The sequence below is a fragment of the Leptolyngbya cf. ectocarpi LEGE 11479 genome, from assembly GCF_015207065.1.
GTDB classification, from domain to species: Bacteria; Cyanobacteriota; Cyanobacteriia; order Phormidesmidales; family Phormidesmidaceae; genus Leptothoe; species Leptothoe ectocarpi.
The window spans coordinates 1-47748 of the sequence record NZ_JADEXP010000007.1; the positions used below are offsets into that span (position 1 = coordinate 1).

38 protein-coding genes and 2 pseudogenes are annotated in these 47748 nt (G+C 48.0%); 20 read left to right on the top strand and 20 right to left on the bottom strand.

Going from position 1 to position 47748, the window contains the following annotated elements:
- The 3 genes from IQ260_RS01835 to IQ260_RS01845 form a co-directional block, all read left to right on the top strand.
- Window positions 1-739 (top strand): hypothetical protein (locus IQ260_RS01835; protein ID WP_228015388.1); only part of this gene is annotated, 739 nt, incomplete at its 5' end.
- Window positions 740-808: 69 nt separating this feature from the next.
- Window positions 809-1750, top strand: a complete 942-nt coding sequence (locus IQ260_RS01840) for a glycosyltransferase family 2 protein (protein ID WP_193990312.1) — start codon at window positions 809-811, stop codon at window positions 1748-1750.
- A gap of 34 nt (window positions 1751-1784) precedes the next feature.
- On the top strand, window positions 1785-2954 hold the full coding sequence (locus IQ260_RS01845) for a glycosyltransferase (protein WP_193990314.1): 1170 nt from the start codon (window positions 1785-1787) through the stop codon (window positions 2952-2954).
- Window positions 2955-3159: 205 nt separating this feature from the next.
- On the opposite strand, the pseudogene IQ260_RS01850 reads toward IQ260_RS01845, so the two are convergent.
- A pseudogene (locus IQ260_RS01850) lies at window positions 3160-3351 on the bottom strand (transposase); the annotation flags it as partial.
- Here IQ260_RS01850 and IQ260_RS01855 point away from each other — a divergent pair.
- The 3 genes from IQ260_RS01855 (at window position 3350) to IQ260_RS01865 (ending at window position 5195) form a co-directional block, all read left to right on the top strand.
- Complete coding sequence (locus tag IQ260_RS01855) at window positions 3350-3739, top strand: hypothetical protein (protein WP_193990318.1); 390 nt, start codon at window positions 3350-3352, stop codon at window positions 3737-3739. The pseudogene IQ260_RS01850 and the gene IQ260_RS01855 sit on opposite strands and share 2 nt — an antisense overlap.
- 32 nt (window positions 3740-3771) lie before the next feature.
- The gene (locus tag IQ260_RS01860) at window positions 3772-4440 is read left to right on the top strand and encodes a class I SAM-dependent methyltransferase (protein WP_193990320.1); all 669 of its coding nucleotides are present in this window, start codon (window positions 3772-3774) and stop codon (window positions 4438-4440) included.
- Window positions 4441-4625: 185 nt separating this feature from the next.
- On the top strand, window positions 4626-5195 hold the full coding sequence (locus IQ260_RS01865) for an ISAs1 family transposase (protein WP_193990322.1): 570 nt from the start codon (window positions 4626-4628) through the stop codon (window positions 5193-5195).
- Window positions 5196-5266: 71 nt separating this feature from the next.
- On the opposite strand, the gene IQ260_RS01870 is transcribed toward IQ260_RS01865, so the two are convergent.
- Complete coding sequence (locus IQ260_RS01870; protein WP_193990324.1) at window positions 5267-6289, bottom strand: IS701 family transposase; 1023 nt, start codon at window positions 6287-6289, stop codon at window positions 5267-5269.
- A gap of 91 nt (window positions 6290-6380) precedes the next feature.
- Here IQ260_RS01870 and IQ260_RS01875 point away from each other — a divergent pair.
- The 4 genes and pseudogenes from IQ260_RS01875 to IQ260_RS01890 all read left to right on the top strand — a co-directional run.
- Window positions 6381-6869 (top strand): annotated as a pseudogene (locus IQ260_RS01875) (ISAs1 family transposase); the annotation flags it as partial.
- A gap of 13 nt (window positions 6870-6882) precedes the next feature.
- Entirely contained in the window at window positions 6883-7689 is an 807-nt protein-coding gene (locus IQ260_RS01880) for a WecB/TagA/CpsF family glycosyltransferase (protein WP_193990328.1), read from the top strand.
- 37 nt (window positions 7690-7726) lie between these two features.
- Window positions 7727-9193, top strand: coding sequence for a sugar transferase (locus IQ260_RS01885; RefSeq protein WP_193990330.1), 1467 nt, complete (start codon window positions 7727-7729; stop codon window positions 9191-9193).
- Window positions 9194-9398: 205 nt separating this feature from the next.
- The gene (locus IQ260_RS01890) at window positions 9399-11837 is read left to right on the top strand and encodes an O-antigen ligase family protein (protein WP_193990332.1); all 2439 of its coding nucleotides are present in this window, start codon (window positions 9399-9401) and stop codon (window positions 11835-11837) included.
- A gap of 6 nt (window positions 11838-11843) precedes the next feature.
- On the opposite strand, the gene IQ260_RS01895 is transcribed toward IQ260_RS01890, so the two are convergent.
- The 8 genes from IQ260_RS01895 to IQ260_RS01930 form a co-directional block, all read right to left on the bottom strand.
- Entirely contained in the window at window positions 11844-12611 is a 768-nt protein-coding gene (locus IQ260_RS01895; RefSeq protein ID WP_193990334.1) for a tetratricopeptide repeat protein, read from the bottom strand.
- 265 nt (window positions 12612-12876) lie between these two features.
- Window positions 12877-13491 carry a type IV pilin-like G/H family protein gene (locus tag IQ260_RS01900; protein ID WP_193990336.1) on the bottom strand — a complete coding sequence of 205 codons (615 nt, stop codon included), beginning with the start codon at window positions 13489-13491 and terminating at the stop codon, window positions 12877-12879.
- A 266-nt stretch (window positions 13492-13757) separates the two neighbouring features.
- Entirely contained in the window at window positions 13758-15239 is a 1482-nt protein-coding gene (gene glcD, locus IQ260_RS01905; RefSeq protein WP_193990338.1) for a glycolate oxidase subunit GlcD, read from the bottom strand.
- Between the two features lie 58 nt (window positions 15240-15297).
- The gene (locus tag IQ260_RS01910; protein WP_193990340.1) at window positions 15298-20709 is read right to left on the bottom strand and encodes a hybrid sensor histidine kinase/response regulator; all 5412 of its coding nucleotides are present in this window, start codon (window positions 20707-20709) and stop codon (window positions 15298-15300) included.
- A 64-nt stretch (window positions 20710-20773) separates the two neighbouring features.
- Window positions 20774-23680 (bottom strand): methyl-accepting chemotaxis protein, encoded by a 2907-nt coding sequence (locus IQ260_RS01915; RefSeq protein ID WP_193990341.1) that lies wholly within the window; start codon window positions 23678-23680, stop codon window positions 20774-20776.
- Between the two features lie 51 nt (window positions 23681-23731).
- Window positions 23732-24262, bottom strand: a complete 531-nt coding sequence (locus IQ260_RS01920; RefSeq protein ID WP_193990343.1) for a CheW domain-containing protein — start codon at window positions 24260-24262, stop codon at window positions 23732-23734.
- 31 nt (window positions 24263-24293) lie between these two features.
- On the bottom strand, window positions 24294-24659 hold the full coding sequence (locus IQ260_RS01925) for a response regulator transcription factor (RefSeq protein WP_023071014.1): 366 nt from the start codon (window positions 24657-24659) through the stop codon (window positions 24294-24296).
- A gap of 312 nt (window positions 24660-24971) precedes the next feature.
- Window positions 24972-26186 (bottom strand): response regulator, encoded by a 1215-nt coding sequence (locus IQ260_RS01930; RefSeq protein ID WP_193990345.1) that lies wholly within the window; start codon window positions 26184-26186, stop codon window positions 24972-24974.
- 535 nt (window positions 26187-26721) lie between these two features.
- On the opposite strand from IQ260_RS01930, the gene hmpF reads away from it, so the two are divergent.
- The 3 genes from hmpF to IQ260_RS01945 are packed head-to-tail and all read left to right on the top strand — an operon-like array spanning window position 26722 to window position 28955.
- Window positions 26722-28473, top strand: coding sequence for a pilus motility taxis protein HmpF (hmpF, locus tag IQ260_RS01935; RefSeq protein WP_193990347.1), 1752 nt, complete (start codon window positions 26722-26724; stop codon window positions 28471-28473).
- Window positions 28474-28490: 17 nt separating this feature from the next.
- Window positions 28491-28709, top strand: coding sequence for a glycogen debranching protein (locus IQ260_RS01940; protein WP_228015389.1), 219 nt, complete (start codon window positions 28491-28493; stop codon window positions 28707-28709).
- 36 nt (window positions 28710-28745) lie between these two features.
- Window positions 28746-28955 (top strand): RNA-binding S4 domain-containing protein, encoded by a 210-nt coding sequence (locus IQ260_RS01945; RefSeq protein ID WP_193990351.1) that lies wholly within the window; start codon window positions 28746-28748, stop codon window positions 28953-28955.
- 126 nt (window positions 28956-29081) lie between these two features.
- Here IQ260_RS01945 and hpf read toward each other — a convergent pair whose 3' ends face one another.
- Entirely contained in the window at window positions 29082-29777 is a 696-nt protein-coding gene (gene hpf / locus IQ260_RS01950) for a ribosome hibernation-promoting factor, HPF/YfiA family (protein ID WP_193990352.1), read from the bottom strand.
- A gap of 389 nt (window positions 29778-30166) precedes the next feature.
- Between hpf and lipB the strand changes: the two genes are divergently transcribed.
- Together lipB and IQ260_RS30805 are read left to right on the top strand one after the other, a co-directional pair.
- Window positions 30167-30856 (top strand): lipoyl(octanoyl) transferase LipB, encoded by a 690-nt coding sequence (lipB, locus tag IQ260_RS01955; RefSeq protein ID WP_193990354.1) that lies wholly within the window; start codon window positions 30167-30169, stop codon window positions 30854-30856.
- 50 nt (window positions 30857-30906) lie between these two features.
- Window positions 30907-31278, top strand: a complete 372-nt coding sequence (locus tag IQ260_RS30805; RefSeq protein WP_228015391.1) for a hypothetical protein — start codon at window positions 30907-30909, stop codon at window positions 31276-31278.
- A gap of 86 nt (window positions 31279-31364) precedes the next feature.
- On the opposite strand, the gene IQ260_RS01965 is transcribed toward IQ260_RS30805, so the two are convergent.
- Window positions 31365-31811, bottom strand: a complete 447-nt coding sequence (locus IQ260_RS01965; RefSeq protein WP_193990356.1) for a single-stranded DNA-binding protein — start codon at window positions 31809-31811, stop codon at window positions 31365-31367.
- Window positions 31808-34339 carry a mannose-1-phosphate guanyltransferase gene (locus tag IQ260_RS01970; RefSeq protein ID WP_193990357.1) on the bottom strand — a complete coding sequence of 844 codons (2532 nt, stop codon included), beginning with the start codon at window positions 34337-34339 and terminating at the stop codon, window positions 31808-31810. The genes IQ260_RS01965 and IQ260_RS01970 overlap by 4 nt, the downstream gene beginning before the upstream one ends.
- Before the next feature lie 366 nt (window positions 34340-34705).
- Between IQ260_RS01970 and IQ260_RS01975 the strand changes: the two genes are divergently transcribed.
- The 5 genes from IQ260_RS01975 to argH all read left to right on the top strand — a co-directional run bounded on the left by IQ260_RS01975 (window position 34706) and on the right by argH (window position 39166).
- Window positions 34706-34888 carry a hypothetical protein gene (locus tag IQ260_RS01975; RefSeq protein WP_193990358.1) on the top strand — a complete coding sequence of 61 codons (183 nt, stop codon included), beginning with the start codon at window positions 34706-34708 and terminating at the stop codon, window positions 34886-34888.
- A gap of 57 nt (window positions 34889-34945) precedes the next feature.
- On the top strand, window positions 34946-35614 hold the full coding sequence (locus IQ260_RS01980) for a class I SAM-dependent methyltransferase (RefSeq protein ID WP_193990359.1): 669 nt from the start codon (window positions 34946-34948) through the stop codon (window positions 35612-35614).
- A gap of 260 nt (window positions 35615-35874) precedes the next feature.
- On the top strand, window positions 35875-37353 hold the full coding sequence (locus tag IQ260_RS01985; RefSeq protein WP_193990360.1) for a PP2C family protein-serine/threonine phosphatase: 1479 nt from the start codon (window positions 35875-35877) through the stop codon (window positions 37351-37353).
- Window positions 37354-37466: 113 nt separating this feature from the next.
- Entirely contained in the window at window positions 37467-37700 is a 234-nt protein-coding gene (locus IQ260_RS01990) for a hypothetical protein (RefSeq protein ID WP_193990361.1), read from the top strand.
- Between the two features lie 74 nt (window positions 37701-37774).
- Complete coding sequence (gene argH, locus IQ260_RS01995) at window positions 37775-39166, top strand: argininosuccinate lyase (protein WP_193990362.1); 1392 nt, start codon at window positions 37775-37777, stop codon at window positions 39164-39166.
- Between the two features lie 13 nt (window positions 39167-39179).
- Here the strand turns inward: argH and IQ260_RS02000 are convergent, their stop codons facing one another.
- The 7 genes from IQ260_RS02000 to IQ260_RS02030 all read right to left on the bottom strand — a co-directional run bounded on the left by IQ260_RS02000 (window position 39180) and on the right by IQ260_RS02030 (window position 47745).
- Window positions 39180-39848 (bottom strand): late competence development ComFB family protein, encoded by a 669-nt coding sequence (locus IQ260_RS02000; protein WP_265579495.1) that lies wholly within the window; start codon window positions 39846-39848, stop codon window positions 39180-39182.
- A gap of 921 nt (window positions 39849-40769) precedes the next feature.
- Window positions 40770-41573 (bottom strand): SDR family NAD(P)-dependent oxidoreductase, encoded by an 804-nt coding sequence (locus IQ260_RS02005; RefSeq protein WP_193990364.1) that lies wholly within the window; start codon window positions 41571-41573, stop codon window positions 40770-40772.
- A gap of 849 nt (window positions 41574-42422) precedes the next feature.
- Entirely contained in the window at window positions 42423-42920 is a 498-nt protein-coding gene (locus IQ260_RS02010; RefSeq protein ID WP_193990366.1) for a hypothetical protein, read from the bottom strand.
- Window positions 42921-43138: 218 nt separating this feature from the next.
- Window positions 43139-43684, bottom strand: a complete 546-nt coding sequence (locus IQ260_RS02015) for a GrpB family protein (RefSeq protein WP_193990367.1) — start codon at window positions 43682-43684, stop codon at window positions 43139-43141.
- A 121-nt stretch (window positions 43685-43805) separates the two neighbouring features.
- A complete protein-coding gene (locus IQ260_RS02020) occupies window positions 43806-44279 on the bottom strand; it encodes an AAC(3)-I family aminoglycoside N-acetyltransferase (RefSeq protein WP_193990369.1) in 474 nt (157 codons plus the stop codon).
- A complete protein-coding gene (locus IQ260_RS02025; protein ID WP_193990371.1) occupies window positions 44273-45034 on the bottom strand; it encodes a hypothetical protein in 762 nt (253 codons plus the stop codon). Before IQ260_RS02025 ends, IQ260_RS02020 begins: the two co-directional genes overlap by 7 nt.
- The gene (locus IQ260_RS02030) at window positions 45031-47745 is read right to left on the bottom strand and encodes a cation-transporting P-type ATPase (RefSeq protein ID WP_228015399.1); all 2715 of its coding nucleotides are present in this window, start codon (window positions 47743-47745) and stop codon (window positions 45031-45033) included. Before IQ260_RS02030 ends, IQ260_RS02025 begins: the two co-directional genes overlap by 4 nt.
- Window positions 47746-47748: the final 3 nt, after the last annotated feature.

Below are 47748 nucleotides of genomic sequence, written 5' to 3' on the forward strand. Positions count from 1 at the left end.
ATGGAATGCGGTACCTACAAATGGCTATGAATTACTACCTTCTCATTTTTTATGCTGGAGTGATTTTGAAGTCAAGCTTATTAATAAATGGAGATATGGGAAAACTCAAAATCATCACCCCATTGCCATTGGCAATCTGACTCTAGAGATATGGAAAAACGAACATTCAAAAGTATTTAAAGACGTTAATAGTAAGATTTCAAGTTTATTTCAAGCAGATAAGAATCTAGTTGAACCAACTATCAACATTCTATTCACGCTACAACCAATAAATGACCCTTTACCAGTTTGGCTCATAGAATCAATTCAGGCATCACCTAAGCATTGGAAATGGTGGATGAGATTACATCCAGCGATGCTGTCACAGAGTGAATCTATAGATAAAATCTTACATCAAAATGCTATAGACGATGTAAATCTTCAGAGTGCAACGGAACTGCCTTTGCCAGCGCTATTGGCTCATATGGACGTACATGTTACCCAGCTTTCAAGCGTCGTTTTAGAAGCTGAATTTTTCAATGTGCCATCGGTCATAACTGATGACAGAGCTGTACAGCTATTTCCTAAGCAAATAGAGTCAAGTATGGCTCTTTTGGCCACTAATCCGAAAGAACTGATAGAGGCAATTTCACAACAGTCCTTAAAACGAAAAAAAAGTACAACATCGCTGTATAAAGGCAAAGAATCTTCGATAGAAAAAGCAAAAAGAATCTTAAGCGATATCAAGAAGGATTCATGACATATCCTATATATGTCAAAGATTTCTATGCAATATTACGATTCACTATCTGCTTAGGTTTTTAATGTAATGACATTACCAATAATAAGTGTTGTCATACCAACCTTTAGGCGTCCGCAGTTGCTACTGCGTGCGGCTAAGTCAGTACTAAATCAAACTTTTATTAACATAGAACTGATTATTGTTATTGATGGGCAGGATCCTATCACGAGCAGAACGGTTGCCACCCTTAGAGATCATCGGTTGCGTTGTGTGGAATTATCGAAGAATCAAGGAGCACCTGGTGCTCGTAATCGAGGTGTGATGGAGGCTCGTGGTCATTGGATTGCCTTTCTTGATGACGACGATGAATGGTACTCCACGAAGCTAGAAGCGCAGTTAGAGACTGCTAAACAGGTGGCTCAGGGGTATCCCATCATCGCTTGCCGATTAAAGGTCGAAACTCCAGGCGGCTCTTATATTTTGCCACGGCGCCTACCTCAAGACTCAGAACCGGTCGGAGATTACCTTTTTGTCCGCAGGAGTCTTTTTCGGGGAGAGGGAAGTATAGCTACCTCCATGCTTTTGACAACAAAGATACTATTGCTAAAATATCCTTTTCAAGCAGGCCTAAAGCGCCATCAAGAAGCTGACTGGTTACTTCGTGTCAGCAACTATGAACAGGTGAATCTTCAATTTGTTGATGCGCCACTGGGCATTTTACATATTGATGAGGGCAGGCCACGAGTGAGTGAAGCTGGGGGATGGAAATATTCTTTTGAGTGGGTACAAGCTTGTCAAAAACTGCTGACACCTAAGGCATACTCTGCCTTTTTACTAACAGCTGTGGGATCGTTTGCTGCGCAGGAAAATGACTGGTCAGCCTTCAGCTTAATTTTAAAGGAAGCAACTAAATCAGGACAACCTTTACCTATTCAATACGGGCTATTTTTAGGTATGTGGCTAATACCTAAACGTCTTCGACAGGCTCTTCGAGTAAAATGGTTAGGTCGCCGGAGATTAAAGCCTTAAAACCCTTATCACTTAGATAGCCATAATACCCTAAATGAAAATTTTAATGGCCCATAACCGATATCAAAATCGGGGAGGCGAAGATGAATCCTTTGATAGCGAAAGTAGTTTGTTGGAGCGTTATGGGCACAGGGTTATCCGCTATGTTAAACATAATGACAGTATTTCAGAAGATTTAATCTTTAACGTCTCTGTCAGGACTCTTTGGAGCGTTGAGGACTATAAAAGTATACGAGTTCTGATTCAACGCGAGAAACCTAATTTATTGCATGTTCAAAATCATTTTCCATTAATTTCTCCTGCAATCTATTACGCTGCAAGAACAGAAAAAATCCCAATTATTCAAACACTTCGAAATTATAGACTATTTTGCTTAAATGCCTATTTGTTTAGGCAAGGACAGGTTTGTGAAGATTGTCTAGGACAGGCAATTCCTTTGTCAGGAATACAACATAAATGTTATAGAGATAGTAGAGCAGGTTCAATCGTTGTTAGTAGTTCAATTGCTTTACACCGACTTCTTAAAACATATGTTAGAAAAGTTGATCTATTTATTGCCCTGACAGAGTTTGCTAAGCAAAAATATGCTGAGAATGGCATCCCAAAACATAAGATCGTATTAAAGTCTAATTTTGTTGATCCTGATCCAAAAATAGGACCAGGGAATGATAATTTTGTTCTTTTTGTTGGCCGACTCTCACCAGAGAAAGGAATATCTACTCTATTGAGGGCATGGAAACAGCTAGGAGAGCATATTCCTTTACGCATTATTGGCAGTGGACCTTTGGAACCTGAGGTTCGTAACGCCACTTCAACACACCTGGGCATAGAGTACCTGGGGCCTCGTCCTATTCAAGAGGTTCAAGAGATTATGGGGCAAGCCAAGGCATTGATCTTTCCATCTTTATGGTACGAAGGTATGCCACGAGTCATTATAGAAGCCTTTGCTAAAGGGACTCCAGTGATCAGCTCCGAGCTGGGTGCTATGACAACGATGGTGATGCATCAAAAAACAGGTTTACATTTCTGCGTAGGTAACGCAGAAGAGCTAGTTAAACAGACACGTTGGATGCTTGAGCACCCAAGCCAGTGGCAAGAAATGCGCTTACTTGCTCGCCAACAATTTGAAGTAAACTACAACGCAGAAAGTAGCTATCACAGATTAATTGAGATTTATAGTCAAGCAATTAGTGCTCCGCAATAGTTGATTTTTATGTTAATTGAGTTGAAGTAAACCTAGTTCCACCTCAGTTTGTTTGGCTAAAATGAGGGCATAGAGTTTGGAGGTCAAAGCAGATGACCAAACGCAAGCGACGAGGAATCGCCGGGGATAAAACGATCTGCCTACCGATAGCCGAGGGGATTGATTATGAGCAATTGGTCGAGGACCGAGACGTCTACCGTGAGTAAGTAGACCAGGGCAATAGATCACCGGGGATATCCCGCCACTTACAGCCTTGAACCACTACATACAAAATGGCATTCAAGACAATAAAGAGGTCGACGCTACGGGGCCGACCACCTGATTTGGCTTTGGGTAGCAAGGGTTCGATTAATTCAAATTGGGCACGACTGAGACTGCTAGTGTAGGCTTTAGGCATGGCTCACGCAGGGCTAGAGATTTATGTAAACTTCAGCCTACACTGTGTGAGCTTTTTTACCCCTTGGAACCCTTTTCATACATCCTCTGAGGCCTATCGCACCAGTAATCAAGTGGATCGTCCCATGAACTATCTCGACCGAGCACTCTATGCCATGCAAGATTTTCACGGCTCTTGGGAATCGGCTGAACGCTCTGTTCGCTCTATGGCCATGCTGTGGAACTTTCATCCCTTTTGCCGTAAAACTCAGCAGCAAAAGGGCGGCTGTTTATGTCCGTTCGAGCAACTCAATGGCTTCCGATATCATGACGATTGGATGCGTAACTTGTTAATTGCCTCGTCGCTCAATGGTAGGAGACCGTTACCTATATCTCCTCACACAAACTGAGGTGGAATCAGAAGTAAACCAAGGTAAAAATAGTGGGTATTGGTAAAAATATTGTTGGCAGTGGTTGTTTCTCACGAGATTCATTTATTTTAGAAAGATGTCAAAGCAAGAGAGTTTTACACGTAGGATGCACTGATTACCCATTTTTTGAAGATGCCTTAAGACATGGCTATTTGCTACATGATAAAGTAACCAAGGTAGCTCAGCATGTAGTTGGTATTGATATAGCTCAAAATGATATCGATGCGATGAAATCTCATGGTTATGATGTCAGATTGATTGATGCAGAGAACATGTTTGGCTATCTGGAGTTAGAGGAATTTGATGTAATATTGCTAGCTGACGTTATTGAGCATATTGCTAATCCTGGGAAAGTTATTCATGAGTCAATCAAAGCTTTAAATGGGAAAGGTTCAATTATTATTACAGTTCCTAATGCGTTAGGAATTATTCGATTTCTAAAATCATTTTTTAAGTATGAGCAAGTTCATCCTGACCATTTAGCCTATTACTCATCTGGTACCTTAGAGGCATTTGCTCTAAACTTCAAATTAAAGATTGAAGAGTTAGCTTGGTACCAGTTTGAAGTAAGAGATAAGCGACCTATTGTATATTTAAGTGCTGCTATTGAAAGAGTAATCACTACTTTTTTCCCGTGGCAGGCAGAAGGTTGTATCGCTGTTTTGAGTGCTGAGAAATAGAATTATTTTTTCTGACGAAAGAGCCAGGCTTTCATATTCAATAATAAATGTAGAGAAAGAAGATCCTAATGTGCAGAAAATCTGACAACGTCATCATGATGAAGATACATTGTTGGCTCCAGGGAAACAGGGCTATTTCATTCTAAAGGGAGCGATAATGGACTGGCCGTTATTGAAGAGTTGATATGGCTTCACTCGCCATCATGGATGCTTTCGCCGATCTACCAGATGCTCGACGCAGCCAAGGGACCCGACATCAGCACACCTTATGTTTAGCCTTGTTTACCCTGGCCATTGCGGCTGGCAATCAAGGGTTTCTTGCCATGGGTGATTGGCTCAAGTCGTATCGCACTCCGCTACTAGCGTTGTTTAAGCCGGATAAAAATCGCTTGCCGTCTTACAGTACGATTCGACGTGTGTTACTGAAGGTCGATGAAGAGGCCTATGCTCAATGCCTCAGCCTTTTTTTTGAGGTGGTTCCTCAGCCAGGCGAGACCGTTGCAACCGATGGCAAGGTTCTCAAACACTCGTTTATGACAGAAACGGACAATCCTCAGACACAAGCTCATCCCGCGATTATGATGGTCACGGCCTATGTGGTAGAGCGAGGCTTGATTTTACCCCCCTATGAAGTCGAGCGTAAGACCAATGAAATCAAGGCATTACCTGAGATGATTGAACGCTTGGCCCTCAAAGGAGTTGTCTTTGCATTTGACGCCATCAATACTCAAAAAAACGGTCCAGTTAATCGTTGACAGTGAGAATGACTATCTTGGGGCACTCAAAGGCATAGGAGTTACGCATTGACATAAATGTCGTCATGCTATCAGGCGAACATGGGGTCGTCCAGGTTTGCCAAAATGAACTGACGAATTACGGGCACGAATAACTGTCTCGATATCTCGTAGCAGTTGTTGAGCAATCCTCGAATGCACATCGTTTGCAGCTTGCAAAAAGCTCGTAAAGCACAAAAAACGTGATTGCGAATCGCCTGTTCCTCGCGCACATAAAATCGCTCAATATTGCAGACCTGCTTAATGATGCGGTGAAAGCACTCTATCTTCCAATGGTCATCATGGATGGCCTTGAAGTCAGCGTGAGTGAGTTGTTCAAGCGCTGCCAAATCTGGTTTGTAGAGAATGTAGTATCGCGGTTCGTTCTTGAACGGCTGACAGAACACGCTCACCCAACCAAATGCTTTCAGATATACCATTAGACCATCTTCAGGGATGTCTATATCCTTGACAGGTCGCGTCTTGCCGCGTTCTATTGAAACTTGACGATTGCTCGCCACACCAAATAGAAAACCCACTTTCTCGTTTCTGAGAAACTTCAGATTCTCCAGGCTGGCGTACCAACTATCGCCTGTCACCCAAGCTGGCTTGAGTCCCCACTCGATGACTTCGAGCACCATCTCGCGGAAATACTCGTTCTTAGTCTTACCCTCCTGTTTATCGTAAATTCTAAAGTTGACTGGATAGGAATTGCCCGCCGTATCGGTGTAGTAAAGCGTGATTAAGTTAATGCCTTTGACACTGCGCTTATGTTTACCTGACCAGAAGTAATCGACAAACGCACTTTTACTCGGGTCACGGTACGGTTTGTCTTCCACACTGTCGTCAACGCTCAACGTGCCTGCCGTCCAATCGAGGTTGCCCTTGACTTCATCAAACAGGTCACGGGGCGTGTAGCGTTCGCGCAGCAAAAACCGATTGACGCTGTCATGGCTCAGGGGCTCCAGAATTTCTGAGAGCCGCACGCAACTGACGTATTTCGGTTCAGAGAGCAGAAATAAAGTGTACAGGCTGCTAATACATTGGGCTGTAGACGGTTTGGATGGCTGACGCATGATAACGCCCTAGGGAACTCTACTTATCCTATGCTGCTTCGCCTACAACTTGGCTGTTCTGTCAATGCGTAAGTCCTAAGGCAATCAGCGAGGCTTGCTCGCGGATGTCAAAGCGAATTTTAAAGCTGAACAAACGGTAACGAATCTGGATAAAGGACACGGTCGCATTGAAAAACGCACCGTCAGTATCTGTCGAGACCTGAGTCATATTCGGGCGTGGCCAGGCTTGAAAACACTCATTCGGGTGGACTCAAAGCGTTCGATAATCTATGACGATATGATTGTTGATACGTACGAGACTCGCTATTACATCACGTCGTTGTTGGAGGATGCAACCTCTCTGGCTAAAAGGATTCGTGGGTATTGGGGTGTTGAAAACAAGGTCCACTATGTGCGGGATGTCACACAAGGAGAAGACGCATCGAGAATTCGCACGACTCCGCTCGTGGGACTCTTCGTCCAAGCACGCAATATGGCGCTTAACCTGTATCGCGAGTATGGTTGGACCAATATGGCTCAGGCAAAACGATGCTGTGAGCAATCGCTAGACATACTGATGGACGTTTTTAGAATGAAATAGCCCTGCCAGGGAAATGGGTACCTATACTATGGATGAATATCGGATTGCTATATTGGGTGTTTTTATTGACGCTACAAGCTATGGAGATGTGTGCGATCGCATCTCCCAATGGACTACAACCCAGCAATCCTGCTATATCGTCGCGGCCAATGTCCATGTCGTCATGACCGCCTACTGGAACCCAGACTATCGCCAGATTCTCAACCATGCAGCCCTGGTCACCCCTGATGGCATGCCTTTAGTCTGGGGCTTACGCCGATTAGGGGTGACCCATCAGCCCAGGGTGTATGGTCCTGACTTGATGCTGGCCTGGTGCGATCGCGCAACTCAAGAGCAACGGCCCATCTATCTCTACGGAGGCACTGACACCATGGTGCAGCGCCTCGCACAAAATTTACAGCAGCAGTTTCCAGGCCTAATTATTGCCGGTAGCCATGCGCCCCCCTTCAGAGCGCTGACGCCAGCCGAAGAAGCCGCTGACGTTGCGGCTATTCGCCAGTCCGGAGCCGCTGTCGTCTTTGTTGGGTTAGGCTGTCCCAAGCAAGAGGAATGGATGGCTCGCCAGCAGGGCAAACTCAACGCGGTCATGATTGGAGTGGGTGCTGCCTTTAGTTTCCACAGCGGCACCGTCTCCCAAGCGCCTCGGTGGATGATGGCTTGGGGGCTGGAATGGGCCTATCGGCTATGGCAAGAGCCCCGTCGATTGTGGCGACGCTACGTGCTGAACAATTCGGCCTTTCTCCTATTATTTGGACTGCAGTTAATCAATCAAGCAATGCGGTCTATCCTAAAGCCATACTCAGAGCATTCTTCCGGTTGACGTTTGCGCTTGGGGTGCTTGTTTTCCAAACCGTTTCATGAAAGAGCCGTCCTCCCTAAAATCAAACCGCAGGCCACATTTTCTATGGCCCATCGGTACCGATATTCGGGCAGCTCGTGGCGCCAGTTCCTGGAAACGCTGGGGCTGGCATAGCATTCGAGTATTGAGCTTATTGCTGAGTGATGCCCTGGCCCTAGGGGTAGCCTGGCAGTTAGCCCGGTTCTTAAATCAGTTTTATTCACCGATTCCGGCCCAGCTGGTGTGGTGGGTGTGGTTGGGGTTACCTAGCCTATTTTGGCTGTTTGCAGGGGCTACACTGCTCCTATTTACCCATTACGGTCTCTACGGTGCCACGGTGCGCGCCAGGGACTATTTGCGAGCAGCGCAGTTAGTCAGCTGGGTTTACTTTATATCGCTGGTTCTGGCTTATTTTTACGATCCCAAGCTAGATGCTCCCCGATCGCTTTTTTTTAGTGCCTGGGTGTCGAGTGTGGTGCTCGTATTGGCCACTCGGTTATTTACCAACGGATTTTTGAACTCTTTACGGGGCGCGCGCCCGTCATTGCGTGCATTTTTGATTACGAACCCAAATCGGATGCACAGGTTATCAAAAACCCTAGAGCGCCGGTCCCATTACCAGGTTGTAGGTGCGGCCATGGTGTCCACAGCCAATGCGGAGTCCACATTTCAGCAGATTTTGGCGGCCCACCCCGATGAAGTTCTCGCCGAAGACGTTCCTAATGTGGAGCTGGCCTCAGGACTGTACTGGCGATTACGCAGTGCCAACATTCCGCTGCGGCTGCTGCCGTCGAGCCGAGAAATGCTCTACCGGCGAGGCATGCCAGAAATCGTGGCCGGGTTACCCACGCTGATGATCGAAACCTCTATTTTTCAGAGTGTGGACTATCGGCTCAAGCGATGGCTGGACTATGGGTTAGCCATGCTGGCGGTATTGGGGTTGAGTCCGGTGTTTGTGGGGGTTGCGATCGCAATCCGACTCACCTCCCCTGGCCCCGTCTTTTTTCGCCAAGACCGTATAGGTCTTAAAGGCAGAGTTTTTAAGGTGTGGAAATTTCGCACCATGGCCGTCGACGCCCCTCAACGTCAGGCCAAGTTAGAACAACAAAACCAGAGCACAGATGGAATTATGTTCAAACTGCAGCATGATCCACGGGTGACCACCGTAGGCCAGTTTCTACGACGCAGCAGTCTAGATGAGCTGCCTCAGCTATTTAATGTGCTGTTAGGGCAAATGAGTTTGGTCGGCCCGCGTCCTTTACCCCTGAGGGATGTCGCTCAGTTTGAAACCTGGCATCATATTCGTCATCAGGTACTGCCTGGGATTACTGGTCTGTGGCAAGTATCAGGCCGGTCTACCATTGAAACCTTTGACGATGCCGCCCGGTTAGATCTGCACTATATCGACAACTGGTCCCTTAACCTAGATCTGGAAATCTTAGTCGCCACATTACGCATCGTGTTTAACGGGTTAGGAGCGTACTAATTTCTCTACAGCTCTTTACTCCAAACCATTATTTTTGGTTAAAACACCTCCCCTCCCGACCTATAATCCTATGCCGCCATCAGAGTTGTCACCAAAGCCCCTTAGTTATAGATCTCCATCTAAATCTTCATCCGATGGCACGCTTTTAGGGCTGCTCCTGCTGGGCTTATATAGCCTCTTTACGCTGCTCCCTGGTAGCCATTCCATGATGGTGTCCTGGCCTTGGGCATTTATTTGGCAGGTGACGCTAGTGCTGCCCATGCTCTGGCTGCTGTGGCAGCTATGGTTCAAACCTTGGCAGCAGTTTAGTTTAGGAATCGGATTCGATGTAGCCATAGCCTTATTGACCCTAGGCCTGCTCGTTTCCACACTGTTCGCAGAGTTTCCTAACCAGGCCCGCTGGTATGCTTGGGCCGCTCTTGGTGGGATATCAGCTATCTATGCCATCTCTGGGTGGCTAAACACACCAGAACGAGCCATTAAACTGCTTCGATATCAGGCTGTCCTAGGCTGCACCTTTATCGTAGCTAGTTTAGGACTGTGGTTGTTTCAAACCTATTTACCCGAACTCTCTCGTCTAGAACAGCTACAACAATTTGGCATTACCGAAACATTTAACTTCAATCGACTTAGCCTGCGCAACTGGCACCCGATTGGCCATCAAAACTATGTCGCTGGCTATCTGTTGTTGATCCTGCCCCTCCTGGGTGGGTTATCTCTGATTAGCTCAGGGCCTTGGCGCTGGCTATGGATAAGCGGCTGTCTGCTGGGCATCGTCGATCTATACACCACCAGCTCGCGGGGTGGGGTATTGGCCCTGTTACTCACAGCTGTTGTTGGGGGAGGCATCACCCTGTGGCGTAGCCAACTGTCAAAGCTCAAGATCGCCTTGATGAGTGGTGTTATCGCCATCATCCTGATCGGGGGAGTGTTCACCAACACCCGCACTCGTAATTCTCTCGCAGCGATCCTCCACGGCAATTTCGCTAGCGGAGAACTTGCCTATCGCTGGATTACGAATGTGACCGGTTGGCAGATTGGGGCAGACCACCCCTTAGTTGGGGCCGGGCCAGGGAGTGTCCCCTTGCTCTATCAGCGGTATCGCCCTTACTGGGCCGGTAGAGAAGCCGAGCTGCATTTTCAACTCCATAGTACCCCCGCCCAACTCTGGGCCGAGCTGGGGGGATGGGGCGTAGTGGCATGCCTCATTCTAATTGCTCTGATTATTAAGGCTACTTGGCAATGGGCCCAGTCCGCGCCCCTCTCACGCACACTTCCCAGCCCCCTTGTATGGAGCCTTTTAGCTGGTCTGGTCGCCTATGGCCTTATCAGTCTGACCGATTATCAGTTAGATAATCTATGTATTAGCGGTACGATTATTCTCTACTTGACCGTTCTCAGTAAAGCTTTTTCACCGTCAGGCTTGACTACAAAACAAGCCCCAACAACAAGCAACAAATCCTATCGCACCATCCCGATCGCTGGCCTTGGAGTCATACTGGCCGTTTGTTGGTGGCTGAGCCCAATCCATCGCGCCTGGGCCGCTTCCAGTCATGCATTTCAAGCCCTGCAAAAAGAGGACTTGACCACATTTACAACGCAGCTACAAAAGGCCCATACGCTGGCTCCTTGGGAAGCCTATTACCCCTACCAGCTAGGCTGGCACCTGGGGGATCTTAGTTTTCAAACTCCTGATGAGTTTCGCACACCAGCGATTGATTGGTTTACCCAGGGTAATCAGGCATCACCCTATCAAGAATTTGGTCAATCTAACCTGGGCTGGCTGTTAATGTCAGTCGATGCTGAAGCCGCCAAAAATGCGTTTGCCCAGTCTGTTCAACTGATCCCAGCTAAACCCGGTGTCTTTCTGGGCTTAGGCTATAGCCTGCTACGTTTAGGCCAACCTGAGCTAGCGAGTCAGGCTCTCACATTAGAAGTGTTGCGCCATCCTCTCATCATATCCAGCGGCATTTGGAAATTTCCACAGTTTTCTCCGCTCTATGAGTCTGTTTTACGGCAGTCTATAGAACAATGTTCTATGCTGTTAAACAACGCATCACCTCGGCTCGAAGCCTATGTCTATCGTCTGCGAGGCAGTCTGTACTGGTGGCAGGGTGATCTCACAGCCGCAGCAACAGATTGGGAAAAGGCTAATGTTGAGATTGCCCCCTCTCTGATTGCCATCTCCAGAGGAGAAACGCTATCAGACAGCTTTACTAAGCTTGCTACTACGCCCGCTAAGCTGAGTATGCAGGCATGGCAGCAGCCTCAGGAACGAGGAGTTTTGCTGACTCAGGCACTGATATCGGCAGCAACCGGCGGATCTCAAGTAGATGCAGAAATATCTGAAACACAGATTGAGCAGTTAGTTACCAGCATGAATGCCGCTGAAAGTTTTGATGACTGGCTCAAACAGACGGCTCCTATTGTGCAGCCTCGAAATGAACGTCTGGGATTTGGTGTGCTTAGCCGTCATGTGGATGGTATCAATCCTAAAGATTACCTACCTCTGCTCGACAACTTACCGGTGAAACGCTTTTTTGAGGGGCTATTTCCATCCTCGAGCTACTTTCCTGAGTTAGATGGAAAACTACAGCCAATGAGAGAGGATTTGCTAATATCTGCCCAGGAATTATCCGATTAAATCGCACTACTCATCGTATATGTTGAAATTCACCGAAACCTGGCCCCCTTCATTCACCACAACAGTACCACCTAGTGCTTCAATCTTTTCAGTGGCAATCTGTTCCGTTTCCTCGTCCCTGGCAGAGACCAAGACCTGAGCCCAGGCGCTGATCTGAGCCGAACGGCTAACAGGGTTTTCGGCTAAAAATTGGGCGGTTTGGCTAGAAATCTCAGCAATAAGAGGAGCCTCTTCATCGGAGGATTGTCTGGCCCACTCAGCTGCTTTTTCAAACGATTTTTTTGCTGCTTCTCCATCGCCCAAAAACAATAGCTCATCAATAGCTTTGAATCGCCAAATATAATATGCGCGGGGCGGTGTGGTCGGCGTGAGGGAAGCTAGCCCTTTTTCCATTAAGGCAATCGCTTGATCGGGTCGTCCTAAGCGTAAAGAGATTGTATTCGAAAGATATAGATAGGCTTCTATAAACCTTGGGTCACGATCAATTAAGCCTTCAAAATAGATGGGAGCCAGACCATATCCAAACTCTTGCCTTTGTTCGGAATCACCAAAGTATTGTAGAAAGCTTAGAAACACACCATCGGCTAATAGGTTCTCAAAACCCAGGGCCGGAGAGCGACTAATCGCTTTCACTCTCATTACTTCTACATCCTGACGTTCCTCTAACGGGAGCACATGACGACTTCCCTGTTTTATTTGAATCAGTCGAAAATACTGCAGACTGAGTGTAATGATTGACAACAATGCTGCCACAAAAATCTTTGAAAAAGACATGCTATATCAACTCATCTGATCTGCTATCAACAATAACCATTAGTTGTTGATATTCTCTAGAGGTTGCTATGGTGATAGCTCCTTGCCTTACCAATTCAATGTCATTCGGAATATTGAGCTCTTATTTTCGATAGCTTTACATTTTTGAAAAGTAACCCTAGCTAAAAGGGATAGCCATTAAAGCTATCCCTTTTAGCTAAATCAGGATGAGCGCATCACTAAAACTAAACTCACCCTTTAATTTTCACTGCAAAGCATCGTCTAATTATTCGATATCACAGTTTGTACCGGTTACTTCTGCAGTACTAGTACCAACATTAGAGCTGCCAAAAGAAATCGCCTGATCTAATAAACCAGTTGCAACAGACCGCTCTTCACAAAGAACTGCAGTTGCGGTGGCATCACCAGTAGTAGTTTCTGCAACAATGTAAGCAGCACCGCCGTAGTCTTTAAGGGCAGCTGGATCCTGAGAAACAGCAAAGTATTCAACACCTTCTGCTAGGCCAGCGCTACCAGTCAATCCAGATGTCTGACCTATGTTATCAGGTGAAGATCCAGCTCCACCGCCACCATTGGTATCACCATACTGATAGTTATTTGTCTCGGTTTTGATGCCAGCGCCTAGCTTAGCAAAGTCATCTGAGAACTGTCTGTTCTCTAGACGATAGGCCTGCTGGGTGCGGTTGGTGGTACCAATATAGGTCTCTGCTTCAGACTGCTTGGCGCGGTTGGCCTGGTTAAGGAATGAAGGTAGTGCGATCGCAGCCAGAATACCGATGATGATAATTACAACCAGCAGCTCAATGAGGGTAAAACCTGCGTTGGCTTTTTTCTTGCTTGCTAGGTGCTGCAATAACTTGGCACGTAGAGTTGTCTTCATTATGTATTGTGTCTCCTTGAGGTTTGGGATGTAGCGTCTAGCTCCTAGCTTTTAAGCTACCCAGGGGAATCAGATCTCTTATCACTCGGGTTGAAAACCTGAAAAGCCTTGGATTGGCTTGGTTAGCACTACGCTTCTAACCTACCCTCCCATACGGATAGACCTATCAGCCAATGTACAGATTTTGTCCAAATAGGGATAAATCATCTACGTAGAATCACTAGAACACCTAGGTCGCAGATGGTTTATTTTGTAACGGGCAATGGCTAGAATCGCTCTATCTCGTCAAACTTGGCAGACTGAGCCATGGCAGCTTCACCACAGGTTTTGGGCGTGGGAAATAGCTTGGTGGGATTGGCCAGCCCCTGGGTGTTAATGGCCTGACGGACCCACTGCATCGTTTCTAGGTCAGCTGGGGTAAACATCTGGGGCATATAGCAGCGTTTGTCGGCCCCAATACCGTGCTCACCGGAAATGCTGCCGCCAGCATCGACGCAGAGCTTGAGGATTTCACCCCCGAGGGTTTCCACGGTTTCGAGCTGGCCAGGAACGGCATTGTTGTACAAGATTAAGGGGTGGAGATTGCCGTCACCAGCGTGGAAGACATTGGCGACGTCGTAGCTATATTTTTTGCTTAGTGCCTCGATTTCGTTGAGCACGTGGGGGAGTTTAGCTCTGGGAATAACGCCGTCTTGGACATAGTAGTCAGGGCTCAGCTTGCCCATGGCGGCAAAGGCGGCTTTGCGGCCTTTCCAGAGACGGAGGCGCTCTTCGGGGGTGGTTGCGATCGCAACCTGCCGGGCTCCATTGGCCTTGACAATTTCGCTAACTTTTTGAGCACTGGCGGCAACATCTGCTGGGGAGCCATCTACCTCCACTAGCAAAATAGCGGTGGCATCGCGCGGGTAGCAGTCCAGGGCAACGACTTCTTCGACTGCATTGATGCTAAAGTTATCCATCATTTCCATCCCGGCTGGGATAATGCCCGCACTGATAATTTCAGAGACGCTTTTACCTGCAGCTTCAACGGTATTAAAGTCAGCTAGTAGCGTGTGGGCACTTTCCGGGGACTTGAGTATGCGCAGGGTAATCTCGGTGGCGATGCCCAGGGTGCCTTCAGATCCGACAAAAATGCCGGTAAGGTCATAACCGGGGGTTTCTGGCATATCGCCAACATCGACGATATCGCCATTGGGCAGCACCAGCTTCAGACCCAATACATGGTTGGTGGTGACGCCATATTTAAGACAGTGGACACCGCCTGAGTTTTCAGCAATGTTGCCACCGATGGAGCATACAGACTGGCTCGACGGATCGGGGGCATAGTAAAAACCAGCACCGCTGACAGCCTGGGTGACCCAGTTATTGATGACACCGGGCTGGACCACGACCCGCTGGTTATCGTAGTCGATGTCTAAAATTTGACGCATGCAGGCGGTGACGATCAGCACGCTATCTTCGATGGGCAAGGCTCCACCGGAAAGGCCCGTGCCAGCGCCACGGGTGACAAAGGGGATGTGGTTGCGATCGCAAACCTTAACCGCCGCCGCGACTTCTGCAGTGGTTCGTGGCAATACAACAATGGCAGGCCGCTGACGATAGCTGGTTAAACCATCACACTCATAAACCAGCAGCTCCTCTTTACGGCGTACCACCTGATCATCACTGAGCACATCCACAAAAGCTTGGACGATAGGTTGCCAGTCCCGCTGGCTTGATGCATCTGTTAAGGCCACGCTAGAACTCATCAGTCACCTATCTAGGGAAGTCTAAACGTCTACCCCTGATCCTAACGTAGTCAGCTCCTTAGACCAACTTATCTCCATGGAGCATCTTCTGAGCCGCATCCAGCAAAGCTTCTTCTAAATAGGGCTTGGTAAAGTAACCGCTGGCCCCAAGCTCAACCGCCATCTGCCGATGACGATCGGCACCACGGGACGTCAGCATCGCAATGGGGATCTGCTGCAATCCATCATCTTTCTGTAAACGCGACAGCAGCTCTAGGCCATCCATACGAGGCATTTCAATATCACAAAAAACCAGATCACACGGTAAGCCAGACCGCAGTTTTTCCCATGCCTCCTGGCCATCACGAGCCTGTTCTACTCGGTAGCCCACTTTGTTAAAGCTCATGGACAGCAGCTCACGCACCGTAATTGAATCATCCACAATCAAGACCGTCGGCTCAGACTTAACCTTACTAATTTCTTCTGGTGGTGCATCATCCGACTGCGTCCAAACTGCAGCATTCGGTTCACGTCGGACCCGGCCCATTGCCAAATCAATCAGTTCTAGAACATCGGCAATGGGCATCACTCGACCATCGCCAAGAACCGTAGCGCCAGCAATACCCGTAGGCTTGGGCACCGGACCTTCTAGCTGCTTGATCACAATTTCCTGCTCCCCCATCACCTGATCGACTTCTAAGGCGATAAAGCTATTGGTACTGCGCAGCACCACAATAGAGATCATATTCTCATCCTGATTGCCGCCATACACCCGACCACGACCGAGGGTCCGATTAAAAGACAACAGATCAGATAGATTTTGGAAAGGCAGTAACGTATCGCGCCACAAGATACAATCTTGCTCCTGATCATTTTGCTGGATACGCTCGCGCGATACATCAAACATATCTTCCACACCATCCATGGGAAAAGCAATCCGCGCTTGATTACTAATACAGCTGAGCGCCTTGGAAATACTCAAGGTGAGTGGCAAACGGATGGTAAAGTTGGTGCCGCGCCCCAGTTCAGAATCAATGGTGATATTACCGCGAATGTCCGCTAGAGAGGTACGCACCACATCCATACCAAACCCACGTCCGGCAAAGTCATCAGCCTGATCGCGGGTACTAAACCCAGGATGGAACAGCAGATCGTACACATCGAGTACCGTCATCGTCTGAACATCTGCCTGAGAAATCAGTCCTTTTTGTAAGGCCTTCTGCTTGACAACATCCGGGTTAATACCAGCACCATCATCCCCTACAGAAATCACAGTTTGATTACCTTGATAAAACGCTCGGATCGTAATCACCCCTTCTGGAGTTTTTCCAGCTTGGCGACGCTCTTCCGGGGTTTCCACACCATGGGTAATAGCATTATTGACCAAGTGAGTCATGGGGTCGTAGAGCTGCTCTAGAATCATCTTGTCAATCAAAATGTCGCGGCCTTCTACGACCAAGCGAGCCTCTTTCCCACACTTGAGAGAGATATCGCGTACGGCCCGGGGTAATCTTGCCGCTGTTTGGGCAAACTGCACCATGCGAGCCTTATTTAAGCCTTCCTGCAGCTGATTGGTAACCTGTCTAAACTGTCGAGTAACCTGGTCTGACGACTCAACTGTATAGGCAATGTCAGAGGCTGATTCTCGCACCCGCACGATCAGCTCAATCATTTCCTGAGACAGGGTATGGAAACCAGTAAACCGGTCCATTTCCAAAGCATCAAAAGACTCACCTGTGGCATGATCCCCAAGCTCGCTATTTGTTTCCGCTGGCACCCCGGCAGCTGTTACGTGATAAGACTGACGGCTAGAGATCAACGAGCTTTCTAACAGTGAGCGTTCATAGAGGTCACGCATACGCTGACCGACATCATTGAGCTGCTGCACCTGGAACAACAAATTGTCTAAAAACTGTCGCAGCCGTTCTTGGTCTTGTTCTAGGGTATTGCGGTTAACCACAAGCTCTCCAACCAAATTACTCAGGTTGTCCAAGTGATTGACCGATACGCGCATGGTTTGATCAGTGATCATGCGACGTCCCGATAACCGATTGGCAGGTGGACGATAAGATGTAGAACTGCTAGCAGATGTTGGGGCTAGGGTTTGATCCGCATCCTGTAACAATGCCTCAAGATCGCCAAATTCATCGTCTATATCCTGGGCTGGAGGGGTTGGCTGGGCTGGGCTGCTTACTTCTACCGGTGTTTCCAATAAAGCCTCAAGATCACCGAAATCATTACTGCTGTCAGCAGAGGCGATATCATCACCGATCTGAGCCTCGTCTAGGGGGGATGAAGCAATAGGCTCGGCTGCCTCGTCCATCTCCTCTATTAGATCAAGGTCACCACTGTCCCCGCCATTGCCGACATTATCATTCTCGGCGACGGCAGCCGCATGACCCCCCACAGGCTCAAGGTCATCTTCATCCATGACAAATCCCGTAACGATACCGCCGTCTTCTAAATCCAACAGGTCAAAGTCAATATCGTTAGCAGGGGGAGTGCTGAGAATAGCGTCGTCTAAACCGTCACTGTTCTCCTCAAGACTGTTTTCTCCAGGGAGAGTGTCTGATGTCAAATTCAGATCTGGTATATTCAGCCCTGATGCGTCTAAGGGACTGGCCTCGGGTTCATCCAAGGTTAGGTCACCCAAATCGCCGAGAGCAGCCACGTCTGATTCTGCACCGGGTTCAGCCGCCAGTTCAGCCGCATCAAACAGACTATCTAGACTGCTATCAGATTCAACAGTGTCACTAGACAGTTCGTCTAAATCTGCATCTAGAGACTCTGCACCTAGAGAACTCTGAGCCTCAGGCTGATGCCCTAAATCTATAGTCAAATCATCCAGTTCAGTAGCGTCATTGCCAAATACATCGGCCAACCCAGTAGTCTCTGGAGAGGCCATGTCAGAGAACATATCAGAAGCAACCGGATCGGTTTCAGCAACCAGGTTCTCTCCAGAGACATCTTCGACAGAGGCCCACATATCATCTAACTCTAGGTCCTCTGAGTCATCAGCCGTATTGTCATCTAAGGAGGCTGAAGGCTCTTCAGTAACCAGGTTCTCTCCAGAGACATCTTCGACAGAGGCCCACATATCATCTAACTCTAGGTCCTCTGAGTCATCAGCCGTACTGTCATCTAAGGAGGCTGATGCATCCTCTAGGGACTGCTCTAGGCCGGTCCCCAAATCAGATTCCTGAAGAGGGATGTCTGTTTCTAAAATCGTCCCAGCCGTATTGTTAGGATTGTCACCGCCCCAAATATCCTCTGATAGGTCATCATCTGGCAAGCCCTCTACAGTAGCTTCTGCAGGCGCACTAATGCTAGCAGGAGCACTACTGTCCGCTGTTTCTGCGGTTTCCCACAGGTCATTTTCTAAAGCATCTGATTCAGTCTCTTGAGCGACAGATGCTGATTCTCCGACTGTAAAGAAATCGTCAAATTCAGCTGGACCGGACTCTGTTTCAGAGTTATCTGATGGGCCAGGGATAGCAGTATCGATATCAAAGAAACCGTCTGAAACTGCATCTGTAGCCTGATCTACGCCAGTCTCCTCGGATGAGCCACCAAACAACGCGTCCATGCCGTGCTCGGCATCATCAACGGATAGGCCTAACTCTATATCCGAAAGCGCCTCCAAATCGTCAGCATTGGTACTGGCAGGACTATTATCTATTGGATCTTCTAGCCCCTGGAGTTCATCTAAGCTCTCAACAGCTCCTGCTAACAGGTCCTCATTTGACTCAGTCTCTTCTGAAAGTTCGTCTAAGTCGCCAAATAGCTCATCAACACTGGTGGAGGCATCCTCTCCTGGAAGAGAGTCATTAAATAAGTCATCAACACCTGACGCCGATTCTTCTGGAAGGGATGTGTTAAATAAATCATCAACACTGGAAGCAGCATCAGGGGCTGCATCCTCAAATAAGCCATCAATGGAGTCGAGGCTTTCAGGCAAGATGCTATCTTCTCTTGCTTCGGCGTTTTCGGCTGCGATCGCTGTGTTGTCTAGGTCTGCGATATCTACGTCTGCGATATCCAGGTCTGTGATATCCAGGTCTGTGATATCTAGGCCTGCGCTGTCTACCGGGTTGGTGAGGTCTCCTAGCCCGATATCGGAACTAGCTGAGCTATCAATACTTTCTGGAGTATCGCTTTCTGGAGTATCGCTTTCTGGAGTATCGCTATCGCCAAATAGATCAGCGAGTTCGTTACCCGATTCAAAGTCATTGGGGCTAGTCCCTAAGGCCGATGAGTCATCGCTAAGCAGATCTTCAAAATCAGGAGCAATGTCGATATCCAAGGATTCAACAGGGTTTGCCGCTTCAGTGATGGGAATATCTTCTTCATCCCAGTCACTGTCAAGAGCATCCCCTCCCGTTTCAAACAGGTCGGCTAAGCTAGTCAACTCAGCAGCACCGACCTCTGGACCTGAGGGGGAGTTGGCAGCATCATTGAGCAGGTCATCTAAGGCGATACCTTCCTCAGCAGCATCGGCAGCCGCTTCTATGCTGCTGTCAACAGTGCTGCTGTCAACGGTTAAGTCTGGCTCCTCTAATATGGGCAAATCATCAATATCAGCTGACAAAGCACTGTCGGCACTGTCCAACTCGTTGCTGGCAAATAATGCGTCTAGATCGTCGGTGGCATTGGCAGGATCTCCCTGAGCTGCCAGGGTGTGCAATGTTTCTGAAATAGTTATTTCAGGTTCACGACCAGCTAAGACAAGGTCCTGTGCTTTTTTGATTTCTTTGATTAAGACTGGGGCTAGCGTGCGGTAGTCATTATTGCGATCGCACACCGCCCACCGAGAATACTTGACCAAACTCATCCACGTGGGCAGGTTAAACTGCTCACCTAGCCGCTCCAATCGCTGGCAACAGTCCTCCAAAGCAGCTCGGCTTTCCTCCGTATCAGCCTGCTTAAAACGAGCTAGCATCTCCCTCAGCGCAGCGGAAACATCACTACTAAAGACAAGTTTTAACGCACTTTCCTCAATCGGCTGAGGCACCGGATTTGAGGCGGTAACCGGCACAGCCTTCTCCTCTAGAAAATCGTTGGTATCTGCCGTTGCTACGAGCTGGTCTAAATGGCCCTGCAATTGCTGAAACACTGGCTCAACACCAGCCATAATGCTGCGCTCTTTATCCTCTGTGAGACCAAAAGGCCCTTGAAGCTGCTCTAAGAGCTCCTGCAAAGCGTCAAACACCCGCAAAAACATAGACTCCAAAGACCGATCAATCTGAATTGGAGCCTCTTTGAGCAACTTAAAATAATCTTCCAGTCGGTGGGCGGTGCGCTGCATACTCTCAATACCCAGCATTGCCGCCCCTCCCTTAACAGAGTGAGCCGCTCGAAACACCTCATTGGCCATCTCTGGATTGCCGATGGTTGCCTGAAGATTCAGCAGACCCTGCTCAATCGTATTGAGATGATCCTTGGCTTCTTCAATGAAGTAGCCTAATATACGCTGTTGTTGTTCAGGCAGCATCACCCTCGTCTCCCTAGATGAAAATTGTCTTTAATACTCCGACAAGTAATCAGCCCTGAATAGACTACTTTTTTTCACTCTCCACCTTAAACCGCTCAACTGATGTCAGCAGATCGCGAGCCACACCCACCAGATTCTGCAAAGAGGCCGATACCCGCTGCGACTCTTGAGAAGTCTCTTGGGCTGTTAACTCAACCGATTGCATTACCTGAGCCACGGCTCGCGAGGTTTCCGTCTGTTCAACCGTATCAGCTGTAATGGAACGCACCAATACATCAATTCGATTCGATACCTGGATAATATCCTCCAGAGAACGTTTTGCCTGTTCTGCCAGCCGTGTTCCCTCAATCACCTGCTGGGTACCCTCTTCCATCGCTGTCATTACACCACTGGTCTCACCTTGAATTTGCAAAACAATTTGCTCAATCTCTTTCGACGCCTTGGCAGCGCGATCCGCCAGCTGACGCACCTCGTCAGCTACAATGGCAAAACCTCGCCCAGCCTCACCAGCACGGGCAGCCTCAATACTGGCATTGAGTGCTAACAAGTTAGTCCGAGATGCAATCTGCGAAATCAAGGCAACGATTTTAGAAATTTCTTGAGATGACTCCGCCAGACGCTTCACCTTGCGGGTCGTTTCAGCAACTGTCTCTCGAATCTCTAAAATACCGGCCACTGTTCGTTCTACCGCTTCTCCCCCTCGCAATGCCGTGGCTGATGCCGAGCGCGCCACCTCTTCCGCCTCTCGAGCACTATCGGCCACCCGCTGAATTGACTCAGTCATCACCTGCACAGAATTCAGGGTCACTGCCAATTCCTCAGCCTGACGCAGCGCGTCCGCCGACAAGCTACGGGCAAACATTTCATTATCAGACGAACTCTTGGTCACCTGTAGAGCCGCAGCGCTAACCTGCTGCACAATTTCCCGTAGATTCTGAATTGTCAAATTAAATGAGTCAGCAACCGCGCCCAAAACGTCAGCGGTCACTTCCGCCTGTACGGTTAAATCACCCCGAGCTGCACCTTCTACATCATCTAGCAACCGAATTACCTGGCGCTGTAGATCTTCTTTGGCCTGCTCTTGCTCTTGAGCTTTGCGCTGAGCTTCACTGGTGGTGGTCAAAATCACCCGAGCCATTTGGTTAAACCCTGTAGCCAGCTGACCCAGATCGTCGCTCGAGTAAGCGGTTGCTCGAGCATTGAGGTCACCTTGTGACACTAGATCAAACTGCTGTCGCAGGTTGTCAATCGAGCGCTTAGCCTCACGATCAATTAGAAAGCCTAAACCGAGCACCGTGCATACGCTAGCAATACCAGCCGCCCCCGCCATCGCAGCAGGATATACCCGAGCAATTAAATTTCGACTTTCTGACGATGTATCATCCGGCAATCGACCTAGGGTAGCCAAATTAACACCTGCGACCGCAATCATCGCCGCCAAGCCCGCTGCTCCCGCCATCAGCTTACGCTTAGTTCCCAAAGGAGCGTTTGTCAGCATGCTCAACGGGCTATCATCTTCCACCTCAGGAACCACCACAGGTGACTCCTCTCCTTGGGTAAATGAGGGCAGCTGATCAGCCGTTTCAATACTGAAGATGTCATCATCTCCGATCATTGCTTGATCGTCATCTTCAACCAAGCTAAACCCAGAACCGCCACGGCTCGCTGGGTCGTCAGAAAAGATTCCCTCTGACCCCACGGAGGGCTCTGTCAGTTCAGTAGACCCTTCAGACAGATCAAAATCTGGCAGACTACCTAAATCATCAAACTCATCGAATTCATCAAGAAAATCAATATCGCCTTGCTGACTTTCCAGCCCCTCCATGGTGTCAACACCTGGAAACGTCTGTCCCCCTGCAGGAAAGGTCTGCTCGCCGTTTTCATCATCCATTAAATCATCAGGAGCAGCCTCAATGCCTGAGAGCGTTGACGCTTCATCAAACTCTAAACCTTCTATAGGGCTATCAGCCTGAATACCCCCCTCAGGTTCCATCATAAAGAGGGTTTTGTCTTCAGGCTCCTCCTCCAACAGACCCGGCGCAATATCTGGATTATCAACCTCTAACGCACTGCCAGTTTCCAGAAAATCATCCACGGCAGGGAAATCAGCAAAGCCATCCTCAGTACCGCCCTCCGATGGAAATGCATCGTCAAAATCGTCTTGATCAAATTGCGATAGCTCTTGGACAACGGGCGAAGGTTCATCGCGGACAACACTATCGAGGGTAATCTCGTCTTCCTCAGAAGACTCGATCAAATCTTCCAAACTACTGTCAGCAAACGGATCCAATAATTCAGCATTGCCTAAATCGCCCCCTACTGACAAATCGCCAATGTCACCGATGGAAAATGGGTCGTCATCACCGGCTATGTCCACATCTTGCTCACCAGACGTGCTTTCATAATCAGCGGTAGCATTAAAGGGATCGGCCATTGCTGCAGTGGCTAGATCATAACCATCGTCACCAACTAAGACATCAGGCTCGTCAACACTCAAATCAGGCGGCGGTTCTGCCACCGCTGAGCTAGGTTGAATACTGGCACCGTCTGCCTCTTCAAAGGACAGGTCTAATCCAGCACTCAAATCATCAGCATCGTCCCCCATGTCCCCGTAGAGTTCTATGGAGTCGAATAGGCCATCTGCAGTAATCTCGTCCATACCGCCGCCATTACCATCAACCTGGATCTGCCCCACATCCATCTGCTCGGCATAGGTCAGACCATTGTTGGCATAGTTTACGAACTCAGGATCAGAGGTTAAATTCAGGACAGATTTGTACTGAGTACGGGCCACATCGTATGCACTAAGACCGTAGCAATAGATATGCCCCTTGAGCAGGAGCACATTCGGATCGCTCGGGTAGTTTTCCGCTAGTTGCTCAATGAGGTCAGCAGCTTGCTCATAACTGCCCTGCATGTATGCGCGCTCTGCCGCTTGATATGTCTGAGCGTAATCTATACCCGATGCCATCTGTAATCTCCTGCCAGTCTAAACATCTCCATCTTGTCAAACCCGTTTAAGCTAAGCTGCCCAGCGCGCTGAACGCAAAATGGCAACGTGGTCTAATAAGCGTAATGAGCGGTCCGCATTGGCGCCTAACACCCATTCCCCCCGCAGGAAAGGTGCCATTGTATCGGAATAGTCACGAGACATTTTCATTTGCTCTGCGTCTAGCCAATCTGTGCCAACTATCTGATTAACGGCTAAGCCTAACATAGTCCCCTGATGTTCAACAGCAATCACTGGAATTTCTGCCCTGTCAGTATTCATCGGCTGGGGATAACCCAGAAACTGACCCAGATCAGCGACCCAAATAACTCGTCCCTGTTCGTTTAAGGTACCAAGTAAAAGCGGTGAAACATTGGGGACGGGGGTAATCCGATCGGGAGGATTTTCAATAATCCGACGAATACCAATAGCAGGTAAGGCAAACTCATCGTTGGAACCCACATAAAATCGCAGATGAAGTTCACCATCGGGCGTTTCAATTTTTTGTAGCTCAGGATCTTGATCCTGCCCTGTTCCGGTTTGAAAGTCTGGATTACCTACCATCGGCCCCTATTCCCTCATGAATCATTGGCATCTAATCACGTAGCAGCTGCTTGACTGTACCCACTAGTTCAGTTGGCTGAAATGGTTTGGCGATGTAAGCATCGGCCCCTTGCTTCATACCCCAATAGCGGTCAAACTCCTCTCCTTTAGAAGAACACAGTACAACTGGCAAATTCTGAGTTGCAGGGTCAGACTTGATGCGCCTGCAGACTTCGTAGCCATTCATGCGAGGCATAACGATATCTAAAACGACTAAATCAGGCAAATCACCCTGGATATGAGCCAACGCTTCAACGCCATCACTAGCAACGGTAACTTTAAGACCATTACCCTTCAATAGGTCAATAATCATTTCTCGTTGGGCAACACTGTCTTCCACTACTAAAACCGTACTCATAACCTGAATTTCGCCGTTTTAGACCGGTTCATATTTCGATTCAACCCATTATGCCCTTCTAGGGGGAAATAGCTAGTTGAGTAGTATGCCCAGTTGATTATGACCATTTAGGCAATCAAATTAGTCAATCAGCGATTGGTTAGCTAAGCCATGAGACCAGTAATGCACACCCTACCGCTTGTGCCTAATAAAATACCCGTCCATATCTAATTTATTAAACTTTCATCAAAATTCTTTTGTTTATGTGATGTTCGACACGTAACCGGGGCAGTAATTCAGCCAGTAAACAGCGTTGATCACTGAACGGGTTGATTAAGGACTACTCCAGCTTTCAGGATTTAATGTGGCCGATATTTCTTGCTCCAGCAAGGTTTCAGGGTGAAGACGCTTGGGATTGCCGCAGCCGACATATTTTTCTACTAACGCTAAGAGTTCAGGCTCATTAAAGGGTTTGGTTAAGTAGTCTGTGGCTCCGACCATATTGGCCTTAACGCGATCCACAAAGCTGTCCTTACCGGTCAGCATAATAATGGGTACTGCTTGAAAGCAGGGAGCCTGTCGAAGCATGGCGCACAGCTGATGTCCTTCTAGGTCAGGCATCGCCACATCACAGAGGATGAGATCTGGTTTCAGACTAAAGAGTAAACTCAACGCTTTGACTGGGCTGCCAATGGAGGTAACTTCATAGCCATTGGCATCTAGCATCATTTCTATGGCCTGACGCACAGATAGGGTGTCATCAATGCAAACAATACGAGGAACAACGTTGATAATGGAGTCTTTGGTGTGGTGGCTAGAGGCTAACTGTGGATGATGCAGTAGTTGAAGCTTGCCTTGTTGCATATAGGGATATAACTCATGGGCAATGCTAAAAATATTGCGATTGAGGTGACGTGAAATCTGAATAATGGACGTTTTGCCATTAGCCATTGCTAAAAGTGGGGACAGGTTCGACGCGAGAGCTGAGCGATAGGACTCTAAGAGCAGTGGACAATCATCAAACGAGCTGAAGTGAGGCTGTAGCTGCAGCCATCCCTGGAGTTGCCGAATGACTCGTTTAACGATAGGACTAATGCTAAAGTCAGTCAGCTGGGGGCTCAGAGATGCTCTGAAACGAAAGGAAAATCGACCCTGGTGCAAGCTGATCACCTCAAACAGGGTTTCCTCGATCAGACGATATAAGGTTGACCGTGCCTGTTGGGTGGTGAGGTGGCTATTCTCTAGTAACCACCAAAGAGTGCCATACTCTGGCGGTCGCAGTGGAGCTAGATTAGATAGATTAACAGCAGCCCAATTGATCGAAAGATGGAGGGGATGCAATATATCCCGTAGGCGATCGAGTTGCTCATTTGTGCGTCCGGCATAGAGAATGCCTCCATTGGCAAAAAATACGAGCCATGAATTGGTCTGTCCTTCTACGGTGGCATGCTCATCAAAAGATTCGATGTAAAGTTCTCCAGTTTGCTGACCAATGTCAATCAGTTGGAAAATACTGCGAATATCCAGCTCGCTTAACTGGCCCTGCATAGATTTTGTCCTAAGGATTTGGCACTTGGTAACTAGGTTGGCTACATTGATACACGGCATTAGCTACAATTATTAGCATTTAACAGTAGCTATACTGTTGTCGGATGGGGTAACTCTCTGGTTCAGGTGATTTAGCTATTTTTTATAAAGTAGTGGCATAGTTCTATGTGAATGGCATGTACTGGTAAACGTTTACTACCCACATGCCTGCTCAGGAATGTACATATTAAGGAGAAAGGTATCAACACATTAAGGCATCAGCACATTAGGGTAGTGTCTAAGTCCGAGCGATTAGGGAATTGTTTTTATAGATAGAGTTTTCCGCTTAAGGCAGATACACTGGGTGAGCTGCTCGATTTTTTAGAAACTATCGTTAACTGTAGATAAGATATTTCTCAGGTATAGCTATTGATCTTGCTGAAATATATAAATACATTGCCTTGGGCTTCTATATTACTAACTGAACGATACGTAGATGTTGTGTAGGTAAATAGCTGTTACTGATAGCTATTGGTTAGACGAAGGGGATGCCAGCGTGCGTTATTTGGCCGAAGTTCAGAAAAAAAGTGGATTTATGGGCGGCAGCCGGGCTGAGTTTAAGCTTCTGGCATGTGAACGCTCAGAACAAAATTGGAGTGCGGTGTCCGGGGATGAATTGATCCCAGCTCCAGATGATGCCGGTTACGGTGCAGGGACTCTGATTTTAATTGAACTTTCCAATGGTCGTCAGGTACAACGTCACTACGAGGCAGGACGTCAGCTAGTTAGTATTCTGCAAAACTTTTCGAGTCTCAACAAAAAGTTTAAAGCCCAGGAAGATGAGATCGAGCAGTGGAAAGAGTCTTTGACGTATCAAAGTCAGGCCCTTAATCAGCGTGAGCTGGAGTTGGAGTCTCGTGCGGATGAGGTTAAGCAAGCAGAAGCTGACCTGGCCGAGCTGGAGTCTCAGAAGGACGAATTAGAGACGTTTCGCGCAGACTTGGACGAACAGCGTCAGGACTATGAGCGGAAGAATTCGGAATTGGAAGGTGCCTGGGCCCATTTGAATGGGGAAAAGCAGAAGTTAGAAGAGCATCGTGAAGCTGTATCGGCCCAAACGGGGCTAGATGCTGGCCAAACGCAAAAACTGCGGAATGCGGTGGAGCAGCTAGTGGCCAATGTCGCCCCGATGGAGGATATGCGGCAGCAGCTGAATAGTGCTAGGACGTTTGTGGGCGAACATCAAGGACTTCTACAGGACTGGCAGCAAACGGTCAGTGAGCAGCAAGAGCAGCTGCAATCAAAGGCAGGAGATGTAGATAGGTTTAAGCAGTCTCTTCAGCAGCTTTACCAAGCGACAGATGCTGAACGGAGTGCTCTTACTCAGCTATGTATAGAACTTCAGCAGGCAAAGGTGGAGCTTGCTCAGAAAAAGCAGCAAAATCAGCTGGTATCAGAGCAGATTAACCAGCAGAGTGGTGTGTATCAGAAGGTCTATGAGCTTCTGAATACGGGTGATCAGGTCCGGCTAGGGAAAAAGATTGACCTCAGCAAGCTCGAAGAGATGTCGGTCGAGGATCTTGAGGCTTTATTGGCCAACATGGAGACAGATTTGGAGAAGATGTCTCGATTTGTTAGCGATCAAGAGGAGGAACTGACTTATCAGCAACAGGCAATTGATGAGTTAAAACAAAAGGCAGAGGCAGCCAGTGAATATGATCGGCTGCAAATTGGGGCCGAGATCAGTGATGAGCAGGATCGCTACGATATGCTCAATAAGACACTGGTGGGACAGCGACGGAATTTGCTGGAACGCGAAGAGGTTCTAAGTCAGCATCGGGCGGTTTTGCTCAGGCGTCAGGGTCAAGCTACTGTTGAGAGCCCAATCGCGGATTCTGCTGATTTGGAGCCAGTGCTAGACCATATTGATCAGGTACGGCAGGATTTGGCAGACCAGGCAACGGCATTGGAAGAGCTGATTATACAGCTGCAAACTCGCTGTGATGAGCTACAACAGCAGGTGGATGCAAAGGAAACGGCGCTGGCAACTCAGCTGACAAACCTTGAGAAAGAGCGTGACACGTTAGAGCAAGCGGTTAAGGAGTGGGCCGGATTAGAACGCGCGATCGCAACTCGCCATGAGTATCTAGGCCCTGCCACCGAAAAAATGGAGACCACTCAGCAAACTCTGGATACTGTCTTTGGCACCTTAGAACGATTCCAGGAGGTCAATGATTATCAGCTCCAGGCTATCGCTGATATGCAACAAACTATCCAAAGCCTGTCCAATGAGCCTGCTGCCGCGTAGGTTCTGCTATATTCCCAATGAGATCGGTTTTTATGATTTGGGTCAACGAGCACATCGATCCTTCAGGTATTGTGTATTCGGCGATTGCTTGCTGCGATCGCACAGCCGCCGAAGAATGCCACACAACATTTCAAGCTGCCCTGACAGATGAACAAAAAGAAGCAGGCTGGATCGCCCGGTTACGCACTGTAGACTCCTGGGATGATGTCCCCATTAGCGCACTCAAACTATCGTAATGTGGGCAATCCCCATTGCCTCACGCTACTAAACCCATGCCTGAACATTTCATAAAGCTCAGTCAGTTTCTCAAACTCAACGACTTAGTGCAGTCCGGCGGCGAAGCCAAACACCTGATTCAGGATGGCTATGTTTTAGTCAACGATGCAGTAGAACTACGACGCGGTCGTAAATTATATGCTGGGGATCGGGTTACCTTTGCGGGTCAAACCTATGATGTCACCTCTGACTCAGAGCCCCACTAAATCAGATCATCAGAATCGCATATTATCGCTAGCCTCACATAAAAAAGCTCTGGGGTGATATCAGGAATTTTATCCACACATATTACCCCAGAGCTCAAAAAATATTCTGAAACTGACTAACTGATGCTACTTACGCAGAGGCGCAGACTGTAGAGGCTTTTTTTCAGAACCGTGACTATGATTGTTCGCAGCAGCGCCATGATCGTTCTTATGGCCATTCTTATGACCATTAGTAGAACCCGCCGGACGTGGCTGAATCAACCCATAACCACCGTGATTCCTTTCATACATCACATTAATCTCACCGGTTTCTGAGTTGTAAAACACATAAAAGTCGTGATCCACAAGCTGCAGATTTTCTAGGGCTTCCTGCACCGACATCGGAGCCATGGCAAAGTACTTAGTTCTAACCACCTCTTCCGGCAGTTGAGGCTGACGCTGCTCCAACAGCTCTGTCACCTGTAGGTCAGCATCCTTAGAGCTAACATCAACCTCCATAGAACGTACCGACACATGCTCAGAACTGCGACGCTTTTCTTTGTATTTACGCAGCTGTCGGCAGATTTTATCAGCTACTAAATCAATACTGGCATAAAGGCTGTCACTGCTCTCTTCAGCTCGTACAACGGCCCGGTTTACATAAACAGTAACTTCAGCACACTGGCGCTTGGGCATGTTTGTACCACCAGCCACAGACAAGCAAACATCAACCTTGTTGATCATTCGTTGAAAATGGCTAACTGACTTCTCAATCTTCTGAGAAACATGCTGACGAATAGCCTCTGTAATTTCAATATTTTTACCTTGGATAACAAGCTTCATAGAGCTAACTCAAGTGATAAGAAGATAAGCGATTAATTTCACCCTAGCACTTTAATTCCAAGAGAGTTTTTCTGTTTAGAAACTTTTTTATCCGTTGACAATTCTTTAGACTCAACATGGGATCACTCGAGTGCTACTGCTCTCACCCTAAAGCGGAATTTCTTGTATACTAGTGATCCCATGTGGCTGACTTATTATTTTGCATTGTAATGATTAGCCCACATCACAAGGGTGTTATTGCTTATCCCCCAATCCTGTAACTGTCACTATTGTTAAACTTCAAACTAATAGCTATTCAAGATTTATTTGCGTCTTAGCGTATCAAAAGTCTAATAAATCTACGGTCAGGTAAATTACGTATCAACCCGCACAGAATCAATATTCTTCTAGTGGTTAAAGATAAAAAACTTATTATTCAAGATATTGGATTAATCACCTACAAATTGGCTTGGCAACATCAACAGGAACTCGTGTCCGAGCGAAAACGGACCCCTGATCTCGACGATGTTCTCATCCTGGCCGAACATTTACCGGTATACACCCTTGGAACCGCGTCCCAAGCGAAGTTCGTGCACTTTGACCTGGCAGATCCAAACTATGAAGTTCACCGCATAGAGCGCGGTGGAGAAGTGACTTATCACTGTCCTGGTCAACTGGTGGGATACCCGATTTTAAATTTGCATTATCATCACAAGGATTTGCATTGGTATTTGCGCCAGTTAGAAGAGGTCATTATCCATACCCTGGCCCATTTCCATCTTCCTGGACAGCGCATCAAAGGACTGACAGGCGTATGGGTTGAGGGATATAAGCTGGCCGCCATTGGCATTAAGGTAAGCCGATGGATCACGATGCATGGCTTTGCTTTAAATGTATGTCCTGACTTATCAGGGTTTAAGCACATTACTCCCTGTGGTATTGCCGAGCGTCCTGTCGGTGCTATGGCTCAATTTATACCGGGGCTTACCCCGACTGAAATTAAACCTGTTTTAGTCAGATGCTTTGCCGAAGTTTTTAACCTAACCGATATGGACTACCCCCACGGAGGACTAGTCAGGGACAAAATCACTCCGGGATAGCGAACCGTCTGACGGACCCATACAATGGTTGGATAGCGGACATTTAGCTTATGCCCGATCCTAGTTTCCCTGAATTCGCAGCCTCTAATGGATTTCATTCAGCTATTCCAACCCTGATTGGAGTCGAGAACAAATCCAGGTTTTCATCCTTTATTGACTCTACCCAGGAGCCTCAGCATTATTCCTGGCAGAACGGAGGATATGAGTATTCGTCTGAAAGTAACGCGCGACTGAGCCCCCTGACGTTTCATGCAGAACCGCTGGCTCCCCTGCGTCAGCGCGATGAGCAGGCATTAGAGGACGTCTTTGAGGATACACAGGTTGAAGACATTATTGCCGACATCTGTACCCGGTTAAAACAGCTCCATCCGGAACCCTGTTGGGACGATGATCCTTTCAATTTTTTGAGCGGATACCTATAAAATTCCAGTCAAATTCCAGCCAAGGCTAAACTGGCCCGTCTGTGCCCTGAGCAGACACAGACGAGCTGGTTTGTGTTGTTAGATGACTAAAATGGGATTTCGTCGTAATCCGGGGTTGCAGCAGGCGGGCTAGTAGCCACAGGTGGCGCAGCAGCGGCAGGGCGGCTGTTGCTAGCACTGCTGCCTTCAGAGATGGGCGGGGCCTCAGCCATCATCATGGACTGCAGCTCAGCAATGCGATGCAAGCGCTGGACGGTAATCTCTGCCTGCTTTTCTCGAAACCCTTCGGGCCGATCCACACTTTTCATCGTGAGTCGACCTTCAATTACAACCCGATCGCCTGCACCATAGCTGGAGTCCTGGATGGTTTGGGCTAAATTTCCCCAACCGACGGCCTTAAACTGAGACGGGCTATCATCTGGCCTTAGCCCCGCTATTTTGACCTTAAATTCGGCAATGGGAGTTTGATTATCGGAGGTATAGCGCAGCTGCGGTACCTCGACAATCTCTGCCATGAGGATGCAATGGTTCATACAACTTGTTCCTCTCGAATACCCTGCTCTTTTTCGATAAAACTTTGAACCCGATGACGATAATCCTGCAGATTGGTATCTACCCAGTCACGGTCTTCACCATTGGCAAAGATATGTACCAGCGGATCGCCCGCATCCGGAAGAATTAGCACCCAGCTATCGCTGGTGCGGTCAATCACTTTGACACCATCTACCAGTTCAAGCGTATCAGCAGGATGACTTTCCACAAGATAGCGCATGAGCGCACCTTTGATGGTCCATGGGCAACGCAGTGTTTGAACTCGATGGGAAATCCGTGGCAAATCGCCCCAGATGCGTCCGAGAGACTGCTCTTGAATCGTTAACATTTCAATCAATTTAGCGATGCAAAACATGGCATCAAAGCCAGGGTGGAGCTGGGGAAAGATAAAGCCCATGTCACCACTGCCACCTAACACCACATTACTGCTAGCTTGACAGGCTTCCATCAGAGCTGTGGGGTTAGCCTTGGTGCGAACCACGCTCCCCCCGTGGCGACGAGCAATTTGCTCAATCGCCCCTGAGGTATGAACGGGAACGACCACAGTTCCCTGAGGGTGAGCGGTCAAAATCATGTGGGTCATGAGCGCCGTTAGCATCTCCCCACGGATCGGTGATCCCACCTCGTCCATCAGAACTAACTGCTCGCCATTGGCAGAGACTTGTACCCCAAAGGTGGCTTGTAAGGCTTGTACCACCTGACCTAGCTGACCTAGCATACCCTCCCGTTCAGACAGAGAAGGCGCTGTCTGGCTCAGACTAGCGTTGAGCACAACCGCATCACAGCCAAATTTCCCAAGTAATCGGGGCAGGACCGCACCGGAAACTGCATAGGCGTAATCGATCACAACCTTAGACTTGCTATGGCGGATAGAGCCGACGCTCAGGCGTTTTTCAAACTCGGTCGTATAAGTGTCTACCAGGTTGGTTGGGTAGGAGACTTCACCAATTTCATGGATTTGAGACCGTCGCAGATTTTCTTTAAAGTAAGAACCTTCGATTTTCTTTTCTTTGCCCTTGGGAATATCGATGCCTTTTTTATCAAAAAACTCAATCAGGATCTGATCGGCTCGGTCAGGATGGAGCCGCACATGAATGCCTCCAGCCACATCCAGTGTGGGAATAATAGTACGGGCAACCGGTATGGCTGTGGCTTCTAGGTTTTGGATATTGATGCCAACGGACATGAGTCCGGCAATTAGCGATCGCGACACCATCCGCGAAATACTACGCTGGTCCCGTGAGACCGTAACATAGGAACCCGGTTTCAAAATAGACCCGTAGGCCGCCCCCAGCTTGACCGCAAACTCAGGAGTAATATCAATGTTGGCAAGGCCTGTGACTCCACGTTGACCAAACAGATTGCGTTGAGCTGTATTACCCCAAATCAGATTGATATTTAGAGTTGCCCCAGACTCGATCCGTTTACTGGGCCAAACCCTCACCCCTGGACTAATTTGCGCCTCTTCCCCCACTGTAGAGAGTGCCCCTACAACAGCCCCTTCCAGAACATGTGCCCGTCGATCAGCACGGGTACCACGAGCAATCACACAAGCCCGCAGATGGGTTTCATCACCAATGATCGCCCCGTTCCAAATAATGGGCCGTTTGAGATCTGCATCACTGCCAACCGTCACATTATCACCGATGACCGTACCTGGCTCTAAGGTGACCCGAGCGCCAATCCGGCAGTTACGGCCAATCAAAACAGGAGGCTTGATCGTCGCTGTTGGATCAATATGGGTATTCTGTCCCACATATAATCCGGCTGAAACTTCAGGGTAGGCAAAATCCACCAGCACTTTGCCTTCTAGAGCATCGTACTGAGCTTCACGATAGGCTTCGAGATGGCCTACATCGCACCAGTAGCCATCAGCCACATAGCCATACATGGGCTCACCCTTTTCAAGCAGCAAGGGAAAAAGATCTTTCGAAAAGTCCTGCTCCTGGTTGGCAGGTAGATAGTCTAAGACCTCAGGCTCCAGAATATAAGTACCCGTATTAACCGTATCTGAAAAAATTTCACTGGTAGAAGGTTTTTCTAAAAACCGTTTGATGCGGTTCTCTTCATCGGTGATTACCACCCCAAACTCAATCGGGTTAGGCACCCGAGTCAAGACAAGCGTTGCTTTAGACCCCTTTTCCTTATGAAAACGAACGGCTTCTTTTAGATCAAAATCGGTAATACTATCACCGCTAATCACCAGAAACGTATCATCTAGCAGCTCCGCAATATTTTTTACACAGCCTGCCGTCCCTAACGGCTGATCTTCCTCAACGGCATAGGTCATTTGTACCCCAAAGTCATGCCCGTCCTGAAAGTAGTCCCGCATGACATCGGGTAGGTAATACAGAGTAGCAATCACTTCCTTAATGTCATGCCGCTTTAGCAAATTGACAATATGCTCTGCGATAGGCCGGTTGAGCACAGGAACCATGGGCTTAGGCAGGTCACAAGTCAGAGGTCGAAGCCGGGTGCCGGAACCACCAGCCATGAGTACTGCGCGCATAAATCCTCCTATGATTTCGTGGAAATTCAAACAATTGTTATTGGATATTCGTCGTCAATGGCTAACGACGCTACCCTGTGAACTGCACCCGTACAGTGTTTGCCACGAGTGATGTTTTTTTCCCGTCTTAGTTAATTGTATTCATTGTTAATTGTACTTGTTTTATTAAGCTCACCTTCATATTCATTAAGACACTCTTTAAATCACTAGTCTGGTATCACACTTTGATATGAACGCGATGGCACCGTCCACCAACCGCAGCTGTAGGTTTCGGCTAGTCACATCGGCTAGTCATATTGGTGGGGCCATAGGATAAATCTCGACTAAATCTCGATCAACAGAATCACTAAAAGGACACACAAACCGATGACAACCCTATTAGGACTTTTATTAGTAGTTGGATATAGCTATGGAGCTTGGAAATTTTGGACTGGATTTAACCGCACTAATTTCAGTAGCGGCAAGCTTTATCTAACGCTGCTGTGGCCTGTGTTTATTATTAGCGCTTCCTATCGTCAGAACTTTACCAAAGCCCTAAAAGGACGTTAGCTCCACGCTAGCCATCACGCTAGCCATCGTGAATCTACAAGAAATAGGACATTTGAAATGGTAGTAGGCCAGTTGCAGGCGGTTGCGCAAAGATTTGACCAGGAGTATCGAGGCGAATCATTTGAGCTACCGGACGAGGTCGAAGAGATGGCTGTGTTTAGAGAATGGGTTGCTGGCAGCTTGACACCGCGCATTACCAGTAAGTTTTGGGAGCTGGCCAAGCCGAAAAAAGGTCAGCGCTGTCTAGACCTAGGCTGCGGTCTCAGTTTTTTGATTTATCCCTGGAAAGAGTGGAAAGCCACATTTGTCGGCCAAGATATCAGCCAAGTTGCCCAAGCAGCGTTAAATCAACGTGGCCCTCAGCTGGATTCAAAGCTCTTTAAGGGGGTACAGCTAGCACCTGCCCATAAGCTGGACTACGAACCAGCGACGTTTGACCTGGTCATCGCCACCGGGGTGAGTTGTTATTACCCACTGCACTATTGGGAGCAGGTAATGACAGCTGTGAAGCCTTGCCTAAAGCCAGGAGGCAACTTTGTCTTTGATGTCATCAATCCTGAGCAAGAGCTGGCGGAAAATTGGGCAATTTTAGAAACCTACCTAGGGGCTGACGTTGAACTGGTGGACTTAAAACAATGGCGAGCTTTGATCAAAGCGATGGGAGCTAAAGTCAGTAAACAATCGGCAGGTGAGGTTTTCCAGTTGTATCGAGTGCAATGGAATTAATCGAGAGATGGGCATCGTAAAGAAGAATGGCTGAGCATCCCGACGATTATTTGCGGAAAACCGCCCTTGACGGTTACGGCTGAAGTGCTATGTTGGTGTCTAAATTTTTGCGGCAGCAATTTTGTTTGAAGACGTATAGTTAACGTTAAATATCTCGCAGTTGCCAAGTGTGACCTTGACCGCTATATTGCCTTCCATTCACTCGTAATTCTCAACCGCTCTATTGATCTTAGATACCGGCCATACCGTCGCTTGTGATTATGTCGCCTAGCCCTTCGCTACCCTTCAATTCCCTTCCCGAGGGCAGCACTCTTCCCGGCGGTACACCTGTCTTTGCGCTCAAAGAACTGGTGGCACGACTGCAGCGAGAGCAATACAAGATTCAGGATTTGCTCAGCTCTTTGGGATTTGCCCTGAGAAGTCTGAATAATATTAGTCAGTTTTTAGAACTGATTCCTATGATTGCCAGCCGGGTTACAGACGCGACGGGTGGTGCGTTGGTCTTATTTCGCCCCAATGGTCAGCTACGTTTAGAGCGTCTTTACTGTCCGACCAATGATACCGGTCAAACGGTGCGCTATGCCCTAGAGTCGGCTACACGCCAGATTACTTCGTCCTTGGCGGCTTCCCTAGGGACAAAGGAGAAAGATGGTGAGACGGTTGCTCTCACCCATCAGGCAGCTCGCAGTGCCATGGTTACCCTTGACCAGCAGCTAAACCATTTTCTATCCCCTGATCTAAAGCTGTTTGGCACATCGATTATTGTCCAAAACGTGGAGCGCGGACGTCTCTATGTTTTTAGTGATGATAGAGACTATGCCTGGACTGAAACTCGGCAGAAGCTAGTCCGTTTGGTGGCTGATCAAACAGCCGTAGCTATTGAAAATGACGAGCTGACCCTAGCTCTGCGCAAAAAAGAACGTTTGGATCGTGAATTAGAGCTAGGAGCCGAAATCCAAGAAAAATTGCTGCCTCGCCAATGCCCGATCATTGAAGGGGTGGATTTAGCAGCTCGCTGTCTGACAGCCCAAAAGGTTGGGGGAGACTATTACGATTTTATTCCCACCACCTATGATCAGCTGCGCAGCCCGAGCACACAGCAATCATCTGCCCAGCCCTGGAGCATTGCCATCGGTGATGTGATGGGAAAAGGTGTGCCTGCGGCTTTAATTATGACCATGTTGCGGGGGATGTTGCGGGCCGAAGTACTCAACGATCACTCCCCTGGCCAAATTTTGCAGAATCTCAACTGCGTCATGCACAACGATTTAGAAAGTTCTAATCGGTTTGTGACGTTGTTTTATGCAGAGTACGATCCTAGAACACAGTTATTTGCCTATGGCAATGCGGCCCATAACCCCCCCCTGCTGTGGCAGGCTGCCACTAATACCATTGGCCGTCTAGATGCTGATGGCATGCTGTTGGGTCTAGATATTGACACCCGCTACCATGAGGGCCAAATGCAGCTCTATCCGGGAGACGTGGTGATTTTTTATACCGATGGCTTTACCGATGCTGCCAATATTCGGGGTGAACGGTTTGATGAAGATAACTTGATCAAGGCTGTCTGCTGGGCTTGCCGAAATCTGGAGAGCTCCCAAGAGATTCTAGAGTATCTGTTTAATCTATTGCGTCACTTTATTGGTCCTGATCGTTCAAAGGATGACGATACTACGCTGGTGGTGATGAAGGTGACTCAACCAGCGGAATTTCGTCAGCTATCTGCGATTGAATCGTAGAGTCGTTCCATAGAACAACGACTCTACGGTTTGGTAAATGGCTTGATGTTATTGAGGTGGGGTGCAATGATCGGGTTGCCAACTTTTTATCTACCGTTTTTTTGCTAGCCCCCATGAAAATCGATACATATTCTGGTTTCCTGAGCGATTTTGCAGATCCAACTGCACCCGTGCTAGGTCAGGCAGTTCCTGCAGCCACCACCCCTGTTATTGCCCAACAGTTCGAGGACAACTTTTTTGATCATTCGGGGGATATTTTAGGCAACTTTGTGGAGTCTGGTCAGCTGTGGGCGTTGTTGATTGGCATTGTGGTCGGCTATGTAATTCGAGGTGTTACCACTTACTAGCTGGCATCGTCATGGGGTAATCTCAGTCAACGTGTGTCGATGATTCGATACCTTGGCTATTTTCAGGAGTTTTCATGAGCACGCCATCCACCCCTTGGAGTCAGCGATTTGAAACGGGACTGCATCCGATTGTTGCTGAGTTTAATGCCAGTATTGGTTTTGATATTGCCCTGGTTGAATATGATCTGACGGGATCTCAAGCCCATGCCAAGATGCTGGCTAAGGTGGGGATTATCTCAGAGGCAGAAGGTCAGCAGCTGGTGGATGGTCTGGAAGCCATTCGGCAGGAATATCGCCAGGGGACGTTTACCCCTGGTGTGGATGAAGAGGATATCCATTTTGCGGTGGAGCGCCGTCTTACTGAGCGCTTAGGTGCCCTGGGGAAAAAACTGCATACGGGACGTTCGCGCAACGATCAGGTGGGTACGGATATTCGGTTGTATTTGCGATCGCACATCCACATCCTACGCACCCTGCTCCGAGAGTTTCAAAAAGCGCTACTGACCCACGCCACAGAGCATGTAGACACTCTGATTCCCGGATATACTCACCTGCAGCGAGCCCAGCCCCTGAGTTTGGCCCATCATCTACTGGCCTATGTGGATATGGCCCAGCGCGACTATGAACGTCTGGGAGATGTTGTCAAACGGGTCAACACCTCTCCCTTGGGGGCCGGGGCCTTAGCCGGTACCCCCTTCCCCATCGACCGTCAGTACACAGCCGAGCAGCTAGGCTTTGAGCGCATCTATACCAATAGTCTAGACGCCGTCAGTGACCGAGATTTTGCCATCGAGTTTGCCAGTGCCGCCAGTCTGATCATGGTCCATCTCTCTCGCCTCGCTGAGGAGATCATTTTTTGGGCTTCAGAGGAATTTCGGTTTGTGACACTGACTGACAGCTGCTCCACTGGCTCAAGTATTATGCCCCAAAAGAAAAATCCCGACGTGCCTGAACTGGTGCGGGGTAAAACCGGGCGAGTCTTTGGCCATTTACAGGGTTTGCTGACCGTGATGAAGGGACTGCCCCTGGCCTATAACAAGGATTTACAAGAAGATAAGGAAGCCTTGTTTGACACCGTGAATACGGTGCAAACCTGTCTCCAAGCCATGACGATTTTGCTGCACCAGGGTTTAGAGTTTCGTCCCCAGCGGCTGGCCGAAGCTGTCGCTAGCGATTTCTCTAACGCCACTGATGTAGCTGACTATTTGGCAGCTAAGGGAGTGCCCTTTCGGGATGCCTATAACCTGGTGGGTACGGTGGTAAAAACGTCCCTGGCCGCTGGAAAACTGCTGAAAGATCTGACCTTGGATGAATGGCAGGCCATTCATCCGGCGTTTGAAAATGATATCTATGATGCGATCGCACCGAAACAGGTCGTCGCTGCCCGCAATAGCCTAGGCGGTACCGGCTTTGACCAAGTCAGACAGGCCCTAACAAAGGCTCTAGAAATAATTGAGGCCGACTAGCCTATAGGTTTCTTTACCGATACCGAGAATCATTCCAGTCGTAGCCTGAAGGTGACGATGGCGGTGCCGACCCGCGATATCCATGATCTCGCTTGGGATGCCAGGTCGTCTCGCCATAGGTACCCGGTCGCCACACCGAACCATGATGGTGATCTGGATGATGGGGTTTCGTGTGATGTCCCGTTGCATAGGCCGCCGCTGCATACTCATCTGCTGTATGAGCAGCGGCCCCAACATAGGGCGCAGTCGGAGTCGGAGACATATGATGAATACTACTCTCATCAACTGGAACCGTTCCGCGTCTGGCAGCTCCAGCTCGCTGACACTTACGTAATAGAGATTCCCAAGTGAGGTTAGGCTGACCTAACGCGGCTCGAAACTTTTCTAACAGAGCCGCATTAGCAACTACTGCAGACGAGGGACGCACCAACGGACGAGACGCTCGTAGAGGGTCTACCTGAACCGCCGCAATCGCCCGTCTGACAGCATTACTCACTTCTTTATGCAGTTCGTGTTTGGCCCTTTGGTACTGAGCTTGCCAACCTTTTTCACTCACCGCATACAATGACGGCAACCGATTTAAAGCATGGGTTTCAACCTCAATCGGCTTAACATATTTGAGAACACGAGTTGGTAGCTGGCGCAGCTGCTGCTCAACCTCTTCTGCTACCAAAAGTTCCATGACGTTAATGTAATCCCGCGGGGGAGGTGTTTTCACATCAACCATGGCATTCGTCACCTACTTAACAACAATCCTGGCTTAGTTAAGCCTGCTCAATCAGGTCATTGGACCTAGGTATGCGCTATTGAAACTGATTCCAGCTACGACAGCCCATGGGGTGACACACATAAAAGTGACACTTAAAGAAACGCTCCAGGCATAAAAAGGCACGGATTTGGTAACCACAAGTACGCCTTAATTACGCAGGAATAGATCCAAATCACAGCTCGATATTTCCGGATCGGTATTCGCAAATCAGGACAACTATCGGCCAAAACTCTCAAGTTATCCGGTGGCGCTCGTAACTACGAAGCCTTATACGAGGGGTGTTACACCCTACTTAGTATAACTACCCCACTGCCAAATTGGGCAGCAAAGTAGGCAAAAGCTGGTGTATCTATCTACACAAAAAACAATGGAATAAACACGTTATTCCCCTAGCCAATCGATAGCGCTACCGGCAATCGAATTAAATATGAAGATCCACTTCTTTTAGAAGCGCATTATTTGTTTATATAAGTATATATTGGATGTCAATAGACCGATGCAAACAGCAGTATATGGAGAAAAGAAGGCATTTAACTAATCTACTGCTAATAATTAGGAAAAAATTTTGTCATCAATTGACCATGGGCGATATTGCTTTTCTTATCGGCTTAATTGGTCTATTTAGCATTCTGATGATGACAGACAATGATTAACAGTAAGTGAGTCATCTTTTACTCTATTAGAACTACAAAAGACACAGTGCCTAATAGCTAGCTAAACCTGGTTTGTGCCCATTGTACGTAAAAATAATCTCAGACAGCTTGCTGATTTAGCACGCAAGCTGCCTGAAAAGTGCGCTATTTAGAGAATCGCTGCCCGCTGGGGCGCGCTCAGCTATATTCCTTTTGGTCTGGAATAGGCTGGGGTGGACTGACCTGGCTTAGATAGACTAATAACCGCATCCATCAGCTGAGGTAAAAATCGCTGGAGCCAGAGAGCCGCATGACTTTGCCATCCAACCGTAATTTCTGTATGACGGGATTTAAGACCGGTGATCAGACGTTTGGCCACATGGTGGGCACTGAGGGGCATCACCCCATGGAATACATTAAGCTCTTGCACCATGTCGGTATCTGTCAGGGAGGGCAATAGGCTCACTACCCGAACACCGTGGGGAGCTAGCTCATGACGCAGGGCTTGGGTAAACCCGACGATGGCAAACTTGGTAGCCGAATAGGTGGCCATGGTAGGAGCCGCCACTTTACCCATCAGGCTAGAGACATTGACAATGGTGCCCTGACGGCGCGAGGCCATGCGACGTCCCACCAACCAGGTGACCGTATATAGCCCCATTAGATTCGTAGACATTTCCGAGTGGGCCTGACCTAGATTACTTTGCAGAAAATTAGCCTGGTAGGCAATACCCGCGCAGTTGACTAACAAATGAAACGGCCCGTAGTCTTTCCAAGCCTGGGCAACAACAATATTGACAGCAGTTGGTTCAGTCAGATCAACAGAGAACGGAATACCTTGAGTGCCATACTGACGAATTTCTGTCGCCACTTCCTGCAATCGTTGGCGATTACGAGCAACCAGTAGTATGTGGCTAGCCCCTTGCTTGGCAAGTTCGATGGCAATGGCACGGCCAATACCACGTGAGGCTCCGGTGACCAGAGCCGTTTTTCCTTTCATATCCATAGGGTAAAAATCTCCAAAGGTATCTGAAACCAGGTCTTATCAAAAAGACAGATGGAATCAAGACTGTGCGGATGTCAAAATATTCTTGGGGGCGGGAACCTAGAGGGCTTATTATCTATGCCAAAATCCTCTAGCTATCGCTGCTGAGTTTTGGTATGAATCAATCTGCGGTCTATTAATGAGTTGTAGTAACAACTGACACAATTAATCTCCAAATCAGCGACAGAACAGATGAATCGGATAGTAACCGTAATGCATGGGTGATCATTTCAAACTGCATCACAAACAATTCATGGGTCACACCTTAGCAATTAGAAACAATAGCTGCAACATTTGTTTAAAGAAAGCATGATATTTCTAGAAATATGAGAGTGCTTTTTCTTTGAATTGTCTTGCTACACAAGGGGCTCGCTAATTTTCTGGAGCTATAAAATTTCTTTCAACGGATTATGCTGAGTAGGGCAACCTTTTTTCTCATAAACTCCGTATTTGAGGGTGATTTAGATTGACTTGAATTTTGCAAAGCCCTTTACTGAAGAGATTTTCATGAATATTTAGGGCTCTCATAATTGCGCTATGACCTGAAGCGCAGAGGGTGACACCCCCAGTACTGTAAGAATTACGGTAACCCGTGACTATTTTGAAAAAGTGCTTTAGAGTACAAACCTTCTGATTAGTTTTTTTTATAAATCTTTCTGCTAGCACCAGGGATTGAGTGGGTACAAAAAATAAAATGGTTCAATAACTGTTGTTTGACTTCAACTATTGCAAAATTGTCATTGTGTTGTTGTCAAAGTGGAGAGGTTGCCAGAGACCGCCAGTATGCTCAACACCTACCGGCGATCGCCCTCATTTCAATACAGTCCCCATTACACAGAATTTTTTGAGTGAGTAATCTAAACGTTCTGGTGTTTTAAGGGGTTGAAGACCACCTAGTTCATCTAAGCCTTGACCGATTGCATTACTCGTTTTCAGTATCTCTTGTGTTTGGAGAGCGTCGGTATTTAAGCTGGCTACTAAATCCTGTGCTTTTTGATAGATAGTTTCTGTTTGACGAACGGGTAGCTGAAATGAAAATTCATCACTGCCCTGGATTCCTTTAACCTGCGCGACAAAAGCCCCTTCCCTCTCAGAAGTTATACCTTGAACCTGGAACGATGACATTTGGGTGATTAAACTCTCAATTTCAGGGTCTGATTTTTCCCTCATGCATGCATATTCGATATAGCTATCATCTCCTTGCTGCATAAGAGACAAATAGTTTGCTGTAACGGATTGTGGGGTTTCGCTATGACTGCATCCTGCTAGCAAGCTTACAATCAGAAGCTGGGATAAGTTAATTTTCATTTATAATGATTCATAGATAGACCACCTGTATCCGCATCGGTAGTTACTGTTGATCCGGTAAATCTATTGAGTCAGGCCTTAAACTTTATAGTCACATATTTTTTTCAAGTCTAGGGAACATTTTGAAGCGAAACTATTACAGTCTATCAGAGCACTTTGATCAGTTCGATTCATCGTCCGAATCAGCAACAGTAACAACTAGAACTCTCTTTGGATAGTCATGAAACAGCTGGCCGCTGCTCCCTTTGTAGGATTCGCCATTGAGCTGCATTTTTATCCATTTCTCTAATAAATCCATCTTTGCCATCCATATATCCATCAATATCTGTAGGATATTCTCTTGCTAGCTTGCGCTTTAATTCGCTATATCTCTGCGCATCGTCAGGATGGGCAATCATATAATCTCGAAATGCCAAATGCCGCTCTACTTGATCTGAACCCACCTCGAAAGTATGAACATGATGGGTTCTATCTCCGGCTTGATTATTTTTTCGGAAGTATCGACGCCCCGGAATGCCAAATTCACCCATCACTTCATAGCCCAGGGATTCCATTAAAGAGTTCTGCTGATCCAGTTGAACAATATTATTGACCTCAACTAACAAATCGATAATGGGCTTGGCATAGATGCTGGGAATAGCCGTGCTCCCAATGTGGTGTATGGCAACAACATTTTCACCCAGGGTATCAGTGATTTGTTTCAATTCAATGTCAAAGATCTTTCGCCAGCTAGGATCGTGCGGGACGACTTCTACTTTCCTCATGATTTGAGCATCTTACCGATAACTTTCAACTATAGTCTAACCAAACAGATAATACAGCCTGACGTTTTACTGATCGCCTACGAGGTTTCTACGATACACTGTTCAGGCTATTCCAATAGGGCTATTTGCTGTGTTCACCACCAATAGCAATATCAAAGTGTAAGACGTCCTCACGCTTGCCCAGTTTGGTGTATAGCGCAATAGCGGGCTCGTCTTCGACGCCAGTATCGGCCTGGACAAATATCACATAAACACCACGTTCAGCAGCGATTTCTTTTAGCTTTTCAATGAGAGCTGTTGCAATACCTTCGCGCCGATGCGGCAATGCGACGGCAAGATCGTAAATATAGATTTCACTACGCTCCTGCTCAAACTTTCTCAGCTCATAGGCCGCGATACCACCCACCACTTCGCCGTTCTTCACGGCAGCCAGCGCAATAAACGTATCACTGCCAAGCAATCGACGCAAATAGTCTGCACTCGGGCAGTTGGCAGTATACGTTTCCACGTCGTCGAACGCCTCGCCAAAGGTCATCATCAGCGCCTTCATCGGCGGGATATCATTCGGGGTGAGGTGGTGAATATCGATTACCATTGGCTGTGGATCGGATTGTTATGCTGAGCTTGATGTAAGGCCCATGCTAAACCTGCATGCTGGCTCAACCCTTGAGGTTTATAACCTAGCGCATGGGCAACTTGATCGCCAAACAAGCAGGTCATAATTGTTGCATAATCTTGAGTCAGCAGATAGGGGGAGATGATCTTGTGGGTGTAGGCCATATCATCTTTCTCAAGGGTGGGGTGTTGGCACCCTGCCATGGCCATGGCGTATCCTTCTTGATTCAGCATCTCTTGCAGCGTGTGTGCCAATCCATGTTGTTGAATGTACGCAGCACGATACACCGTGATTAATGTCTCTTCTTGCACTTTTTGTACGGAGGGCTCTTCGCTTGTCCATAGGAGCACGCTCAACCATCCGCGCTTGAGATGGTTTTGCATTTCAAAGCGGATACTAAATTCACTGGTGTAACGATTGGTCCATGCGCCCATGCGATCGTCAGCGATGACCAACCCTAGTTTGAATGCGCTGGCAATATCGTCCCACTGGTTAAGAGTTTTTGCGATCGCATCTTTTGCGATCCCATCTGCATTCATCGCCAGCAGCGTATCCAGCATTGTGGGTACATGTGACTGCCCCATTGGATTCATCACTACCATGGGCAACAGGTCAACATCCGATGCATCGGCATTGAGCATTGTTTCGAGATAAACGCGAAAGCGCTCCTGTCCCTGTGGGATGTTGTAGAGCTCGCGCTGAAGTTGAATTAATGGTACAAATTCAATTTTCATGATGGATCGATACGGTTTGCCAACATTGCTATAGGCAACATCGGTAACATCGGTAAGCAACAGATGAGCCATTGATTCCACGTCAAGGGTGCCGTTGCAAATAGGATATTCATCACTCCCCACTGGCTAAACAAAACTTGTAAAGCAATGGCCACCGCAATACCCACGAGCAAAATTGGTGAATTGACGATGGAGCGTGACTTACCTTGTAAATAGGCCACTAAGCTCTTCCCTAGTTGTCCAATACTGAGCAGATAGATCACTCGTGCCGCCACAAGTGATTGAATCGCCATTGTACGAGCAACGGTAATATCTCCCATTGTGAATTCCGCCCACTCAAAAATGCCAAAAATGAGCACCCAGTTAAATAATGAAACCACCAAGATTCGGTGTAGTAGTTTTTTAGTGATTAAAGGCTCGTTGGGATTACGAGGGGATGCCTGCATAATCCCAGGAGATTTGGCTTCAAATGCAAGGGGTACGGTCATGGTGATGGAGTTGATCATGTTCAGCCAAAGCACCTGTAGCGAAAGGATGGGTAAATCCCGTGCTAACAAAGCACTGATGAGAATGGTCATGGATTCCCCACCATTAACAGGCAAAAGAAATGCGATCGCTTTGCGCAAGTTTTGATAAACGGTCCGTCCTTCTTCAATCGCCGCTTCGATGGAGGCAAAGTTATCATCAGTCAGGAGCATATCTGCCGCTTCACGGGCAACTTCGGTTCCTCCTTTCCCCATGGCAATGCCAATATCGGCTTGTTTCAGAGCGGGTGCATCATTCACACCATCCCCTGTCATGGCCACGACGTCCCCTTTGGACTGGAGTGCTTCGACCAGCTGTAGCTTCTGGGCTGGGGCAACCCTGGCAAAGACTGCTCCCTCTTCAATCGCGGCAACAATTTGGTGATCGTCCATTTTCGCCAATTGTTTGCCATCAAAGGCGATAACGCTGTCGGCAGTTTGAATGCCCATGCGCTGCGCGATCGCCCGTGCCGTAGCAATATGATCGCCGGTAATCATCTTGACCCGAATCCCCGCCGTCTGACAGGAATGAATTGCGGCGATCGCCTCTGGCCGGGGTGGGTCGATCATGCCTTGTAAGCCTAGAAATATCAAACCTGTTTCAATATCTTCATGATCGATAGAATGCTGATGGGACTCCACTGCTTTTTTTGCAAAGGCGAGAACCCGGAGCCCGTCTTCTGCCATCATGTCGACCGCTTGTTCAATCTGGGCAGAGTCAAGGACGATCATCTGTCCCTGCCCATCCATCATCTGAGAACAACGAGATATCAATGCCTCCACCGAGCCCTTCACGTAGATCGTGCGAGACTCACCATCATGGAGGGTGGCCATATATTGATACTGTGACTCAAAAGGAATCGCATCCAACCTTGGTCTGGCAGCCACCAAACCTGATTGACTCAGCCCTGCTTTCGCTGCTGATGCAATCAGCGCCCCTTCCGTAGGATCGCCAACCACCGACCAATCTTCTCCCGTTTGTTTTAACTGAGAGTCATTACACAGCAATCCAGCCACCAGACAATCCTGCAGAGTCCGTGACAGTCCATCCTCAAATGGACTGCTACCACTGGTGCTCAGGCTAATTTCACCTTTGGGGCTATAGCCACCTCCACTCACTCCATAATGTTGCCCTCCAACATACATTGTCTGTACCGTCATTTGATTTTCAGTCAGCGTTCCAGTTTTGTCAGAACAAATCACAGTGGCACTTCCCAATGCTTCCACCGCTGGCAGCTTACGAATAATGGCATGACGACTTGCCATGCGGTTAACCCCAATTGCCAGGGTAATGGTGACTACTGCTGGCAGTCCTTCTGGAATGGCGCTCACCGCAAGGGAAACCGTGGCTTCAAACATATAAATCCAGGATTCTCCCTGTCCCACGCCGATAGCAAAGGTGAGGGTTGCCAGGGTCAAGATTGCGTAGAGCAGCGTACGGCTAAATTTTTCAAACTTGCGGGTCAGCGGTGTTGAGAGGCTAATCTGACGTTCCATCGATTGCGAAATTTGCCCCACTTCGGTGGCATTGGCTGTCGATACCACCAGCCCCTTACCCTGCCCAAAGGTAATAAAACTCCCGGCATAGGCCATATTTATCCGGTCGGCAAGGCCGGTATCGGACGGTAAACATTGGAGCGACTTCTCGATTGGAACGGCTTCTCCCGTCAGGGCAGATTCATCGACTTGTAAATTACGGGCCTGCAGCAACCGTAAGTCTGCGGGGACTTTATCTCCCGATGCCAACAAAACGATATCCCCTGGCACTAAATCTCGCGAAGGAATCCGCAGGTTTTGTCCTTCCCGTACTACCAATGCCTCGGTCGTAACCGCTTTAGCCAGTGAGGCGATTGCCCCCTCGGCCTTCGCTTCTTGAACATAACCAATGACTGCATTGATAACAGTCACTCCCCAGATCACAAATGCATTTGTCCACGAACCGAGGAATGCCTTAACAGCTCCAGCCAGCAACAAAATGTAGAGTAATGGCTGATGAAACTGCAACAAAAATCTTAACCAAGCTGGTTTTCCTGGCTTAAACTGCAGCTCATTCCAACCATATTTTTCATAGCGTCTGGCCACTTCTTCTGCCGATAGGCCGATTGTGACATCACTCGCAAAGTATTCAAGTACCTCTTGCTCAGAAAGTTGATGGTACACAGGCAATGACTGTTGAGCTAGCATCATACC

Coding starts and splice junctions, on each gene's coding strand:
- IQ260_RS01885 (WP_193990330.1), top strand. CDS start 7,727: ATGAAAGAGCCGTCCTCCCTAAAATCAAACCGCAGGCCACATTTTCTA.
- IQ260_RS01975 (WP_193990358.1), top strand. CDS start 34,706: ATGACAACCCTATTAGGACTTTTATTAGTAGTTGGATATAGCTATGGA.
- IQ260_RS02030 (WP_228015399.1), bottom strand. CDS start 47,745: ATGATGCTAGCTCAACAGTCATTGCCTGTGTACCATCAACTTTCTGAG.
- IQ260_RS02010 (WP_193990366.1), bottom strand. CDS start 42,920: ATGAAAATTAACTTATCCCAGCTTCTGATTGTAAGCTTGCTAGCAGGA.
- IQ260_RS01945 (WP_193990351.1), top strand. CDS start 28,746: ATGCCTGAACATTTCATAAAGCTCAGTCAGTTTCTCAAACTCAACGAC.
- IQ260_RS01890 (WP_193990332.1), top strand. CDS start 9,399: ATGATGGTGTCCTGGCCTTGGGCATTTATTTGGCAGGTGACGCTAGTG.
- IQ260_RS01870 (WP_193990324.1), bottom strand. CDS start 6,289: ATGCGTCAGCCATCCAAACCGTCTACAGCCCAATGTATTAGCAGCCTG.
- IQ260_RS01880 (WP_193990328.1), top strand. CDS start 6,883: ATGGGTACCTATACTATGGATGAATATCGGATTGCTATATTGGGTGTT.
- IQ260_RS01910 (WP_193990340.1), bottom strand. CDS start 20,709: ATGCTGCCTGAACAACAACAGCGTATATTAGGCTACTTCATTGAAGAA.
- IQ260_RS01980 (WP_193990359.1), top strand. CDS start 34,946: ATGGTAGTAGGCCAGTTGCAGGCGGTTGCGCAAAGATTTGACCAGGAG.
- IQ260_RS30805 (WP_228015391.1), top strand. CDS start 30,907: ATGCCCGATCCTAGTTTCCCTGAATTCGCAGCCTCTAATGGATTTCAT.
- IQ260_RS01985 (WP_193990360.1), top strand. CDS start 35,875: ATGTCGCCTAGCCCTTCGCTACCCTTCAATTCCCTTCCCGAGGGCAGC.
- IQ260_RS01915 (WP_193990341.1), bottom strand. CDS start 23,680: ATGGCATCGGGTATAGATTACGCTCAGACATATCAAGCGGCAGAGCGC.
- IQ260_RS01855 (WP_193990318.1), top strand. CDS start 3,350: ATGGCTCACGCAGGGCTAGAGATTTATGTAAACTTCAGCCTACACTGT.
- IQ260_RS02005 (WP_193990364.1), bottom strand. CDS start 41,573: ATGGATATGAAAGGAAAAACGGCTCTGGTCACCGGAGCCTCACGTGGT.
- argH (WP_193990362.1), top strand. CDS start 37,775: ATGAGCACGCCATCCACCCCTTGGAGTCAGCGATTTGAAACGGGACTG.
- IQ260_RS01865 (WP_193990322.1), top strand. CDS start 4,626: ATGGCTTCACTCGCCATCATGGATGCTTTCGCCGATCTACCAGATGCT.
- IQ260_RS02025 (WP_193990371.1), bottom strand. CDS start 45,034: ATGAAAATTGAATTTGTACCATTAATTCAACTTCAGCGCGAGCTCTAC.
- IQ260_RS01840 (WP_193990312.1), top strand. CDS start 809: ATGACATTACCAATAATAAGTGTTGTCATACCAACCTTTAGGCGTCCG.
- IQ260_RS02000 (WP_265579495.1), bottom strand. CDS start 39,848: ATGGAACTTTTGGTAGCAGAAGAGGTTGAGCAGCAGCTGCGCCAGCTA.
- IQ260_RS01925 (WP_023071014.1), bottom strand. CDS start 24,659: ATGAGTACGGTTTTAGTAGTGGAAGACAGTGTTGCCCAACGAGAAATG.
- glcD (WP_193990338.1), bottom strand. CDS start 15,239: ATGAGTTCTAGCGTGGCCTTAACAGATGCATCAAGCCAGCGGGACTGG.
- IQ260_RS01895 (WP_193990334.1), bottom strand. CDS start 12,611: ATGTCTTTTTCAAAGATTTTTGTGGCAGCATTGTTGTCAATCATTACA.
- IQ260_RS01965 (WP_193990356.1), bottom strand. CDS start 31,811: ATGAACCATTGCATCCTCATGGCAGAGATTGTCGAGGTACCGCAGCTG.
- IQ260_RS02020 (WP_193990369.1), bottom strand. CDS start 44,279: ATGGTAATCGATATTCACCACCTCACCCCGAATGATATCCCGCCGATG.
- IQ260_RS01990 (WP_193990361.1), top strand. CDS start 37,467: ATGAAAATCGATACATATTCTGGTTTCCTGAGCGATTTTGCAGATCCA.
- IQ260_RS01900 (WP_193990336.1), bottom strand. CDS start 13,491: ATGAAGACAACTCTACGTGCCAAGTTATTGCAGCACCTAGCAAGCAAG.
- IQ260_RS02015 (WP_193990367.1), bottom strand. CDS start 43,684: ATGAGGAAAGTAGAAGTCGTCCCGCACGATCCTAGCTGGCGAAAGATC.
- IQ260_RS01930 (WP_193990345.1), bottom strand. CDS start 26,186: ATGCAGGGCCAGTTAAGCGAGCTGGATATTCGCAGTATTTTCCAACTG.
- IQ260_RS01845 (WP_193990314.1), top strand. CDS start 1,785: ATGAAAATTTTAATGGCCCATAACCGATATCAAAATCGGGGAGGCGAA.
- IQ260_RS01970 (WP_193990357.1), bottom strand. CDS start 34,339: ATGCGCGCAGTACTCATGGCTGGTGGTTCCGGCACCCGGCTTCGACCT.
- IQ260_RS01940 (WP_228015389.1), top strand. CDS start 28,491: ATGAGATCGGTTTTTATGATTTGGGTCAACGAGCACATCGATCCTTCA.
- hpf (WP_193990352.1), bottom strand. CDS start 29,777: ATGAAGCTTGTTATCCAAGGTAAAAATATTGAAATTACAGAGGCTATT.
- IQ260_RS01920 (WP_193990343.1), bottom strand. CDS start 24,262: ATGGTAGGTAATCCAGACTTTCAAACCGGAACAGGGCAGGATCAAGAT.